Source organism: Rhodococcus sp. NPDC003318 (assembly GCF_042879035.1).
Lineage (GTDB): Bacteria > Actinomycetota > Actinomycetes > Mycobacteriales > Mycobacteriaceae > Rhodococcus_G.
Genome location: NZ_JBIAOU010000001.1, coordinates 344239 through 400934 on the forward strand (window position 1 = coordinate 344239; position 56696 = coordinate 400934).

Here is a 56696-nt window from a genome sequence, read left to right on the forward strand (position 1 = left end):
ACGCCGATGCACAGGGTGACGAGGCCGCGGGCGGCACCTTCGCGTTCCATCCGGCCCAGGAGCGTGACGTCAGGCCGCTCGCGCACAGGCGGTTGACGGTGCAGCCGGGGACGGTGTAGCCGGGGACGGTGTCCGGCAGCCCGGCGAGCAGGACCGCCATGCGGGCGACGTTGCGATTGTCCTCACCGGCCTGGTTGGTGGCGCCGAGGATCACCTCGTCGATCTCCTCGGCCGGCACACCGCTGCGGGCAACGGCCTCACCGACCGCGATCGCGGCCAGATCGTCGGGTCGCACCGTGGCGAGCGCGCCGCCGTAGCGGCCCTGGGGTGTGCGGACTCCGTCGACGACGTAGACCTCGTTCGTCCGTGTTCTCCGTCTCGATTCCGGGGTTGTGTGACCCTTGACACCATTCGTTGGTGAATGTAGGTTCATAAAGCGTGAAGCACTATTCACTGTGCTTGAACAGAAACTCATTCAACCCGCTCACCTGCGCTGACGAGGAGTTCTCATGACCGTCTTCGAAGACATCACCTACGAGATCGACGGACCCGCCGCGATCATCACGATCGACCGCCCGCACCGCTACAACGCCTTCCGCGGCCAGACCGTCGAGGAACTGATCAAGGCGTTCCGCGCCGCCTGGGCGGACAGCCGTGTCTCCGCGGTCATCCTCACCGGCGCCGGCGAGAAGGCGTTCTGCACCGGCGGCGACGTCAAGCAGCGGGCCGAGACCGGCGACTACGGGCCCACCGAGAGCGGCATGTTCGAGATCGGCTACCTGCACAAGCTGATTCGCGACATCCCGAAGCCGGTCATCGCCGCGGTCAACGGTGTCGCCGTCGGCGGCGGTCACGTCCTGCACGTACTGTGCGACCTCTCCATCGCCTCGGAGACGGCCAGGTTCGGGCAGGCCGGTCCGAAGGTCGGATCGTTCGACGCCGGGTTCGGTTCCGCGTTCCTCGCGCGCGTGGTCGGCGAGAAGCGCGCCCGCGAGATCTGGTACCTGTGCCGCCAGTACGACGCCGCCACCGCCGAACGCTGGGGCCTGGTGAACTGGGTTGTCCCGCAGGACAAGTTGCTCGACGAGGCCAAGGCCATCGCCGCCGAGATCGCCGAGAAGAGCCCCACCGCCATCAAGTTCCTCAAGCAGTCGTTCAACGCGGACACCGACCACCAGGCCGGCCTGAGCAACCTCGCGATGTCGGCTCTCGACCTGTTCGGCAAGTCCGACGAGGGACTCGAGGGCGCGAAGGCATTCGCCGAGAAGCGCCCCGCCGACTTCGCCAAGTTCGTCAAGGCCTGACCCCACCCGACCCGAGAGGACCACACCATGAGCACCATCGCACTGGTCACCGGCGCCGGCTCCGGCATCGGAAAGGCGATCGCGCTGGCCTTCGCCGCGCAGGGCGACCGCGTCGTCGCCGCCGATCTCGACCTCGCCTCGGCCGAGGCCACAGCCAAGGAGTACCCCGAACTGATCGCGGCGCTGCCGGTGGACGTGTCGGACCGCGCCCAGGTCGACGCGCTGCGCGAGCGAACCCACGCGGAGGTCGGCGTACCGAACGTGGTCGTGAACGCGGCGGGCTGGGACCGCACCGACCAGTTCCTCAACGCCACACCCGAATTCGCCGAGAAGGTCGTCGCGATCAACTACCTCGGACCGGTCCACGTGTGCAGTGCGTTCCTCCCCGGCATCGTCGAGGCCGGAAACGGTGGCCGCGTGATCAACCTGGCGTCCGACGCGGGGCGCGTCGGCAGCTCGGGCGAGTCGATCTACGCCGGCGCGAAGGGCGGCGTCATCGCCCTGACCAAGTCGCTCGCCCGCGAGATGGCCCGGCACGGCATCAGTGTCAACTGCGTGTGCCCCGGCCCGACCGACACCCCGCTGTTCCAGGCCCAGGAGGAGAAGCTCAAGGCCGCTCTGGTCAAGGCCATTCCGTTCCGGCGCCTCGCGCGGCCCGACGAGGTCGCGGCACCGGTCCTGTTCTTCGCATCCGAATCCGCGTCGTTCATCACCGGACAGGTGATCAGCGTCAGCGGCGGACTCACCATGGCCGGCTGACGCCCGACACCCCCCGAGTCTGATACACCACCGAGGACGACACCATGAGCGCGGCATACAACGCCCGGGCCTACCGGGAGTACTTCGAGAACGACTTCACGTACCTCAACGGATTCCGTCGCAACACAACGCGTTACGCGAACCGCGTGGCGGTGACCGATCCCGGGACCGGGCAACAGTGGACGTACGCCCAGCTGGGCGAGCGGGTCGACCGCATCGCAACCGGTCTCGCCGACGCCGGCGTCCGCAGCGGCGATGTCGTCGCCTACCAGCTGTTCAACGGGATCGAGTTCGCCGAACTCTATCTCGCGGTACAGGCCGTCGGCGCCGTCGGATCGCCGGTGAACTTCCGTCTCGCCGCGGGAGAGACGGCGTTCGTCCTCGACACCAGCACACCGACGGTGTTCGTGTACGACACCGACCTCGCCCCGATGGTCCAGGACGCGCTGGGACGTGCCGCGCACACTCCCCCGGTGGTGGTGACCGTCGGCGAGGGCGAACCGGCGTCCGCTCCCGGATCCACGGTGATCGCCTACCGGCACCTGGCCGCCGATCGAGTGGCGCTGCCTCCCCTGCACCGCACCGTGTGGGACGAGACGACGCGCCTGTACACGTCCGGCACCACGGGCATGCCGAAGGGAGTGCCGCTCAACAGCATGATCGAGGTCTTCAGCGCGCACGACGTGATCATGCACTTCCCGCTCACCCCCGAGGACAAGACGCTGAACATGACGCCGTGGTTCCATCGCGGCGGCCTGTACTCCGGCGGCCCCAACCCGACGTTCTACGTGGGCGGTCAGGTGGTTCCGCTCCGCATGTTCGATGCGGACCGGGTGCTCGATCTCGTGGAGGAACAGGGATTGACGTTCCTGATCGGAGCGCCGACCAACCTCGCGATGCTCGCGTCCGCGCAGGAGGACAATCCCCGCGACCTGTCGTCGCTGCGCGGCATCGTGACGATGGGCGCCCCGCTCGAGAGGGAGGCAGTGCTCCGGTACCAGAAGGCCCTCAATCCGCGGATCTTCAACGGCTACGGCAGCACCGAGGGATTCTGGAACACCTTCCTGCGCCCCGGTGACCTGCCCGACCATGCGGGAACGGCCGGCCGGGCCTGCACCGACGACGACGTGCGGGTCGTGCAGGTCTACCCGGATCGTCTCGCCGACGCCGACGACATCGTGGCCCGCGACGGCACGGAGGTCGGAGAGGTCATCGTGCGGTCTCCGAAGTGCGCCAACGCCTACTTCGACTCTCCGGACCAGGAGAAGGCGAAGTTCCAGCGCGGCTGGCTGCACATCGGCGACCTCGCCACCTGGGACAGGGACGAATTCGTCACGATCGTCGGGCGCAAGGACGACATGCTGATCTCCGGCGGCGAGAACGTGCACCCCGTCCAGGTCGAGGAGGCTCTCAACGCCCATCCCGCCGTGGCGGACTCGCTCGTCGTGGGCGTACCCGACGATCGTTGGGGGCGCATCGTCGTGGCCTACATCGTGACCGACGGCACCGACCTGTCCGCCGACGACCTCGACGAGCACTGCCGCCTGCAGCCGATGCTGTCGTCGTTCAAGCGGCCCCGCGCCTACCGTTTCGTCGACTCACTGCCGGTCTCGGCGACCGGGAAGAAGCTCCACTACAAGGCCACCGCGACGGCTGCGGACGAGTTCGCCGCAGGCCGGTTCACCACTCCCACACCCCGAGGATGACATGAGCACCACGAAGACACCTCCGCCGTTCGATCCGCTGGATCCGCTGAGCATCGACTCGCTCTACTCCGACGACGAGATCGCCGTCCGGGACAGCGTGCGCGGATTCTGCGCCGAACACGTCACCCCCTACGTCGCGGACTGGTTCGAGGCCGGCGACCTGCCGACGGTCCGTGAACTCGCCAAGGGCTTCGGCCAACTCGGTGTGCTCGGGATGCACCTCGAGGGCTACGGCTGTGGCGGCTCGTCCGCGGTGCACTACGGCATCGCCTGCCTCGAACTCGAGGCCGCCGACTCCGGCATCCGCTCCCTGGTGTCGGTGCAGGGCTCGCTCGCGATGTTCTCCATCTGGAACAACGGCTCCGAGGAGCAGAAGCAGCGGTGGCTGCCCGGCATGGCGGCCGGTGAGCTGATCGGCTGCTTCGGTCTCACCGAACCCGATGTCGGCTCGGACCCGGCCGCGATGAAGACCCGGGCCCGCAGGGACGGCTCGGACTGGGTGCTCGACGGCCGCAAGATGTGGATCACCAACGGCTCGATCGCCGACGTCGCGGTGGTGTGGGCGAACACCGACGAGGGGGTGCGCGGATTCATCGTCCCCACCGACACGCCCGGCTTCAGCGCCAACACGATCAAGCACAAGTTGTCGCTGCGCGCCTCGGTCACCAGCGAACTCGTCCTCGACGGCGTCCGGCTGCCCGCCGACGCGCTGATGCCCGAGGCCCGCGGGGTCAAGGCACCGCTGCAGAGTCTGTCCGAGGCCCGCTACGGGATCGTCTGGGGTGCCATGGGCGCGGCCCGGTCGGCCTGGGAGGCCGCCCGGACCTACTCGATGCAACGCACCCAGTTCGGCCGCCCGATCGGCGGATTCCAACTGACCCAGGCCAAGCTCACCGACATGGCCGTCGAACTGCACAAGGGACAACTGCTCTCGCTGCACCTCGGCCGGCTCAAGGACACCGTCGGACTGCGCCCCGAGCAGGTCAGCTTCGGCAAGCTGAACAACACCCGCGAGGCCATCGAGATCTGCCGCACCGCTCGAACCATCCTCGGCGGCAACGGTATTTCGCTCGAGTACCCCGTGATCCGGCACATGGTCAACCTCGAGTCGGTCCTCACCTACGAGGGCACCCCCGAGATGCACCAGCTGGTGCTCGGCCAGGCCTTCACCGGCGAGAACGCCTTCCGCTGACAGGAGCGTGTACGAGATGAACGCACGATTGGTCCACGACACCGAACACCTGCAGTTCCGCGAGGTCGTCCGCGACTTCGTCCGGGACAAGATCACCCCCGTGCACGAGGACTGGGAACGGGCGAACCGCCTCGACCGGTCCCTGTTCACCGAGGCCGGAAAACTGGGCCTGCTCGGATTCCCCGTTCCCGAGGAGTACGGCGGCCCCGGCGTCGACGACTTCCGCTACCACGCGATCGTGATCGACGAGGTGAACCGGGCGGGCAACGCGGCCGCCGGAATCGCCTTCTCGCTGCAGAACGACGTCGTGCTGCCCTACCTGGTGGAGATGACCACCGACGAACAGAAGGCCCGCTGGCTGCCCGGCGTCGTCTCCGGCGAGACCGTTCTCGGGATCGCGATGACCGAACCGGGCACCGGCAGCGACCTGACCGGCATCCGGACCACCGCGGTCCGGGACGGCGACCACTACGTGGTCAACGGCGCCAAGACGTTCATCTCCAACGGCCAGAACGGTGACCTGTTCGTCGTCGCCACCCGCACCTCCGACGATCCGCACAAGGGCCTGACACTGCTCGTCGTCGATGCGTCCACTCCCGGTTTCTCCCGCGGACGCAACCTCGAGAAGATCGGCCTGCACGCGCAGGACACCAGCGAGCTGGCCTTCACCGACATGCGGGTTCCCGTCGCCAATCGGCTCGGCGAGGAGGGGCAGGGCTTCTACCAGCTCGTGCACAACCTCCCGCAGGAGCGGCTGTCGCTCGCCGTCGGCGCAGTGTCCGCGGCCGAAGGCGTCTTCGCGGAAACACTCGCGTACGTCAAGGAACGCAAGGCGTTCGGGAAGCCGATCTCGAATTTCCAGAACACCCAGTTCGTCCTCGCCGAACTGGCCACCGAACTCGACGTCGCCCGCACGTTCCTCGACGACTGCATCGCCGAACACGTGGACGGCACCCTCACCGCGGCTCGTGCGGCACGCCTGAAGTGGTGGGCCACCGAATTGCAGGTGCGGGTCGCCGATCGGTGCCTGCAACTGCACGGCGGCTACGGCTACATGCGCGAGTACGCCGTCTCCCGTGCCTTCGTCGACGCCCGCATCCAGACCATCTACGGCGGCACCACCGAGATCATGAAGACGATCGTCGCCAAGGATCTGGGGCTCTGACAGCACCCGAGCGACGAGGAGTACGGCCATGGCAGAGAATCCCGGTGCGCTGCGCGTCGAGGACGCCGTCCGCGCGGTGCGGACGAACTCCCGGCGCAGACAGATCCTCCGGGCCGCAGCGAAGGTGATGCAGCGCACCGGATTCCACGAGATGTCGATGCAGGCCCTCGCCGACGAGGCGAGCGTCAGCGTGGGCCTGCTCTACAACTACTTCGCAGCAAGGAGGACATCCTCCGCGCCACGATCACCGCGATCCTCGACGCGTTCAGCGACCAACTCGAGCCCGCGATGGCGGCGGCGGGCGACGACCCCGTCGAACGCCTGGCCGCCGGCATCCGGCGGTTCGTCGAGATCGTCGACGAGAACCGCGACGCCGTCGCGCTCACCTACCGGGAGAGCCGCACGCTGGACGCGGCCGGCCGCGACACGATCAAGCGGCTCGAGGTCGAGACCTCCGCTCCCCTGCGAGCGGTGCTGACGGAGGGCATCGAGGCCGGGGTGATGAACCCGGTCGACGTCGACCTGATCGTCTTCGACCTGGTGCTGCTCGCCCACGGCTGGGCGCTCAAGCACTGGCACTTCGGCCGCATCTACACCGCCGACGAGTACGTCCGGCTGCAGACCCGGTTCGTCCTCAACACCGTCCTGCCGCAACACCACCGTGGCCACTACCGTCACCTCCTGGAGAAAACATGAGTGTCCGCACCGAAGTCGACCACCACACCGGGATCATCACCCTCGACCGTCCCCCCGCAAACGCCTTCGACGAGGCGCAGACACAGGCACTGGCCGGTGCCGTCGCGACGCTGGGCGAGGACCCCGCGGTCCGCGCGGTCCTGATCCGCAGCGCACAGCGGATCTTCTGCGGCGGCGCGGACATCACGATGATGGAGTCCTGGAACGGCGCCCCCGACCGCGGCGCGCGGCTGCGCCGGTTCACCGCGGGACTTCAGGACGTGTTCGCCCGCATCGAGGCGCTGCCGAAACCCACGGTGGCCGTCCTCACCGGGGCCGCCACCGGTGGAGGTCTCGAACTCGCGCTCGCCTGCGACTTCCGCGTCGCGGGCGCCTCGGTGAAGCTGGGGCTGCCCGAGGTCGGCATCGGACTCCTGCCCGGCGCGGGCGGGACGCAGCGCCTCACCCGGCTCGCCGGCCCGTCCGTGGCGCACCGTATCGTGCTCGGCGCCGAACTCGTCACCGGCGCCGAGGCACGCAGACTCGGCATCGTGCACTCGGCGACCGACGGCGACGTCCTCGCCGAGGGTCGCGCGTTGGCCGATCGGCTCGCGCAGCTGCCGCCGGCCGCCTACTCCGCCGCCAAACGCTGCATCGCCGCCGCCCGCGGCGAGGACGGGTTCGCCCGGGAACTCGACGAGATCAGCCGGCTGATCGAGACACCCGACACCGCCCGACTTCTCAGTGATTTCCTCGCTCGCTCCCGCTGAGCCACCGTCGCACCCGGGCGGGTCAGGAGCCGGCGAGATCGGCGACGAACTTGTCCGGTCGCAACCCACGCCAGACGGGGTGCCGCAAGCGGCCGTCATCGGTCACCTCCGAGAAACGCACCTCGGCAACGGCTTCCGGCCGGACCCAGCGCGCCCTCCGGGAGTCCGCGGCAGGAACCGAGGTGCCGAACGGTGACGTGTCCGCAGCCAACTCGTCCACGAGTTCGGCGAGCCGGGAGAGCGCCGCGCCCGACAGTCCGCTGCCGACCCGCCCCAGATAGCGCAGGGTTCCCGGACCGTCGGGCACACCCACCAGGAGCGAGCCCACGGCGCCCGCCCGACCGCCCTCCCCCGGCTGCCATCCGCCGATCACGACCTCGCACGTGCGGAAGTGCTTGAGCTTGAGCCACGCCGACGACCGGCCCGACCGGTACGTCGAGTCCCAGCGCTTGGCGACCACACCCTCCATCCGCGCGGCGCGGCTCGCCTCGAGCGCCTCGGCGAGATCGGCCGGCGCCGGCTCCGGTATGCGCCACGGCTCATCACCGCCGAGGCGGATCGCCTCGAGCACCCGGCGGCGGTCGCGCAGCGGTTTGTCGTGCAGCGGCACCCCGTCCAGTTCGAGTACGTCGAAGAGCAACAGCGACACCGGGTTCGCGGCCCGCTCCGCCGCCGACGGCGGCCGTGACCGTCCCATCCGACGTTGCAGCCGCCCGAAACTCGGTGCGCCGTCGTCGCCGAACGCGACGATCTCCCCGTCGAGCAGGCCGCTGTGCCCCGCCAAACCGGCTGGCACCCGGAGCAGCTCGGGATAGCCGGCCCCGATGTCGAGGCCGTTGCGACTGACCAGCCGGACCGGCGCCGCCGGGTCCCCGAACGCGGCCAGTGCCCGGATCCCGTCGTACTTGTACTCGTACTCCCAGACGTCCGGATCGGCGCGCCCCGCGAATTCGTCGATGCTGGTCGCGGTCGCCAGCATCGGGGCGGGCACCCGGATCGGCGGCGGCATCGCCACCTTCGCCGCCGGTTCGGGCCCGCGGGGCGAGGGCACCACCGCAGGCGCCGTCCCGTCACGCAGCCTGCGCAGCACCTCGTGGAAGTCCAGTTGCCGCAGCCCCGGCCGGGCCAGTTCGTCCCAGGTCCGGGGCGCCGCGACCATCGGTCGCGCGGTCCCGCGCAGCGAGTACGGCGAAATCGTGGTCTTGGCAGCCGCATTCTGGCTCCAGTCCACGAACACCTTGCCGGGTCGCACCGCCTTCGTCATCGCCGAGGTCACCGAATTCGGTGTCTGCCGTTCGAGTTCCACCGCGATCGCTTTGGCGACCTCCGAGCACCGCCGCGACGTCCAGCCCTCCTCCACCCCGGCGTACAGGTGAATTCCCTTGCTGCCACTGGTGACCGGGAGGGCGTCGAGCCCGCGCTCGCGCAGACGCTCGCGCACCCGCAGGGCCACCTGTGCGCACTCGTCGAGTGTCACCCCGGGACCGGGATCGAGGTCGATGACGAGGCGGTCCGGGTCGCCGGGGCGATCGTCCGCCGCGAAACGCCACTGCGGCACGTGAAATTCGAGGGCACCCGACTGCGCGAAGTACACCAGCGCCGCCAGTTCCGTCACCTCGGGGTACACCACGGTCCGCGACCCCTGCGTCAGGGTGTGTGTGGGCACCCAGTCCGGTGTCGCGGACTCGACGTTCTTCTGGAAGAAGGGTTGTGCCGCGGTGCCGTCCGGCCACCGCTTCCGGGTCAGCGGACGACCGGTGAGCAGCGGCAACAGCGCCGGCCCGACCTCGGTGACGTACTGGAGGACCTCCGCCTTGGTGTTGCCGGACTCCGGGTACAGCACTTTGTCCAGGTTCGTCAAGGTCAGGCGCCTGTTTCCGACGCGCACCGCCGCGTTGTGAGTCATCCTGGTCCGCCCACCGATCCGGCTCCACCTGGCCTGATCTCAGAGTATGGACCATCATGGGGTGATGCGGTCGATATGGAAAGGCTCCATCGCGTTCGGGCTCGTGAACGTTCCGGTGAAGGTCTACTCCGCAACCGAGGACCACGACATCAGATTCCACCAGGTCCACGGCAAGGACGGTGGCCGGATCCGATATCACCGCGTCTGCTCCGAGTGCGGCGAGGTGGTGCAGTTCGCCGACATCGACAAGGCCTACGTGTCCGACGACGGCACGCAGGTGGTGCTCACCGACGAGGACTTCGACGCCCTGCCCGCCGCCGAGAAGCACGAGATCCCGGTGCTGCAGTTCGTGCCCTCCGACCAGATCGACCCGATCCTGTTCGAGAAGAGCTACTACCTCGAACCGGATTCGGCGTCCCCGAAGGCGTACCAGTTGCTCGCGGCGACGCTGACCGAGAGCGACCGCACCGCACTGGTGCACTTCACACTGCGTCAGCGCACCCGGCTCGCGGCGCTACGCGTACGCGACGGTGTCCTCGTCGTGCAGACCCTGCTGTGGCCCGACGAGGTCCGCACCGCCGAGTTCGGTTCGCTCGACGACGGTGTGTCACCGAGCGACAAGGAACTCGCGATGGCCACCATGCTCGTCGACTCGATGTCCGAGGACTTCCATCCCGAGTCGTACACGGACGACTACCAGATCCAGCTCCAGAAGCTGCTCGACGAGACGATCGCGAACGGCGGCGAGAAGGTCACCGTGCCCGCGACCGCCGGCCCCGAGGCCGACGCCGAGGTGGTCGACCTCGTCGCCGCCCTGCAACGCAGCGTCGACGAGGCCAAGAAGTCGGCGAAGACCGGCTAGCTCGCGTCGTCCTCGTCGTCGCGGTCGAGCACGAACCAGTAGTGCTCGCCGTTGTCGAGCACCTTCTTGCCGTTCATGACACCGAGCAGGGTGTCCGGCCCGACGCGCTTGAAGTGGTCGAACACGGGCATGCCGTCGTAGACCATCGTGGCGGTCACCTCACCCCGGAATTCGACCATCCACAGGCTCGCCTCGCCGTTGCCACCCGTGAGGTCGGAGAACAGCTCGCCGTCCTCGCCGCGGCAGATCAGGGGCTGCACGTCGAACCGGGAGCCGAACGTCTTGCCGTACCAGCGGGTCCTGTCGAGGAGCCGCTCGGTGCGGTGCCCGGTCCGCAGGCCGCGGCCACGCCAGCGCCCGGACAGCTCCTCGATCGCGACGACCGGCAACTCCGACCACAGTGCGTCGAGGTCACGCGGGTCGACGGTCTCGGCCGCGAGCAGCTTCTCGACCCGATCGTGGTGGTTCACGAAAGCCCTTCCGTTTCGTCGGATGCCGTGGAGGTGAACGTGAGCACGGCCTTGACCACGGCTCCGGAGGCAGTGGCGTCCAGGGCGGCGCCCAGATCCTCGAAGTCGAAGGTGGTGATCATCTTGTCGAACGGGAAGCAACCCTCCCGCCACAGAGCGATCAGTTCGGGAATGAACTGCCGCGGGTCCGCGTCGCCCTCGATCACGCCGGTGACGCTGCGGCCCATCAGCAGCGCGGACTGGTCGAGCGTCACGGGATTGCGGCCGCCGCGCAGTCCGACGGTCGCGCAGCTGCCCGGCGACCGCAGCACCGCCACAGCGGTCGAGAGCACGTCACCGGAGCTGACGGTGTCCACGGCGTGATCGGCTCCGCCTCCGGTGAGGGCCCGCAGCGTCCGCGTGAGGTCCGCAGCGGCGCTGTCCACGACATCGGTGGCTCCGAGGGAGAGCGCCAGCTCGCGGCGTTCGCGCACCGGATCCACGACGACGATCGTCGCGCACCCCGCCACGCACGCCGCAAGCACCGCACCCAGTCCGACCGCGCCGGCACCGAACACGACGATCGACGCGCCCGCGCGCGGCCGCAGGACCCTCAGCACCGCACCGGCGCCGGTCTGGATCCCGCAGCCCAGCGGACCGAGCAGTTCGATCGGCAGATCCCGCGCGACCTGGACCGCGTCCGCCGCGTCGACGACCGCGTACGAGGCGAAGGACGACTGTCCGAACCAGTTCCCGTGCAGCGCGGTGCCGTCCAGCTGCAGCGTCGTGGTGCCGTCGAGGCGGCGCCCGGAGTAGTTGCGCACCGCGAAGTGCTCGCAGTAGGCGGGATGTCCGCCCTGACAGTTGCGGCAGGTCCGGCAGGCCGAGTAGCTCAGCACCACGTGGTCACCGGGAGCGAGGGTGTCCACGGCCGACCCGACCGCGGCGACCACGCCCGCCCCCTCGTGACCGAGCACCGCGGGCACCGGGACCGGAACACCGCCCGCGGCCGCGGTGAGATCGGTGTGGCAGATCCCCACCCCCGCGATCCGCACCAGGACCTCGCGCTCCCGGAGCGGGCCCACCGCGACGTCCCGGATCTCGAGCGGCCCTCCGTACTCGCCGACGACCGCCGCTCGCGCCTGAGTTCCCACCGCAGTCCCCACCGGTCTCCCGTCGTGTTCTTCGCCGAACCCCGCTCGACGAATCGCGAATCCTGATTAACTTATCGGGGGTGAGTGTAGACGCGAAAACCCCGCCGACACAGGGGTTCGGCGGGGTTTTCGGGGCCGGGGTTTTCGGGGCCGGGGGTCTCCAGCCGGGTTTGCGGGTGACGCGGGGTCAGATGGTGAAGCCGAGCGCCCGCAGCTGCTCACGACCGTCGTCGGTGATCTTGTCGGGGCCCCACGGGGGCATCCACACCCAGTTGATCTTCAGGTCGTCGACCAGGCCGCTCTTGACCAGAGCGCCTCGTGCCTGCTCCTCGATCACGTCCGTCAGCGGGCACGCCGCCGACGTCAGGGTCATGTCGACGGTCGCGACCGTCTGCTCGGAGTCGTCGATCGCGATGCCGTACACGAGTCCGAGATCGACGACGTTGATGCCGAGTTCGGGGTCGACGACGTCACGCATCGCCTCCTCGACGTCGTCGACGAGGGCCTGCTGCTCCGGTGTCAACGACACCGCCTCGGTCGACACCGCCTCGGTCGACGGCGCCTCCTCGGCGACTGTCTCGGGTGCGCTCTCGGTCATGATGAAACTCCTGTGTCAGCGGTCCGTGCGGTGTCGACCCTGTCGACCCCGGTGGTGTCGACTATTCGAACAACGGCATCCTTGAAAGCCATCCATCCCAGCAGGGCGCACTTGACCCGCGCCGGGTACTTCGCGACACCGGCGAACGCGATGCCGTCGCCGAGCACGTCCTCGTCGCCCTCGACCGCGCCGCGGCTGGTGATCATCTCGTTGAACGCCTCGACCACGTCGAGGGCGTCCGGCACCGCCATGCCCGTGACCTGGTCGGTCAGCACCGACGTCGCGGCCTGACTGATCGAGCAGCCCTGGCCGTCGTAGGACACGTCCCCGACGCGACCGTCCTCGGTGATCGCGACCCGCAGCGTGATCTCGTCGCCGCACGTCGGGTTCACGTGATGGACCTCTGCGCCGAACGGCTCCCGCAGTCCACGACCGTGCGGGTGCTTGTAGTGGTCCAGGATGACCTCCTGGTACATCTGCTCCATCCGCATGTCAGGACGCCCCGTCGATCGTGCCGTCGTCCTCGCGCAGGGGCTCGAGCACCGTGTGCGTCCCGAAGAACTCCTGAGCGCGCCGGATGCCGGCGGCCAGGGCACGCACCTCGTCGGCGGTGTTGTACACGGCGAAAGACGCCCGCGCGGTCGCGGCGACCCCGAACTTGCGGTGCAGCGGCCAGGCGCAGTGGTGTCCGACGCGGATCGCGATGCCCTCGTCGTCGAGGATCTGTCCGAGGTCGTGGGCGTGGATGCCGTCGACGACGAACGACACTGCCCCACCGCGGTTCTCCGCGGTGGTCGGACCGACGATGCGGACTCCGGGGATGGCCCCGAGCAGGTCCAGCGCCAACGCGGTCAGCTCGTGCTCGTGAGCGGCGACGGCGTCCATCCCGATGGCCTCGAGATAGTTCACCGCGGCACCGAGCCCGACGACCTGCGAGGTCATCGGCACGCCGGCCTCGAACCTCTGCGGCGGCGCGGCGTAGGTGGTGGCCTCCATGGTGACCGTCTCGATCATGGAGCCGCCGGTGATGAACGGCGGCATTGCCGCGAGCAGTTCCCGCTTGCCGTACAGGACGCCGACCCCGGACGGTCCGAGCATCTTGTGCCCGGAGAAGGCGGCGTAGTCGACGTCCAGAGCGTGGAAGTCGACCGGCATGTGCGGCACCGACTGGCACGCGTCGAGGACGACGAGTGCGCCGACGGACCGCGCCCGACGGACCAACTCCTCGACCGGCGCCACGGCGCCGGTCACGTTGGACTGGTGGGTGAACGAGACGACCTTGACGGCGTCGGTGAGTTCCAGCGACTCGAGGTCGATGCGACCGTCGTCCGTCACCCCGTACCAGCGCAGCGTCGCACCGGTACGGCGCGCCAACTCCTGCCACGGCACCAGGTTCGCGTGGTGTTCGAGCTCGGTGATGACGATCTCGTCACCGGGGCCCAGGTGGCGGTCGAACCGGTCGTCGCCGAGAACGTAGGTGACGAGGTTGAGCGCCTCGGTCGCGTTCTTGGTGAACGCCAGCTCGTCCGGGTGAGCACCGACGAACCGGGCGATCGCCGCGCGGGCGCCCTCGTACGCGTCGGTCGCCTCCTCGGCGAGCTGATGGGCACCGCGGTGCACGGCCGCGTTCGCGGTGGTGAGGAACTCACGTTCGGCGTCGAGCACCTGGACCGGGCGTTGTGAGGTGGCCCCGGAATCGAGGTACACCAACGGCTTCCCGTCCCGGACCGTGCGGCTCAGGATCGGGAAGTCCCGGCGGATGCCGGTGACGTCGAGTACGTGCACCGTGCTGGTCATGGAACTAGGCTCCCGCCGTCGCTGCCTGGGTGAACCGGACGTAACCGTTGGCCTCGAGCTCGTCGGCCAGCTCGGGGCCGCCGGACTCGACGACCTGGCCACCGACGAAGACGTGGACGAACTGCGGCTTGATGTAGCGCAGGATCCGCGTGTAGTGGGTGATCAGCAGGACGCCGCCGTGCTCCCGCTCCTGGTAGCGGTTGACGCCCTCGGAGACGATGCGCAGCGCGTCGACGTCGAGGCCGGAGTCGGTCTCGTCGAGGATCGCGATCCTGGGCTGCAGCAGGCCCAGCTGCAGGACCTCGTGCCTCTTCTTCTCGCCACCGGAGAAGCCCTCGTTCACGGACCGCTCACCGAACGCCGGGTCGATCTCGAGCTCACTCATCGCGGTCTTGACCTCCTTGACCCAGTGCCGCAGCTTCGGGGCCTCGCCGCGGACGGCGGTGGCGGCGGTGCGCAGGAAGTTCGACATCGACACGCCCGGCACCTCGACGGGGTACTGCATCGCCAGGAACAGGCCGGCGCGGGCACGCTCGTCGACGCTCATCGCGAGGACGTCCTCACCGTTGAGGGTGATGCTGCCGGAGGTGACCTCGTACTTCGGGTGCCCGGCGATGGCGTAGGACAGCGTCGACTTGCCGGAGCCGTTGGGGCCCATGATCGCGTGGGTCTCGCCGGAGCGGACCGTGAGGTTCACGCCCTTGAGGATGTTGATCGGCTCGGCGTTCTCGTCGGTCTGGGCGACGCGGACGTGCAGGTCCCTGATCTCGAGGACCGAGTTGGCGGTGTTTTCGGGGGTGGTCATGTGATGAAAGTCCTTGTGAGAAGTGTTGGGGCTCAGACGCCGACCGCGGCGAGCTCGACCTCGATGGCCGCCTCGAGACGCTCACGCACCTCGGGAACCGCGATGCGGTCGATGATCTCGTGGAAGAAGCCGCGAACCACCAGGCGCCGGGCCTGGTCCTCCGGGATGCCTCGCGAGCGCAGGTAGAACAGCTGCTCGTCGTCGAAACGGCCGGTGGCGCTGGCGTGCCCGGCACCGACGATCTCGCCGGTCTCGATCTCGAGGTTCGGCACCGAGTCGGCGCGGGCGCCGTCGGTGAGCACCAGGTTCCGGTTCAGCTCGAAGGTGTCGGTGCCCTCGGCCGCGGCCCGGATCAGGACGTCGCCGACCCACACGGTGTGCGCGTCCTGCTTGTGCGAACCGACCTCGCCCTGCAGCGCACCCTTGTAGACGACGTTCGACTTGCAGTGGGGCTGCGAGTGATCGACCAGCAGGCGGTGCTCGAAGAACTGCCCGGCGTCCGCGAAGTACAGACCGAGCAGCTCGGCGTCGCCGCCGGGTCCGTCGTACTTGACGATCGGCGTCACGCGGACGACGTCGCCGCCGAGGGTGACGGCCGTGTACCGCAGGACCGCGTCGCGGCCCAGACGCGCATGGTGCGCGGCGACGTGGACGGCGTCGTCGTCCCAGCCCTGGACCGCGACCACCGTCAGCTTCGCGCTGTCGGCGACGACGAATTCGACGTTCTCCGCGTAGGTTCCGCTGCCGCGCTGGTCGAGCACCACGGTCGCCTTCGCGAACGGCTGGAGGCGGATCTGTGTGTGCCCGTAGGCGACCTGGCCCTCACCCGGACCGGTCACGACGACGCGGATCGGCTCCACGACCTCCTGCTCGGTGCCGACGGTCACCACGGTGGCGCTCTCGAAAGCCGAGTACGCCTGCGCCGCGACGCGGTCCGCCGGGACGCCGCCCTTGCCGAGGCGGTCGTCGTCCCGGCCGACGGTCTCCACGGAGACACCCTCGTGGGCCGACACCTCGACGGTTGCCGCTCCGGACCGCACCGCGGATCCGTCGTGCAGGCCGCGCAACCTGCGCAGCGGGGTGAACCGCCACGCCTCGTCGCGGCCCGCGGGCACCTCGAACGCGTTGACGTCGTACGACGTGAAGACCTCACCCTTGTTGGTGGCGGGGGTGCGGGCTTCGGCCGCGACAGCTGTGTTGTTGACGGAGCTTGTGTTGTTGACGGAGCTCACTTAGCCGACCGCCCCTTCCATCTGCAGTTCGATCAGGCGGTTGAGCTCGAGGGCGTACTCCATCGGCAGCTCCTTGGCGATCGGCTCGACGAAGCCGCGCACCACCATCGCCATCGCCTCGTCCTCGGTGAGACCGCGGCTCATCAGGTAGAACAACTGGTCCTCGGACACCTTCGACACGGTGGCCTCGTGACCCATCGACACGTCGTCCTCGCGGATGTCGACGTACGGGTAGGTGTCGGAGCGCGAGATCTGGTCGACGAGCAGGGCGTCACACTTGACGGTCGCCTTCGAGCCGTTCGCGCCCTTGTTGACCTGCACCAGGCCGCGGTAGGACGCGCGGCCACCGCCACGAGCCACCGACTTCGACACGATGGTCGAGGACGTGTGCGGCGCCAGGTGCAGCATCTTCGCACCGGTGTCCTGGTGCTGACCCTCACCGGCGAACGCGACGGACAGGACCTCGCCGCGGGCGTGTTCGCCCATCATCCACACGGCCGGGTACTTCATCGTCACCTTGGAGCCGATGTTGCCGTCGATCCACTCCATCGAGCCGCCCGCGTCGACCTTGGTGCGCTTGGTGACCAGGTTGTAGACGTTGTTCGACCAGTTCTGGATGGTCGTGTAGCGGCAGTGGCCACCCTTCTTGACGATGATCTCGACGACCGCGGAGTGCAGCGAGTCGGACTTGTAGATCGGTGCGGTGCAACCCTCGACGTAGTGCACGGAGGCGCCCTCGTCGACGATGATCAGGGTCCGCTCGAACTGGCCCATGTTCTCGGTGTTGATCCGGAAGTAGGCCTGCAGCGGGATGTCCACGTGGACGCCCGGCGGGACGTAGATGAAGGAGCCACCCGACCACACGGCGGTGTTCAGCGCGGAGAACTTGTTGTCGCCGGCCGGGATCACGGAGCCGAAGTACTCCTTGAAGATCTCCGGGTGCTCGCGCAGACCGGAGTCGGTGTCGAGGAAGATCACACCCTGCGACTCGAGGTCCTCACGGATCTGGTGGTACACGACCTCGGACTCGTACTGGGCGGCGACACCGGCGACGAGGCGCTGCTTCTCCGCCTCCGGGATGCCCAGCTTGTCGTAGGTGTTCTTGATGTCCTCGGGCAGGTCTTCCCAGCTCTCGGCCTGCTTCTCGGTCGAGCGCACGAAGTACTTGATGTTGTCGAAGTCGATGCCCTCGAGGTTCGAGCCCCAGAACGGCATCGGCTTCTTGTCGAAGGTCTTGAGCGCCTTCAGCCGGATGTCGAGCATCCACTCCGGCTCGTTCTTCTTCGCGGAGATGTCCCGCACAACGGCCTCGGACAGGCCGCGCTGCGCGCTGGCACCCGCGGCATCGGAGTCGGACCAGCCGTAGCCGTAGTTGCCGAGCGACGCGATGGTTTCATCCTGCGTCATGCCCTGCGAACCACCGGCTGCCTGGTCTTGAGTGACGGTCATGCGAGCTCCTTCCGGAGTCTTGTTGCGTACCGGTGCGGGCTGGGCACCGGCGAAAAGGTGAGTACTGGGGGGGTGTGGCGGATCGGCCCGGAGTCAGGTCGCTTCCTGGTGCTGCGCGGCGGGCGGCACCAGCGGTACGTGCGTGGTGCAGGCGCAGTCCCCGTTCGCGATCGTGGCCAGGCGCTGCACGTGGGTGCCGAGCAGTTCCGCGAACGCCTGGGTTTCCGCCTCGCAGAGTTCGGGGAACTCGGAGGCGACATGCGAGACCGGGCAGTGGTGCTGGCAGATCTGCACACCGTTCCCGACCGGCCGGGTGGTCGCCGCGAAACCCGACGAGGTGAACGCGTCCGCGATCGCATCCGCGGTCTGCTCGACCTCGACGACGTCGGGCCCGGCCGCGGGGTCGATGTCCGCGACGATGGTCTGGACGCGACGACGGGCGAACTCCACGATCGCGGCCTCGCCGCCGATCTCCCGCAGTTGACGCATCGCCGCACCGGCCAGGTCGTCGTACGAGTGTCCGAGCCGCGACCGGCCCGCGGCGGTGAGCTGGAACTGCTTGGCCGGACGACCCCGCCCCTTCTGCTGCCAGCTGGCGGACCGGGTGGCGCGCGCCTCTCCGGCGTCGATCAACGCGTCGAGGTGACGGCGCACCCCGGCGGCACTCAAACCCAGTTCGGAGCCGATCTCGGTGGCGGTGATGGGGCCCTGTTCGAGCAGCAGTTTCACCACCGCCGCCCGCGTGTGGCCCTCGGGAGCCACCGCCGTGACACCGGGCATGACGGAACGCGGCGCCACTGCAGGCTCCTGACCTGCGCGTTCATCCCCTACGGGGTGTACCGATGCCGTTTTCACAACACCAGTGTGACGGAATTGGGGACTCCGGTCCACCAAGGGTGCCCTGTGTAACACCGCTACGCTGCTTGCTGTGCCGCAGACCGACGACACACCGGGAACCGGTGCCGACGACTCCCCCGCCTCTTCCCAGGAGTCGATCGCCGGCCGAACCCGACGCCTCGGGCGCCGCGTCCTCGGCCTCGACGGCCCGCACGACGGGTTCGCGGTGTCCAGCCTCCACGGCGACGAACCGGAGGCCCCCGGACTCGACGCCGGGGAAACCGCCCAGCTGCGCGGGGTCCGTCGATTCGGTGCGACGGGCGCGCTGCTGATGGCTCTCGGCGCGCTCGGCGCCGGCGCGCAGCCGGTGCTGCAGAACCCGGTCCAGGGGGTCCGCATGCTGGGTCTGCTGTCGCGGATGCCCAGCGTCGCGCTCACCGTCACCCTGACCGGTAGCGCGATGGTGGTCCTGGCGTGGCTGCTGCTGGGCCGCTTCGCGGTCGGCAGCTTCCGGGAGGGGTCCGCGGTCCGCCGCCTGACCCGCTCCCAGCTCGACCGGACGCTGCTGCTGTGGGTGATCCCCCTCGCCATCGCGCCACCGATGTTCAGCAAGGACGTCTACTCGTATCTCGCGCAGTCCGAGATCGCGGCGCGTGGTCTCGACCCCTACGCGATCGGACCGGCGCAGGCGCTCGGCGTCGACCACGTCCTCACCCGTACCGTCCCCAACATCTGGCGCGAGACACCCGCACCGTACGGACCGTTGTTCATCTGGTTCGGCAAGGGCATCTCGACGCTGACCGGCGAGAACATCGTGGCGGGGATCTTCCTGCATCGGTTGCTCGCGCTCACCGGGGTCGCGCTGATCGTGTGGGCGTTGCCTCGTCTCGCCCGCCGCTGCGGCGTGGCGAGCGTCACCGCGCTGTGGCTCGGCGCCGCGAACCCGCTGCTGCTGTTCCACCTGGTCGCGGGCATCCACAACGAGGCCCTGATGCTGGGCCTGATGCTCGCGGGCATCGAGGTCGCGTTGCGGGCGATCGAGAGTCCACCCGACATCCGGTTCCGGCTCCGCGGGTCGCCCGCCGAGCGTCGGGCACTGGCCCTGCTGCTGGCCGGGGCCGCCCTCATCGCGCTGTCCGCGACCGTGAAGATCCCCACACTCCTCGCGCTCGGTTTCCTCGGCATGGCGCTGGCCCGCCGCTGGGGCGGCACCTTCCGGTCCGTGTGCGCGGCCGCGGCACTGCTGCTCGCGGTGACGGTGACCGTGGTGTTCGCCGTCAGCCTCGTCAGCGGCCTCGGATTCGGCTGGCTGAGCCCGGAGACGCTGGGCACCGCCAACGAGGTGCGCAGCTGGATGTCGCTGCCGACGCTCCTCGGGCTCGGCACCGGCCTGGCCGGAGTGCTGCTCGGCCTCGGCGACCACACCACGGCGGTGCTCAGCCTGACCCGGCCGATCGCATCGCTGGCGGCGGCGTTCGTCGCGGTGCGGATGCTGATCGCGGTCCTGATCGGCCGCATCCACCCGGTCGGGGCGCTGGGTGTGTCCCTCGGCGTGCTCGTCCTGCTGTTCCCGGTCGTGCAGCCGTGGTACCTGCTGTGGGCGGTGATACCGCTCGCGGCCTGGGCGACCCGGCCGGTGTTCCGCATCCCGGCCATCGCGTTCTCGTCGGTGGTCAGCCTGATCGTGATGCCGAACGGCGGCGAGTACCCGCCGTTCATCATCGTGCAGGCCGCCATTGCCACGATCCTGGTCTGCGGTTCGTTCATCTTCGTCACCCGCAACCGGCTGCCGTGGCGGGCTTCGACCGGGGCGTCGGAGGGTGCCCGATCCCGCGACGCCTACGCTGAGGTCCCGTGAGTTCTTCCGTGCGCGAACACCCCGTGCTCCATCTCGACGGTGTGGTCAAACGTTTCGACGGCACCGTCGCCGTCGACGGCCTCGACCTGACCCTCGGCCGCGGCGAGGTGCTGGCCCTGCTCGGACCGAACGGCGCCGGAAAGACCACCACCGTCGAGATGTGCGAGGGATTCCAGCGGCCCGACGAGGGCACCGTGCAGGTCTTCGGCCTCGACCCGATCAGCGCATCGGGCGAGGTCCGCGCGCGGATCGGAGTGATGCTGCAGGGCGGTGGCGCCTACCCCGGTTCCAAGGCGGGCGAGATGCTCGACCTGGTCGCGGCGTACTCGGCGAACCCCCTCGATCCGCAGTGGCTGCTGCGTGAACTGGGCCTCGCCGACGCAGTCCGTACCCCGTACCGCCGGCTCTCCGGGGGGCAGCAGCAACGCCTCGCGCTGGCCTGCGCCCTGGTCGGCCGCCCGGAGCTGGTGTTCCTCGACGAACCGACCGCCGGCCTCGACGCCCAGGCCCGGCTGATGGTGTGGGAACTCGTCGACGCGCTGCGCCGCGACGGCGTCGCGGTCCTGCTGACCACGCACCTGATGGACGAGGCCGAGGCCCTCGCCGACCGCCTGGTCATCATCGACCACGGCCGGATCGTCGCGGAAGGCACACCGAGCGAACTGACCCGGCACGGCGCCGCGGGCCGGCTGCAGTTCAGCGCACCCGAGCATCTCGACCTGACCGGTCTGGCCGGCGCGCTCCCGGAGGGCTTCACTCCGAGCGAACCGTCACCCGGCAACTACCTCGTCGAGGGCGACATCGACCCGGCCGTGCTGGTCGCGGTCACCACCTGGTGCGCCGACCTGGACGTCCTCGCGACGGAACTGCGCGTCGACCAGCGCCGCCTCGAGGACGTCTTCCTCGACCTGACCGGACGGGAGTTGAGGGGATGAGCATGTCCCACGCCGATCGCCTCGCCGACAACCGCTTCGCCCCCGGCACGTTCGGGCCGGACCCGAGGCCCGCCCCTGCGCTGCGCATGCTCGCGGCGCAGACGAGGCTCGAACTGACGTTGCTGCTCCGCAACGGGGAGCAGCTGCTGCTGACGATGTTCATCCCGATCACGCTGCTCGTCGGTCTGACGTTGCTGCCGTTCGGCGACCTCGGTGATCCTCGGGTGAACCGGGTCGTGCCCGCGGTGATGATGGTCGCGGTGATGTCGACCGCGTTCACCGGTCAGGCGATCGCGGTCGGCTTCGACCGCCGCTACGGCGCGCTCAAGAGGCTGGGCGCCACCCCGCTGCCACGCTGGGGGATCATCGCGGGCAAGAGTGCCGCCGTCGTCATCGTCGTCGTGCTCCAGATGATCCTGCTCGGCGCGATCGCATTCGCGCTCGGTTGGCGGCCGGACGCCCTGGGACTGCTGCTCGGTGCGGCGGTGGTCGCACTCGGCACCGTGATGTTCGCCGCACTCGGACTGCTGCTCGGCGGGACGCTGAAGGCGGAGATCATCCTGGCGCTGGCGAACGTGCTGTGGTTCGTGATGGCGGGGATCGGCGCCGTCGTGTTCGGTGGCGACTCCGTTCCGGCGGCGCTGCACACCCTGGCCCGCCTGGTTCCGTCCGGCGCACTCGCGGAGGGCCTCGACGCCGCGCTCGGGGGATCCGTCGACGTGTTCGCGATCGTGGTGATGGTGGTGTGGGCCGCCGTCGCGGCGTGGTTCGCGACCCGGTTGTTCAAGTTCACCTGAGCGGAACCGCCCCATCGCGGCCCGGTGGGACGGCATCATGCTTGCCGTGCCGAACCTCCCGCTGCGCATCGTCGCCTGCCTGTCCGCTTCCGTGGTCCTCGCCGTGACCGCCGGCGGCCTGGCGTCCGCCGATTCCACCTGGGGTCCGCTCGCTCCCCCGAATCCGTACCTCGGCCCGGCCGGAACCGCGACGATGCACGGCGACGCCGGATCGTCGGACGCCACGCCGCTCGCGGGTCCCGGACCCGGGCCGGTGAGCCACACCGCGATTCCACTGGTGTCCGCCTGCCCGACACTGCTCGAAGGGTCCGACGGTCGGGTCGTCGCCCTGTGCACCGCGATCGCCGGGCAACAGCCGACGGTGCACCTGCTCGACGCGGACAACTCGCGTTCGGTGGCGTCGCTACCGCTGGCGAAGGGCAGCCTGCTCGGCGGCGTCTACGCCTTCCTCGACAACGCGAACCGGCTCGTCGCGGTGGACGGCAACCGGCACCTGCAGCGGATCGCGCACAGCGGCGACAGCCTCGTCGTGGACAGCACGGTCGACCTCTCCGGCGCGGTACCGGACGGCGACGCCGTCACCGGGCTGGTCCCCGACTGGTCCGGGAACGTCTGGTTCGCGACCGGACGCGGCGTGGTGGGGACGGTCGACGCCGCCGGGGTCGCCCGCACGATCGCGCTGCCCGCCGGGGAGCAGGTGCAGAACAGCATCTCCAGCTCCCCCGCCGGCGTCTCCGTCGCCACGACCCACGCCCTGTACCAGCTGTCGACGTCGACGGGCGCGTCTCCGGTGGTCGACTGGCGGCACGCCTACGACCGCGGTTCCGCACGCAAACCGGGACAGCTCAGCTGGGGTACCGGCTCGACCCCGACGTTCCTCGGTTCCGGCACGGGGTACGACTACGTGGCGATCGTCGACAACGCCGACACCCGCGTGAACCTGATCGTGCGCCGCGTCGACACCGGCGCCGAGGTGTGCTCGGTCCCGGTGCTCGCCGCGGGCGGTCCGGGCAGCGAGAACTCGCCGATCGGCGTCGGCGGATCGGTGTTCGTCGCGAGCACGTACGGCTACCCGTATCCGACGGTGCCCGAGGGTGCGGGTCCCGCGGTTCCTGCGTCGGCCCTGTTCACCGGCGGCATGACGCGCGTCGACGTCGACGACGCGGGCTGCCACGTCGTGTGGGACAGCGCGGTCCGCAGCGCGGCGGTGCCGCACCTGTCGACCGCGGACGGGAAGCTGTACACGACGGTCCGCACGGGCCCGGAGGCGACGACGCCGCTGGACGGCTTCACGTTCGCGGTGATCGATCCCGCCACCGGCGCGGTGCTCTCCGAGACCGGCCTGCCCGGGACCGTCGCGAACGACACCCTGCAGATGTCCGCGCTGATCACCGCGGAGGGTGACTACCTCCAGGGCACGATCACCGGTCTCGTCCGGGTGCGGGCCGGCGACGGATCGGGCAGTGCGGGCGGTTTCGGTAGCTGACGGCTCGCGGCCGAGCCGCCCCGGCAATCCAACGACACCGCGGGATGCCGCCCCAACGACACCGCGGCGGTGCCGCCCCAACGACACTGCGTAGTGGACCGGCGATTACGATCGAACCGTGCTGTATCGCGGCTTCGTGAGCCTGGTCAACCGTCTGCCCCTGCCGTCGTCGGCGGTCCAGAAGTGGATCGCCTTCGCGGTGATCCTGAGCCAGGGCGGCATCGCGGTGACCGGTTCGGTGGTCCGCGTCACCGCGTCCGGGCTGGGCTGCACGACGTGGCCGCAGTGCTATCCGGGCAGTTTCGTCCCGACGGGGAACTCGACCGCCCCCTGGTTCCACCAGACGATCGAGTTCGGCAACCGCCTGCTCACCTTCCTCGTGGTGGCGACGGCGGCGGCCGCGGTACTGGCCGTCACCCGGGCGGCACGACGCCGTGAGGTGCTGTTCTACGCGTGGCTGATGCCGTTGTCGACGGTGCTGCAGGCGGTGCTGGGCGGCATCACGGTGCTCACCGGGCTGCTGTGGTGGACCGTCGCCGTGCACATGCTGGTGTCGATGGCGATGGTGTGGTTGTCGGTGATCCTGTTGCACAAGATCGACCAGCCCGACGACGGCGTCGACGTGGTGGTGCTGCCGAAGCAGTTGCGCTGGCTCACCGCGTTGTCGGGTGTGGCCTTGGCGGGCACGCTGGTCGCGGGGACGATGGTGACGGGTGCCGGTCCGCACGCGGGCGACAAGAGCCCGGAACGCACCGTCGAGCGTCTCGATCTCGACATCACCAATCTCGTGCACCTGCACGCCGAACTGCTGGTCGCCTATCTCGCCCTGCTGGTCGGGTTGGGGTTCGCGCTGTACGCGGTCGGCGCCCGCAGCGCGTTGAAGCTTCGGTTGAAGGTCGTGATCACGCTCGTGGTCGCACAGGCGTGTGTGGGACTGGTCCAGTTCTGGACCGATGTCCCGGCCGTGCTCGTGACGATCCATGTCGCCCTGGCCGGGGCCTGCACGGCCGCGACGGCCGCGCTGTACGCCGCGGGCCGGGTTCGGGAGCTCGCGCCGGTGAACACCGGATCTCCCGCGGTGGCGACCACCTGACAGACGGCGACCACCTGACAGGCAACGACCACCTGACAGACAACGAGAAAGCCGGTGACCCGCGCAGTCGGGTCACCGGCTTTCGTCGTGTCGGCGGCGTGCTCAGAGCCCGTTGCGGGCCTTCGGGAATCGGGTCTGGTTGGCGACCCAGCCGGCCATCTTCTTCCAGTGCCCGACGCGCGGGGTGACGATGCTGGTGACGCTGCGCTCCCACCCGGAGGCCGTGAGGCCGTCGACCGCGGCGACGACGGCGTCGGCGGCGGCGAGGTCGTCGACCACCTGGTCGCCGAGGACGCCGTCCGCACCGACGAGGGTGATCCGGACGCCGTCGAGGCCGATGGGCTGGATGACGGCGGTGGCGGAGCCGCCGTGCTCGGCGACGAACTTGGTCACCGCGGTCACGGTCCGCTGCGGCGCGACGGCGGTCGGCGCGGCGGCGCCGGAATCCTGGGTGTCCACACTCATGTGCTCAGGATACGGGAGGGCAGAATCGTCGGTATGCGCGCAATCACTGTGTCCGAGTTCGGCGGTCCCGACGTCCTCACCCTGTCCGAGATCCCGGACCCGGTTCCCGGCGACCACGACGTTCTGGTCCGCACCGAGGCGATCGGTGTCAACTACATCGACACCTACTTCCGGACCGGCGCCTACGCCGTCGACCTGCCGTATGTCGCGGGCGCGGAGGGCACCGGCGTGGTCGAGGCGGTGGGCTCGGCGGTCACGGATCTGACGGTCGGCGACCGGGTGGCGTGGTCGGATGCGCCGGCGAGCTACGCCGAGCTGGTGGCAGTCCCCGCGGCGAAGGCCGTTCCGGTGCCCGAGGATGTGCCGGCGCCGCAGGCGGCGTCCGCGCTGCTGCAGGGCATGACCGCGCACTATCTGCTGCACTCCGTGTACGCGGCTCAGCCGGGCGAGACGGTCCTGGTGCATGCCGGTGCGGGCGGGGTCGGGCAAGTGCTCACCCAGCTGGCGGTCGCGCGGGGTGTCCGGGTGATCACGACGGTGTCCACCGACGAGAAGGAGGCCCTGTCGCGGCGGTGCGGCGCCGCCGAGGTGCTGCGGTACGGGGAGGACCTCGCCGACCGGGTCCGGGCCCTGACCGACGGGGAGGGCGTCGCCGCGGTGTACGACGGGGTCGGTGCCGACACGTTCGAGGCCAGCCTGGCGTCGCTGCGGATCCGCGGCACCCTCGCGCTGTTCGGGGCGGCCAGTGGTCCGGTGCCGCCGTTCGACCCGCAACGCCTCAACGCCGCCGGGTCGCTCTTTCTGACGCGGCCGACGCTGGCGCACTACACGCGCGACCGGGACGAGTTGCTGTGGCGGTCGGGGGACGTGTTCGCCGCGATCGGCGACGGGACGCTGACCGTCCGGGTGGGCGCGACGTATACGCTGGCGAACGCCGCGCAGGCGCACCGCGACCTGCAGGCCCGTCGGACGACGGGTTCGATCGTGCTCCTGCCCTAGGCGGGCGGCCGGGACGCGGTCGGCTCAGGACAGCAGGCTCGAGACCGTGTCCCAGCCGAGGACGGAGTCGACCGCGAGACCGCAGAACACGACGGCGAGGTAGTTGTTCGACTGCAGGAACAGGCGCAGCGGCTTCACGGATCCGCCCTTGCGGACACCCGAGTACAGCTGGTGTGCCATCAGGAGGAACCAGGCGCCGGCGACGAGAGCGACCGCGGCGTAGATGACACCGGCGGCGGGGACGAGCGCCAGCGTGGCGATGACGGTCAGCCAGGTGTAGACGACGATCTGCTTGGTGACGCGTTCCTCGGTGGCGATCACCGGGAGCATCGGCACGCCCGCCGCCTTGTAGTCCTCCTTGTAGCGCATCGCGAGCGCCCAGGTGTGTGGCGGCGTCCAGAAGAAGATGACCAGGAACAGCACGATCGGCTCCCAGCTGAGGGTGCCGGTGACCGCGGCCCATCCGACGAGCACGGGCATGCAGCCGGCGGCGCCACCCCAGATGACGTTCTGCCAGGTCCGACGCTTGAGCACCATCGTGTACACGAACACGTAGAACGCGATGGTCACGAGGACGAGGAGCCCGGCGAGCAGGTTCGCCGCCCACCACAGCCACACGAAGGATCCGGCGCCGAGCACGAGCCCGAAGACGAGGGCGTGGGAGGTGGGCACCGCCATGCGGGCCAGCGGCCTGCGCGCGGTCCGCTTCATCACCTTGTCGATGTCCGCGTCGACGACGCAGTTGAGCGTGTTGGCGCTGGCCGCGCCCATCCATCCGCCGAAGAGGGTGGCGAGGATGAGCGGGAAGTCGACCGTGCCGCGGTCCGCGAGGAGCATTGCCGGGATCGTCGCGACGAGGAGCAGTTCGATGACCCGGGGTTTGGTGAGCGCCAGGTAGGCGAGGACCTTCCCGGTGATCCGACCCCACACGGTGTCCGGTGTGCTCGGGGTGGCATCGGGGGCACCAGCGAGACCGTGTCCGCCACGCTCCACTATCCGCACCGTTTCTCCTACTCTCGGGCCCGGCCGATGGGCGCGTACGACAACCGCTCCGGCGGTCCTCCCACGACCGGGGACCCGAGCACTACTACACCCGATGGTAGACGCCCCGGCGGCGAGAACCGAACCGGCCTGCCGGGGCGGACGCGTGATCGACCGTGGTCTACCCGGGCACTACTGTTGTCACGGCACTACGCTTGGCGTTACCGCCTGCCGACCACCCAGGGCCGTTCCCCACATGTCAGGAGACTTGAAGCTCGTGTCAGTCACAGACGAGATCCGCGTCCTCACCCAGCCGGTTCATCCCGCCGACTGGACCGAGCTGGACACCAAAGCGGTCGACACCGTTCGTGTCCTCGCCGCCGACGCGGTGCAGAAGGTCGGCAACGGCCACCCCGGCACCGCGATGAGCCTCGCTCCCCTCGCCTACACCCTCTTCCAACGGGTCATGCGCCACGACCCGGCGGACGCCGAGTGGGTCGGCCGGGACCGGTTCGTGCTCTCGTGCGGACACTCCAGCCTCACCCTGTACCTGCAGCTGTACCTGTCGGGCTACGGGCTCGAGCTCGCCGACATCGAGTCGCTGCGCACCTGGGGCTCGCTGACCCCGGGCCACCCCGAGTACGGCCACACCACCGGTGTCGAGATCACCACCGGCCCCCTCGGCCAGGGTCTGGCCTCCGCGGTGGGCATGGCGATGGCGGCGCGCCGCGAGCGGGGCCTGTTCGATCCCGATGCGGCGGCCGGCACCAGCCCGTTCGACCACCACGTGTACGTCATCGCGTCCGACGGCGACCTGCAGGAGGGTGTGACCTCCGAGGCGTCGTCGATCGCGGGTGTGCAGCAGTTGGGCAACCTGATCGTCTTCTACGACGACAACGAGATCTCGATCGAGCACGACACGGCGATCGCGTTCGGTGAGGACGTCGCCAAGCGTTACGAGGCGTACGGCTGGCACGTGCAGCGGGTCGAGGGCGGCGAGAACGTCTCGGCGATGCTCGATGCCGTCGAGGCCGCGAAGGCGGTGACCGACAAGCCGTCGATCATCGTCCTGCGCACCATCATCGGCTACCCGGCGCCGACCAAGATGAACACCGGTGACGTGCACGGCGCGGCCCTGGGCGCCGCCGAGGTCGCCGGTGTGAAGGAGGCCCTCGGCTTCGACCCGGAGAAGAGCTTCGACGTCGACCCGGCTGCCCTGGCGCACGCCCGTGAGGTGCAGACCCGCGGTGCCGCTGCCCACACCGAGTGGCAGACGACGTTCGACGCCTGGGCCGCCCGCGAGCCCCAGCGCAAGGCCCTGTTCGACCGGCTGCACGCCGGCGAGTTCCCCGAGGGCTGGATCGACGTCCTTCCGACGTGGGAGCCGGACGCGAAGGGCGCCGCGACCCGCAAGGCCTCGAGCAAGGTCCTCAACGCGCTCGGCCCGATCCTGCCGGAGCTGTGGGGCGGCTCGGCCGACCTCGCGGGCAGCAACAACACCACCATCGACGGCTCGGACTCGTTCGGCCCGCCGTCGATCTCGACGAAGGACTGGACGGCGCAGCCGTACGGCCGCACCCTGCACTTCGGTATCCGTGAGCACGCGATGGGCTCGATCCTCAACGGCATCGCACTGCACGGCCCGACCCGCCCGTACGGCGGCACGTTCCTCGTCTTCAGCGACTACATGCGACCCGCGGTGCGCCTGGCCGCGCTGATGGGTGTGCCGTCGATCTACGTGTGGACCCACGACTCCATCGGCCTCGGCGAGGACGGCCCGACCCATCAGCCGATCGAGCACCTCGCGGCGCTGCGCGGCATCCCGAACATGTCGGTGATCCGGCCGGGCGACGCGAACGAGACCGCGCAGGCCTGGCGGTACGCGCTCGAGCACACCACCGGCCCGACCGCGCTGGCGCTGACCCGTCAGGACATCCCGGTCCTCGAGGGCACGAAGGAGAAGGCCGCCGAGGGCGTCAAGCGGGGCGCGTACGTGCTGGAGGACTCCTCCACCGGCACCCCCGAGGTCATCCTGCTCGCGTCCGGTTCGGAGCTGTACCTGGCGGTCGAGGCCCGCAAGGTTCTCGAGGCCGACGGCATCGGTACCCGCGTGGTGTCGGTCCCCTGCCTCGACTGGTTCGCCGAGCAGGACCAGGCGTACCGCGACGAGGTGCTGCCGCCCGCGACCCGCGCCCGCGTCTCCGTCGAGGCCGGCATCGCGATGCCGTGGTGGCGTCTGCTCGGCGACGCCGGTGAGGCCGTCTCCATCGAGCACTTCGGCGCCTCCGCCGACCACAAGACCCTGTTCCGCGAGTTCGGGTTCACGGCCGAGAACGTCACGGCCGCGGCCCGTCGCACCCTCGATCGAGTGAAGGGCTGATCGCCATGGCACAGAATCAGAATCTTGCCGACCTGTCGGCCGCCGGTGTCTCGGTGTGGTTGGACGACCTGTCCCGGGGGCGGCTCGAGACCGGCAACCTGGCGCAGCTGGTGGCGGAGAAGTCCGTCGTCGGTGTGACCACGAACCCGTCGATCTTCCAGGCCGCGCTCAAGGGGCCCGAGTACCAGGCGCAGCTGCACGAGCTCGCCGGTCGCGGCGCGAACGTCGACGACACCGTCCGCGCACTGACCACCGACGACGTGCGCAACGCCTGCGACCTGCTGGCCCCGCAGTACGAGGCGTCGGGTGGCGTCGACGGCCGCGTGTCCATCGAGGTCGATCCGCGCCTGGCGCACGACACCGAGGGCACCGTCGCGCAGGCGGTCGAACTGTGGAAGATCGTCGACCGGCCGAACCTGCTGATCAAGATCCCGGCCACCCTCGCGGGCCTGCCGGCGATCACCCGGGTGATCGCCGAGGGCATCAGCGTGAACGTGACGCTGATCTTCTCGGTGGAGAGGCACAGGGCCGTCATCGACGCCTACCTCGCCGGGCTCGAGGCCGCGAAGGCCGCCGGGCACGACCTGGCGACGATCCACTCGGTCGCGTCCTTCTTCGTGTCGCGGGTCGACACCGAGATCGACGCCCGTCTGGAGAAGATCGGCACGGACGCGGCACTGGCCCTGCGCGGCAAGGCCGGTGTCGCCAACGCGCGCCTCGCGTACGCCGCCTACCAGGAGGTGTTCGAGTCCGGGGCCCGGTTCGCGGAGCTCGCGAAGGCCGGTGCGCGGGTGCAGCGTCCGCTGTGGGCGTCGACGGGCGTGAAGAACCCCGACTACCCGGACACGCTGTACGTGACCGAGCTGGTCGCCGCGCACACCGTGAACACGATGCCGGAGAAGACCCTCGACGCGGTCGCCGACCACGGAACGGTCAGCGGGGACACCGTCACCGGAACCGCTGCGGCCTCCCAGGAGGTCTTCGACGCGGTCGCCGGTACCGGTGTCGACCTGGCCGACGTCTTCGACAAGCTCGAGTCGGAAGGTGTCGAGAAGTTCGAGGTCTCCTGGAACGAGCTGCTCGAGGCCACCGCCGCGTCCCTCGCCGCAGCGTCGTAGTCGATGGGGAGCACGGGTGCCGCGCAGCAGCGGAGGGCAGGTGCCGCCGAGGCGCCGTGGGTCAATCCGCTGCGCGACGAGCGAGACAAGAGACTGCCGCGCATCGCGGGCCCGTGCTCCCTGGTGATCTTCGGGGTCACCGGCGACCTGGCCCGCAAGAAGCTGATGCCCGCCGTGTACGACCTGGCCAACCGCGGGCTGTTGCCGCCCGGGTTCGCCCTCGTCGGATTCGCCCGGAGGGATTGGGCGGACGAGGATTTCGGCAAGGTCGTCCACGACGCGGTCCGTGAGCACGCCCGCACCGAGTTCCGCGAGGAGGTGTGGGAACGGCTCGCCGAGGGAATTCGCTTCGTGCAGGGCAGTTTCGACGACGATGCCGCATTCGTCGAGCTGACACGCACGTTGGCGGCACTCGACGCCGAACGCGGAACGGGCGGCAATCACGCCTTCTACCTTGCGATTCCGCCTGCCGCGTTCCCGACGGTGTGCGAGCAGCTGTCGAAGTCGGGGCTCGCGCAGCCGGTCGAGGGCCAGTGGCGCCGCGTGGTGATCGAGAAGCCGTTCGGGCACGACCTCGAATCCGCCAAGGAACTCAACGAGGTCGTGGGCAGCGTCTTCCCCGAGGACTCGGTGTTCCGCATCGACCACTACCTCGGCAAGGAGACGGTGCAGAACATCCTGGCGCTGCGGTTCGCGAACCAGCTGTTCGACCCGATCTGGAACGCCCACTACGTGGACCACGTCCAGATCACGATGGCCGAGGACATCGGACTCGGGGGCCGCGCCGGGTACTACGACGGGATCGGCGCCGCCCGCGACGTCATCCAGAACCACCTGCTGCAGCTGCTGGCGTTCACCGCGATGGAGGAGCCGGTCAGTTTCGAACCCGCCGAGTTGCAGGCCGAGAAGATCAAGGTGCTCTCGGCGACCCGGCTCGCGGAACCACTCGACGAGACCACCGCCCGCGGCCAGTACGCGGGCGGCTGGCAGGGCGGACGCAAGGTGGTCGGGCTGCTCGACGAGGAGGGGTTCTCGAAGGACTCGACCACCGAGACGTTCGCCGCGATCACCCTCGAGGTCAACACCCGTCGCTGGGCCGGCGTGCCCTTCTACCTGCGCACCGGTAAACGGCTCGGACGCAGGGTCACCGAGATCGCGGTGGTGCTCAAACGCGCCCCGCACCTCCCGTTCGACCAGACGATGACCGAGGAACTGGGTCAGAACGCCCTGGTGATCCGGGTGCAGCCCGACGAGGGTGTCACGATGCGGTTCGGTTCGAAGGTCCCCGGCTCCTCGATGGAGGTCCGGGACGTGAACATGGACTTCAGCTACGGGCAGGCGTTCACCGAGTCCTCCCCCGAGGCCTACGAGCGGCTGATCCTCGACATGCTGCTCGGCGAACCGTCGCTGTTCCCGGTCAACGCCGAGGTCGAACTGTCCTGGCAGATCCTCGATCCCGTGCTCGAGCACTGGGCGGCGGACGGACGGCCCGACCCGTACGCGGCGGGCACGTGGGGTCCGGAGTCGGCCCAGGAGATGCTGCGCCGCACCGGCCGCGAATGGAGACGACCGTGACCGGTTCCCCGGCATCGGAGACAACTGTGGAGGACCACCGGTGATCATCGACATCCCGGCGACGACGACCGGCGCCGTCAACAAGCGGCTGGTCGAGGTCCGCGAGAGTGGTGGCGCGGTCACCCTCGGCAGGGTCCTGACCCTGGTGGTGGGCACCGACGACGACGAGAACGCCGAGGCGGTGATCGAGGCCGCGAACGAGGCGAGCCGCGAGCACCCGTGTCGTGTCATCGTCGTCACCCGCGGTGGACTCGACGGCGAGTCGCGTCTCGACGCGCAGATCCGCGTCGGCGGCGATGCGGGTGCGTCGGAGGTCGTGGTGCTGCGCCTGTACGGCGAACTCGCCGGTCACGAGGACAGCGTCGTGATCCCGTTCCTGCTGCCCGACACCCCGGTGGTCGCGTGGTGGCCGGACAATCCGCCGGCGGTTCCCGCACGTGATGCGCTGGGGCAGTTGGCGATCCGGCGGATCACCGATGCCACCGGCGCGCCGGATCCGGCCGCGACGATCAAGTCGCGGCTGCAGTCGTACACGGCGGGCGACACCGACCTGGCGTGGGCACGGGCGACGCCGTGGCGGGCGCTGCTGACGGCGGCGCTCGACCAACCGCCGCACGAGCGGTTGCTGTCGGCGACGGTGTCGGGCTTGCGCACCGAGCCCGCCGTCGACCTGATCGCCGGCTGGCTGGCGAGCCGGATCGACGGTCCGGTGCGCCGGCTCGCCGGCGAACTCCGGGTCGACCTGCAGCGGGAGACGGGGTCGATCTCCCTGCGCCGCCCACAGGAGGGCAAGACCGCGACGCTGAGCCGGACGGGCGCCCCGGATTCCCTGGTGTCGTTGGCCCGCAGGGAAACTCGCGACTGCTTGGCCGAGGACCTGCGTCGCCTCGATCCGGACGAGATCTACCACGCCGCGCTGGCGGGGCTCGAACGCGTCGACTACGAGTAGGTGCACCGGACCCACGGTCGGGGCGAATCATTCGCCTCGATAACGGTCCTCCACCATTCGGAGCCGAACGCATAGGGTGGGTGCCATGACTGTTTCCGTGACCGTGCAGACGTTCGACGACACCGCCGCGCTCACCGCCGCGGCAGCCCGGCAACTGGTCGACGTGATCGTCGCCGCCCAGGCCGAGCGAGGTGCCGCGTCGATCGTCCTCACCGGCGGCGGCAACGGGATCGGGGTCCTGCGGCAGCTGCGGGCCGATTCCGGTGCGATCGACTGGTCGAAGGTCGACATCTTCTGGGGCGACGAGCGTTTCGTTCCCGCCGGACACCCCGATCGCAACGAGGTCCAGGCACACGAGGCCCTGCTCGACCACGTCCCGGTCCAGCCGGCCCGACTCCACCCCATGCCGTACGGCGACGGCCTGTACGCCGGCGACCCCGACGCGGCAGCGCACGCGTACGAGCATCTGCTCGCGGCGCACGCCGACGGGGGTCCGGTCCCGGAGTTCGACGTGCACCTGCTCGGCATGGGCGGTGAGGGTCACATCAATTCGCTGTTCCCCGACACCGCCGCCGTCCGGGAGAACACCCGATTCGTGGTCGGGGTCACCGACTCTCCGAAACCACCGGCGCAGCGCGTCACGCTGACCCTGCCCGCGGTGCGCCATGCCCGGCGCGTCTGGTTGCTCGTGGCCGGCGCCGACAAGGCCGAGGCCGTGGCGTCCGCGGTCCGGGGCGCGAGTCCGATCGACGTCCCCGCGGCGGGTGCCCTCGGCTCCGAGGAGACGGTCTGGTTCCTCGATCGGGCGGCGGCCGCGGGCCTGCCGGACTGACCGGTCACTCGCCCGTCGCCTCCTCCTGATCCGTGTCCCGCGGAGCCGGTTCGGGGCAGCCGCGTCCGCCGTACAGCAGTGTGTGGGAGCGCGACCTCGCGCGTGGATGCGCGAAGGCACGCATCCCGCCGCGCCAGTCCTGCGTTCCGGTGCAGTGGTTCATCGCGGAACTCCTTCCAACTCTTGCCCTGTGGTGAGTTGGACGCGCTCGGCACCGACGTGGTTCCGGGACTCGCCGGCGCGGCGGGACCTATCCGCTGTTGCGCAGTGCCGTGGCCAGACCGTTCATCGTCAGATGGATCCCCCGCCGGACCAGGTCGCTGTCGTCGCCCGCACGGTAGCGGCGCAGCAGTTCGACCTGCAGGTGGTTGAGCGGTTCCAGGTACGGGAAACGGTTGTAGATGGAACGCTCGAGCGCCGGGTTGCCGCTGGTGAGCGATTCGTCCCCGGTGATCGCCCGGTACATCGCGACGGTTCGGGCGTGCTCGGCGGAGATCTTGCCGAACACCCGCTTCCGCAGGTCCACGTCGGGGACCAGCTCCGCGTAGCGCGCCGCCAGCCCCATGTCGGACTTGACCAGCACCATCGCCATGTTCGACAGGACGGTCCGGAAGAACGGCCACCGCCTGTGGAGGTCGGTCAGTCGTGCCAACCGGTCCGGGTCGCCCGCGACCCAGCTCTCGAAGGCCGTTCCGGTTCCGTACCAGCCGGGAAGCATCACCCGGGACTGCGTCCACGACAGCACCCACGGGATCGCCCGCAGGTCGGCGATGGATCGCGTTGCCTTCCGCGACGCGGGTCGCGACCCGATGTTCAGTGCGCCGATCTCCTCGACCGGTGTCGACGTGGTGAAGTACTCCACGAAACCCGGTGTCCGGTGGACCAGTTCGCTGTAGGCGACCCGGGCGCGCTCGGCGAGGTCGTCGAGCAGGACGTAGGCCGCATCCGCATCGGCACCGAGCCCCTCGACGTCGAGCAACGTCGATTCGAGAGTCGCGGCCAGCAGCGCCTCGAGATTCCTCCGCGCCAGCGGAGGCGCCGCGTACTTCGCCGCGATGATCTCGCCCTGTTCGGTCAGTCGCAGCGAACCGGTCACCGCGCCCGGAGGCTGGGCGAGAATCGCCTCGTAGCTCGGCCCGCCGCCGCGGCCGATGGTGCCGCCGCGACCGTGGAACAGCCGCATCCGGATGCCGGTGTCGCGGGCGGCGTCGACGAGGTCGAGTTCGGCGCGGTACAGGGCCCAGTTCGCGGCGAGGTAGCCGCCGTCCTTGTTCGAGTCCGAGTACCCCAGCATGATTTCCTGCAGGCCACCGTGCGCGTCGACGAGCGTCCGGTACTCCGGGACGGCCAGCACCGCACGGAGGGTGTCCGCTCCCCCGCGCAGGTCCTCGATCGTCTCGAACAGCGGAACCACGTTGGGGGCGAGGCGCTCCGGGTCCCCGGGGACGAGCAACCCGACTTCCTTGAGCAGCACGGCGGCCTCGAGCATGTCGCTGACCGAGGTGCACATGCTGATGACGTAGTTCGGGATCGCACCGGGACCGATCGCGGCGACGGCGTCCGCCGCGGCGCCGAGGATCGCGAGTTCGGAGGCGGTGCGCTCCCCGAACACCGCCCCGGGACGGGTCAGGGGTCGCGGCGTGCGCAGTTCGGCGGCGAGCAGCGCCACCCGGTCCGGCTCGGGCAGCGAACGGTAGTCCGGATGCACACCCGCCCAGGCGAACAGCTCGGCGATCACCTCCTCGTGCACCTCCGAGTTCTGCCGCAGGTCGAGCCCCGCGAGGTGGAAGCCGAACGACTCCACCGACTCGCGGATCAACGCCACCCGTTCGTCGGCGATCACGTCGTCCCCGTGACTGCGCAGGGAGGCGTCGATCACGGCGAGGTCGGCGAGCAGCTCGCGCGGCGCACGGTAGGGCGTGAGACCGGTTCCGTGGAGCGCGACGGACGACGTCAGGTCCGCGCCGAGGATCGCGAGGGCGGTCTCCGTCAGCCGTGCCCGCATGCCGCGGAGCGCACGCCGATAGGGTTCGTCGCCGCGGAACGGACTGCGGTCACCCGAGGCGTCGGCGAGCGCGTCGAGTTCCGGTGTCACGCTGACCAGACGCGACGACATCGCCAGTTCCCGTTCCAGGACGGCGAGGTCCTGCAGGTGCTTGTCGAGTGCGGTCGCGGCGGCGCGGTGTGCCGCCCTGTGCACGACTTCGGCTGTGACGTAGGGGTTTCCGTCGCGGTCTCCGCCGATCCACGATCCGGTCCGCAGCATGGGTTCGGCGAGCAGGTCCGCGTCCGGCCAACGGCGACGCAGTTCGCGGCGCAGCGACACGTTGATCGCGGGCACCACGTCGAACAGCGCGGCGTCGTAGTAGCGCAGCCCGACCTCGATCTCGTCCTGGATCCGCAGGCGCGCGAGCCGGATCAGCGCGGTCTGCCACAGGCTGAGTATCTGCCGGTACAGCGCGGCCTCGACCTCGGCGGCCTCGTCGGGGTCGAGTGCGGCGCGGCCGTGGGTCCGCATCAGCTCGGTGATCCGCGACTGCGTCTCGAACACGGTCCGGCGCCGCGTCTCGGTCGGGTGCGCGGTGATCACCGGAACCACCTGCGCCCCGTCCAGCGTCGCCGCCACCACACCCGGATCGAGTTGCGCGGCATCGAGTTTCGCGTAGGTGGCGGCGAGGCTGCTGTTCTGTGGGGGTTCGCCGGCCCGGATGTGCACGCGCCGGCGGCGCTCTCGGTGCAGATCCTCGGCGACGTTGGCGAGCAGCGCGAAGTGACTGAACGCCCGGATCACCGGGATGGCGACGTCGATCTCGACGCCGTCGAACAGGGCAGCCACCTCGGCGCGGTCGACCTCCGAGCGACGGACCCGGAACGCCTCGACCCGCGCCCGCTCGACCAGGTCGAACACCCGGTCGCCGGCCTGTTCCCGGACGACCCTGCCGAGGATCCCCCCGAGCAGGCGGATGTCCTCCCGCAGCGGTTCCGTGTCGGCTCGAGATCGCTCCGGGCTGTGCTCCGTCGTCATCGCCCCAGTATCGGGTGCGGTGCCGACGCCCGCAGCACGAATGTCAGCCCTTGAAGACCACCGTCTCGGGTGTCAGCCTGCCGATCACCCGTGGCGTCCCGGGGGCGTCGGCCTCCCATCGGGCCGCGCCCGTGTACTTCGACGCGAGGGCGTGGATCAGCGACCCGTCCGGGTCGTCGGTGAACGTGACTGTGCCGCGGACCTCGAGGTAGCTGTACGGCCGCGCCGCAGGGTAGACCAGCAGGGTGGCGCGCGGATCGCGTTCGAGGTTGACGGTCTTGCGGCGTCCCTTCACGGTCGAGAACAGCACATCGGTGCCGTCGCGCTGCACCCAGATGACGGACAGCTGCGGCTGTCCGGTCGGCTCGAGCGTGGCCAGTGTCGCGAATTCGGGAGCGTCGATCAGTGCGGCACCGGCGTCGGACAGCACCGCGGAGCGAACGAGGTCGGCCATCGTCAGCTGAACTTGATCTCGAGGCCGATGCCGAGGATCGCGATCAGCCAGATCAGGGCGGTGAACACCGTCAGCCGGTCGAGGTTCTTCTCCACGACGGTGGAGCCGGACAGGCTGGACTGCATACCGCCGCCGAAGAGGCTGGACAGACCGCCGCCCTTGCCGCGGTGCAGGAGCACCAACAGGATCAGCAGCAGGCTGGAGATCACCAGCAGAATGTCCAGGAACAGATTCATCTCGGCTGTACGCTGCCCTTCACGCGACGGTTGTGGCCACAAGCGCTGCTAGCCTACCGTCCCCCGGCCGACGAGGTACAACGTCTCGTCCCCGCCCTGAAGGCCGAGCTCGTCGGCTGACCATCACACCGCGGCCCGGCACACCCGGGCCGCGGTGCGGACCGCTCATCGGGAGGATCCGCTTCGGGTGTCCGCTCACCGGGAGGGCGGGGCCGGATCCGCACCGCATCCACCTTCGGCTGGCTACCTTCCCCGACCGGAACACCCCCCGACGGAAGGTTCACGATGTCCCGCACCACACTGTCCCGCACCCTGTTCGGCCAGCGGTCCGGGCGACTGCCCGCGGCCCTGCTGCTCACCGCCGCCACACTGGCCGGCGGCAGCGGCCTCGCCCACGCGCAGCCTCCGCTGCCGCCCGCGGTCGCCTCGCTGCTCGACACGGCATCCGCGGGGGCGGGCAGCAGCACTCCCGTCGCGGACGCTCCGCGGCTGGCGAGTGTCGACAACTTCCGCGACGTCGCGGGGACCGGAGCCGGGTACGCGGCGGGCGGCGGGGACCACGTCCGCAAGGGCGTCTTCTACCGGTCCAACGCGATCGTCCCGAACGACGCGGACCTCGCGACGCTCGCCGGGCTGAACCTGACCACCGCCTACGACCTGCGGGGTCCGGACGAGATCGCGCAGAAGGCGGACCGGCTGCCCGACGGCGTGCAGTACCTGAACATCCCGATCCTCGCGGGCAACGTCAACGACTTCGTCGCGAGCATCCACTCCCCCGACGACGCGCGCGCGGCGATGCGGGACATGAACCGGAACTTCGTCACCGGGGCGGTCGAACGGGCGGGCTTCGCCCAGTTGCTGACCGAACTCGCCGTGACCGACGGCGCCCAGGTGTTCCACTGCACCGCGGGCAAGGACCGCACCGGATGGACCTCGTACCTGCTGCTGTCGATCGCCGGCGTGGCGCCGCAGACGATCATGGACGACTACCTGCTGACCAACGAGTACACGGCCACCTCGACGGCCGCGACGCTGACCTACCTGAAGCAGTCGCAGGGCGACGCGGTGGCCGCGAACTTCGAGCCGCTGCTCGGTGTCGAGGCGAGCTACCTGCAGGCCGGCATCGACCAGCTCACCTCGACGTACGGCACCGTCGACGACTACCTGTCCGCGGGCCTCGGTCTGTCGGCCGAGACGGTCGCCGCTCTGCGGGCGAAGCTGGTCGGCTGACCGGCTCCGCCGTCGCCGCTACAGCGTCCGGGCGAGCGCTCGCCCGGCGCTGCGGCCCGAGAAGATGCAGCCTCCGAGAAATGTCCCCTCGAGAGCGTTGTAGCCGTGGACGCCGCCGCCGCCGAACCCGGCGACCTCACCCGCGGCGTACAGCCCGTCGAAGGCGCTGCCGTCCGGGCGGATCACCTGCGAGTCGAGGTTCGTCTCCAGGCCGCCGAGGGTCTTGCGGGTGAGCAGGTTCAACCGGACCGCGATCAGGGGACCGTGCGCCGGGTCCTGCAGCCTGTGCGGCTTCGCGACACGGATCACCTTGTCCGCCGGATAGGTTCGCGCGTTGCGGATCGCCATCAACTGCATGTCCTTGGAGTAGGTGTTGTCCACCTCCCGGTCGCGGGCCAGCACCTCCCGCTCGACCCGCGCGTAGTCGAGCGGCGGGCCGGGGTTGATCGCGTTCATCCCGTCGACGAGGTCGCGGAGGTTGTCGCGGACGACGAAGTCCTCGCCGTGCTGCTTGAAGGCCTCGACCGGTCCGGTCGCGCCCTTCTTCACCCGTCCGAGGAGCAGTTTCAGGTCCTTGCCGGTCATGTCGGGGTTCTGCTCGGAGCCCGACAACGCGAACTCCTTCTCGATGATCGACTGGGTGAGGATGTACCAGCTGTGGTCGTGGCCGGTTCCGAGGATGTGCTTCAGCGTCGCGAGGGTGTCGAATCCGGGGAACAGCGGGACGGGCAGGCGGGTGCCGGTCGCGTCGAGCCAGAGTGACGAGGGGCCGGGGATGATCCGGATGGCGTGGTCGGGCCAGATCGGATTCCAGTTGACGATGCCCTCGGTGTAGTGCCACATCCGGTCGCGGTTGACGATGTTGCCGCCGGCGGACTCGGTGATCTCGAGCATCCGCCCGTCGACGTGGGCGGGGACGCCGGTGATCATCCGGTCCGGCACCCGCCCCAACCGCTCGACCGGCCAGTTCCTGCGCACCAGGTCCGGGTTGCCGCCGATGCCACCGGACGTGACGACCACCGCCTGTGCGCGTAGCTCGAACTCGCCGGCGCGGTCACGGTTGGACTTGACTCCGCGCGGTTCGGTCGACGGCGCGAGGACCGTCCCGCGCACGCCCACCGCGGCGCCGTTCTCGACGATCAACGCGTCGACCTGGTGGCGGTACCGGAACGTCACCAGTCCCCGTGAGGCGGCCTCGAGCACCGGTTCGCGGAACACCCGCACCACCTCGGGGCCGGTGCCCCAGGTGATGTGGAACCGCGGCACCGAGTTGCCGTGGCCGGTGGCGAGCCCGCTGCCACGTTCGGCCCAGCCGACGTTCGGCATCACCCGCAGCCCCAGCTCGTGCAGGTAGGAGCGCTTGTCGCCGGCCGCGAAGTCGACGTAGGCCCGGGCCCACTGACGCGGCCAGTGGTCCTCGCGGTCGCGGTCGAATCCGGCGCTGCCGAGCCAGTCCTGCCACGCCAGCTCGTAGGAGTCCTTGATCCCCATCCGGCGCTGCTCGGGGCTGTCGACGAAGAAGAGGCCGCCCAGCGACCAGAACGCCTGACCGCCGAGGTTGGCCTCGTTCTCCTGGTCGACGACCACGACGGACTTCCCGGCGCGGGTCAGTTCGTAGGTGGCGACCAGGCCGGCGAGGCCTGCCCCGACGACGATCACATCGGCTGTCTCGGACATCTGCACCTCATTCGGTTTCGCTGTAACTGTGGAGGACGTGCACGAACAGTTCCGTCCGCGCCCGCCGGATCCGGGGATCGTCCGGTTCCATCAGGACCTGGACGGAGGTGCCGTCGTGGACGGCGACGAGCGCGCGGCCCAGGGCGTCCGGATCGGTGATCCGGCGTCCGGCGCGGGTGAGCGCCGCGTCGACGAGCGGCAGGATCGTCGCCTGGATCGCGGCCTCCCGCTGGGCGATGACCGGTCGGAGCCCGGGTGTGCGCAGGGCGTGGGCGGTGAACTCGGCGGTGACGCGGTACCACCGGTCGTCGACCGGGATCGCCGCCACGATCCGAGCCGCAGCCGCGTCGAGGTCGAGAGGATCTCCGATGTCACCGGCCGCGGCGACGGCGCCGCGCATGTCCGCCAGCAGCTGCCGGGACCGCTGTTCCCACATGGCCAGGAAGAGTTCGTCGAGCGACGCGAAGTTGGAGTAGAACGCACCGCGGGTGAATCCCGCACGCTCGCAGACCTGTTCGACGGTGCACCGGCCGAACCCCTCGTCGGCGAACACGTCGAGAGCGGCGGCCAGCAGCCGATCCCGCGTCTGCGCTCGACTCCTCGGCATGCTCGATACATTAGTGTATCGAACGAGGTCGTGATGCGAATTCAGCGAAGGTCCTACGATTCACGCAGGCATCGAACCGACGAGAGGGCCGGTCGTGAGCACCGTGGACGTCGAATCACGCACAGTCGTCAACCGACCCCGGCCCGAGGTCGCGGCGTACGCATCCGATCCCGACAACGCCACCGCCTGGTACGTGAACATCCGCTCCGTCGAATGGGATTCACCGAAACCGGCGACGGTGGGAACCCGGGTACGGTTCACCGCACGGTTCCTCGGTCGCACGCTGACCTACACGTACGAGGTCACCGAACTCGCCCCGGACGAGCGCTTCGTGATGCGCACCGCGCAGGGCCCCTTCCCGATGGAGACGACGTACACCTGGTCCGACACCGACGACGGGGCAACGCTCATGACGCTGCGCAATCGCGGCGAGCCCTCGGGATTCACCGGCCTCGCCGCGCCCGTCATGGCCGCGGCGATGCGCCGGGCCAACATCAACGACCTGACGCGTCTGAAGCAGATCCTGGAATCCCGCCCCACCCCGCTCAGCGGGGCGTGAGCACCACGATCGGGATCCGCCGCGTGGTGTGCTTCTGGTAGCCGCTGTACCGACCACCGTTGTTCGCGTCCGCGGCCGCGAACAACCGGGCGTACTCGGCGTCGTCCGGCCCGAGCAGACGGGCGGTCACCGGGATCGTGGTGGTCCCGACGCGAATCGACGCCTGCGGCTTCGCCTTCAGGTTGAAGTACCACCCCGGCGACTGCGGGGCACCACCCTTGGACGCGACAACGACGTAGTCCTCGCCGTCACGCACGTACGTGAGGCTGCTGACCCGCGACTGCCTCGTCCTCGCGCCGACCGTGTCGAGCAGCAGGCACGGCACCCCGAGAATCCGGTGTCCGATCCGGCCACCGGTGTGCTCGTACACCCACTGGTGCACTCTCAGCACCTGCACGCCGACCTTCTGGACGACAGGATTCTCCTCGATCTTCACGGCAGCCACCTCCGGATCGTCTGCGTTCGAGCCTAGCCCGCGGCCGGGGACGAGCCGTCCGCCACGCAACTGCCCGCACCACCTTCCGCCGTGCGGTACCCGGCGACGTCGGGCGGGTCGAGCCGACGTCCGTCACACTGGGGACATGAGAGCCTGGTTTGCCGCGGGGGCGGCGACCGCACTCGTCGGCCGCCGGCTCGTCCTGGAACTGCTGTTACGTCGTTTCCGGGCCAGTCTGGCCGCCCTCGACGCGGGCGACCACCGACCACTTCTGGCGTCCTATCGGCAGGATGCGGTGCTCCACTTCGCGGACGGCAACCATCGTTGGGCGGGCGACCACGAAGGGCGCGAGGCGATCGAACGCTTCCTGCGGGATTTCGTCGCCGCGGGGCTGCACGGTGAGATCGGAGAGGCGTACTTCGGTGGACCTCCGTGGCGGATGACGGTTCTCGCCCGATTCGACGATCGGGCCGAGGATCCCGACGGCACGGAGATCTACCGCAACCGGACGGTGCTGCTCCTGCGCACGAAGTGGGGGAAGGTCGTCGAGCAGGAGGACTACTACGAGGACACCTCCCGCATCGAGCGGCTCGACGCGCACCTGCGCGACCGCGACCGTCCCTGAACGCGCGGTGGGCGCGTGGCCCTCGAAAGGTCCACGCGCCCACGCTGTTCGACGTGCGTCCGGTCAGATCACGGGAGGGGTCCCCCGGCCGCGATCGCGGACAGCGTCGCGAACTCGTCGGCCTTGAGCGAGGCGCCGCCGACGAGACCGCCGTCGATGTCGGGCTGAGCGACGAGCTCGCCGACGTTCTTGGCGTTGACCGAGCCGCCGTAGAGGACCCGCACGTCCGCGGCGACCTCCGCAGACGCCAGCTCCGCGAGGGTGGCGCGCACCGCGGCGCACACCTCCTGCGCGTCGGCGGCCGAGGCCACCTTGCCGGTGCCGATGGCCCACACGGGCTCGTAGGCGACGACGATCCTGCCGATCTCCTCGGCGGACAGACCGGCGAGGGAACCCTTCAGCTGCGTGACGTTGTACGCAACGTGGTCGCCGGCCTCGCGGATGTCGAGGCCCTCACCGATGCACACGATCGGCGTGACGCCGTTCGCCAATGCCGCCCTGGTCTTGGCGAGCACGATCTCGTCGCTCTCGCCGTGGTACTGACGACGCTCCGAGTGCCCGACCACCACGTAGGTGCAGCCGAGCTTGGCCAGCATCGAACCGCTGACCTCACCGGTGTAGGCACCGGACTCGTGCTGGGAGACGTCCTGTGCACCGTAGGTGAGCAGGAGCTTGTCGCCCTCGACGAGGGTCTGCACGCTGCGGAGGTCGGTGAACGGCGGGATCACCGTCACATCGACCTTCTCGAAGTACTTCTCCGGCAGCGAGAAGGCGATCTTCTGCACCAGGGCGATGGCCTCGAGGTGGTTGAGGTTCATCTTCCAGTTGCCGGCGATGAGCGGCTTGCGCGCCATCAGGCCTCCAGCGCTTCGATGCCGGGAAGCGACTTGCCCTCGAGGTACTCGAGGGAGGCGCCGCCACCGGTCGAGATGTGCGAGAAGCCGTCCTCGGGCAGGCCGAGCAGGCGTACCGCGGCCGCGGAGTCGCCGCCGCCGACGACGCTGAACGCCCCCTTGCCGGTGGCACCGATGATCGCCTCGGCGACACCCTTGGTGCCCGCGGAGAACTTCTCGAACTCGAACACACCCATCGGCCCGTTCCAGAACACCGTCTTGGCGCTGCCGAGGATCGCCGCGAAGCGGTCCACGGACGCCGGTCCGATGTCGAGGCCCATCCAGCCGTCCGGGATCTCGAGCACCGAGACCGTCCGGGACTCGGCGTCCGCGGAGAAGGAGTCGGCGATCACCACGTCCTGCGGGATGTGGATGACGTCGGCGTACCGCTCGAGCAGGCTCGTGCAGGTCTCGATCATCGACTCCTCGCACAGCGAGTTGCCCACCGAAACCCCTTGCGCGGCAAGGAAGGTGTAGTACATGCCGCCGCCGATGACGAGGGTGTCGGCCTTCTCGGCCAGCGCCTCGATCACGGCGAGCTTGTCCGACACCTTCGAGCCGCCGAGCACGACCGCGTACGGCCGCTCGGACTCCTGGGTCAGCTTCTGCAGCACCTCGACCTCGGTCGCGACGAGCGTGCCCGCGTAGTGCGGCAGCAGCGTCGCGACGTCGTAGACCGACGCCTGCTTGCGATGCACGACACCGAAACCGTCGGAGACGAACGCGCCGCCCACGTCGGTGAGTTCGACGAGCGCCTTCGCCAGCGCGAGCCGCTCCGCGTCGTCCTTGCTGGTCTCGCGCGGATCGAAGCGGATGTTCTCGAGCAGCAGGACGTCGCCGTCGGTGAGACCTTCGGACCTGGCGAGCGCGTCCTGTCCGACGACGTCGCCGGCCAGCTGGACGTTGCGGCCGAGCACCTCGCCCAGCTTCGCGGCGACCGGCGCCAGCGACAGGGCCGGATCCGGTTCCCCCTTGGGCCGGCCCAGATGCGCCATCACGATGACCTTGGCGCCGGCCTCGGCGAGCGCCGAGATGGTCGGCGCCGAGGCCAGGATGCGACCCGGATCGGTGATGGTGTCACCGTCGAGCGGGACGTTGAGGTCGGAGCGCACCAGCACGGCGCGGCCGGCGACCCCCTCGTCCAGCAGGTCCTTCAGAGTCTTGACTGCCACAGTGATCAAAGAGCCTTTCCAACGAGACCGATGAGGTCGACGAGACGGTTCGAGTAGCCCCACTCGTTGTCGTACCAGGCGACGATCTTCGCCTGGTCGTCGATGACCTTCGTCAGACCGGCGTCGAAGATCGACGAGTGCGGGTCGGTGACGATGTCGGACGACACGATAGGGGCTTCGGTGTATTTCAGAATGCCCTTGAGCGGTCCCTCGGCGGCGGCCTTCATCGCGGCGTTGATGTCCGCGCCGGACGCCGACTTCGCCAGGTTCACGGTGAGGTCGGTGGCCGAGCCGGTCGGGATCGGGACGCGCAGCGCGTAGCCGTCGAGCTTGCCGGCCAGCTGCGGGAGCACCAGGCCGATGGCCTTGGCGGCGCCGGTGCTGGTCGGGACGACGTTGAGGGCGGCGGCGCGGGCCCGGCGGAGGTCCCGGTGCGGGCCGTCCTGCAGGTTCTGGTCCTGGGTGTAGGCGTGGACCGTCGTCATCAGGCCCCGGGCGATGCCGAACTCGTCGTCGAGGACCTTGGCGACGGGGCCCAGGCAGTTCGTGGTGCACGACGCGTTGGAGATGATGTTCTGGCTGCCGTCGTACCTGTCGTCGTTGACGCCCATCACGATGGTGATGTCCTCACCGTTGGCGGGGGCGGAGATGACGACCTTCTTCGCGCCGGCGTCCAGGTGGCCCTTGGCCTTGGCGGCGTCGGTGAAGATTCCGGTGGACTCGACGACGACGTCGACCCCGAGGTCGCCCCACGGCAACGCCGCCGGGCCCTCCTTGACCTCGAGGGACTTGATCCTGGTGTTGCCGACGACGATGGTGTCGTCGCCCTCGAGGGAGACGTCGTGAGGCAAGCGGCCAAGGATCGAGTCGTACTTGAGCAGGTGAGCGAGGGTCGCGTTGTCGGTGAGGTCGTTGACCGCAACGATCTCGATGTCGGTGGTGCCGAGTGCCTTCTGCGCATCAACGGCCCTGAAGAAGTTACGTCCGATACGACCGAAGCCGTTGACGCCTACCCGAACTGTCACAATTCGCTCCTTTGCCAGTTTTCGTGTGCAGGTGATCAGATGTGTGCCACAGCCTAGTGCCGCTGCTGAGGCAGGCCGCACAGCTTCCCTGGTGGGGTCGCCCACCCCATTCTTCCCGCAACAAACGGTGACCGCAGATCCAAAACCGGGACGAGCCCGTCAGGCCTCGTCCAGCAGTTCCGCTGTGACCGCGGACTCCGTGTCGGGGATGCCGGTCTCCTTCGCCTTCCGGTCCGCCATCGAGAGCAGTCGGCGGATCCGGCCCGCGACGGCGTCCTTCGTCATCGGCGGATCGGCGAGCTGGCCGAGTTCCTCGAGCGAGGCCTGACGGTGCTGCACGCGCAGGCTGCCCGCGGCGGCGAGGTGATCCGGCACGTCCTCACCGAGGATCTCGAGTGCCCTCTCCACCCGTGCCGCGGCCGCCACCGCGGCCCGCGCCGAGCGACGCAGGTTCGCGTCGTCGAAATTGGCGAGGCGGTTCGCGGTCGCCCGCACCTCGCGGCGCATCCGGCGTTCCTCCCACGTCAGCCGGGTGTCCTGGGCGCCCATGCGGGTGAGCAGCGCACCGATCGCGTCGCCGTCGCGCACCACCACCCGATCGGCGCCGCGGACCTCACGTGCCTTCGCGGAGACACCGAGCCGGCGGGCCGCGCCGACCAGCGCCAGTGCCGCCTCGGGTCCGGGACAGCTGACCTCGAGCGCCGACGACCGGCCCGGCTCGGTCAGGGAGCCGTGCGCGAGGAAGGCCCCGCGCCACGCGGCTTCCGAATCGACGACGCTGCCGCCGACGACCTGCGCGGGCAGTCCGCGCACCGGCCGACCGCGCAGGTCGAGCAGACCGGTCTGCCGGGCGAGGGCCTCGCCGTCCTTGGTGACGCGCACGATGTAGCGCGAACTCTTGCGCAGACCACCGGCGCCGAGCACGTGGACGTCGGCGCCGTAACCGTAGAGGTCGTAGATCTCGCCGCGCAGTCGCCGGGCCGTGGAACCGAGGTCGACCTCGGCCTCGACGACGACCCGGCCGCCGACGATGTGCAGTCCGCCCGCGAAACGCAGCAACGACGACACCTCCGCCCTGCGCGCGGACACCTGGGTCACGACGAGCCGACTCAGCTCGTCCTTGACCTCTGCTGTCATTGCCACGAAGTGGACTCCCTTCCCGTGTGTGACGATTCGTGCTCGCGGTCGTCGGCGGCGCGACGGTCCCGCGTGAGTGCCGCGGCCACGATGTGGTCGAGCGCGGCGGCGAGTTTGGCCGGGTCGTGCGTCGAGGGGCCGGCCGCGACGTCGGCGTAGCCGACGGTGGCACCGAGACGGGCGGCGGCGCGGCACAGGTGGTCCCGTTCCCGGCCCTCCGGGACCGACACCGAATCGACCAGGACGTCGTCGACCACCAGATCCGGCGCATGCTGCGCCAGGACGTGCAGGTGTCGCTCCGCGGAGAAGCCGGCGGTCTCGCCCGGTTCGGGAGCGAGGTTGAGGATCAACGCCTTGCGGGCCGACGTCTCCCGCAGCGCCGCCGCGAGCTCCGGGACCACGACGTGCGGAATCACACTGGTGAACCACGATCCCGGACCGAGCAGCACGAGGTCCGCCCGGTCGATGGCGGCGAGGGCTGCGGGGGTGGCCGGCGGGTCCGTCGGCACCAGCCGGACCCGGCGCACCTGCCCCGGTGTGGTCGCGACGGCAACCTGGCCGCGGATGGTGCGGCACACCCGCGGGTCGGCCTCGAGGCCGGCGACATCGGCTTCGATGGCGAGCGGGATCGGGGACATCGGCAGCACCCGACCCCGGATGCGCAACACCCGGGCCACCTCGTCGAGCGCGCTGACGGTGTCACCGAGGACCTCCGTCAGTCCGGCGATGATCAGGTTCCCCACCGAATGACCGGCCAGCGCGCCGGTTCCACCGAAACGGTGTTGCAGCGTCGTCGTCCACGTGTCCACGTCGGGGTCGTCGGCGGCGAGGGCGGCCAGCGCCATCCGCAGGTCACCGGGTGGGATCACGCCGAGCTCGGACCGCAGCCTGCCCGACGAGCCTCCGTCGTCCGCGACGGTCACGACTGCGGTGACGTCGTCACCGAGCCGCCGCGCCGCACTGAGTGTCGCGAACAGACCGTGGCCGCCGCCGAGGGCCACGATCGACGGCGAGGCATCACCGTTCGGCCCGAGACCGTTCGCTTCCACCACCGTCATTCGCGCCCCAGATCGCGGTGCACGACCTTGACGGTGGCGGCGGTGTCGGCCGCGATCCGGGCCGCGAGGGCCTCCGTCATCGCGACACTGCGGTGCTTGCCGCCGGTGCATCCGACCGCGATCGTCATGTAGCGCTTGCCCTCCCGGCGGTAACCGTTCGTCGTCAACTCGACGACGTGGTGATAGGTGTCGAGGAAGTCCTCGGCGCCGTCCTGTCCCAGGACGTAGTCCCGCACCGGCGCATCCTGTCCGGTGTGCTCGCGCAGTTCCGGCACCCAGTGCGGGTTGGGCAGAAACCGTACGTCGCAGACCAGGTCCGCGTCCATCGGCAGCCCGTACTTGAATCCGAACGACTGCACCGTCACCGCGACCGACGGCACGGAACCGCCCCCGAACGCGGCCTCCACCCGGTGCCGCAATTCGTGCGCCGACAGCGCGGACGTGTCGATCACGAGGTCCGCCTCCGCGCGCACCGACGCCAGCCGGACGCGTTCCGAGGCGATGCCCTCGATCAGTGTGCCCTCACTGCCCTCGCTCTGCAGCGGATGGCTGCGGCGATTGTGCTCGAAGCGGCGGACCAGCACCGGATCGGACGCCTCGAGGAACAGCACCCGGGTCCGCGTCGCCTTCGCGGCGACCTCCTTGATCACCGGCGCGAGTTCGCCGGAGAACCGGCGGCTGCGGATGTCGATCACGACGGCCAGCTTCGGAATCCGCGACGTCGGCGTCAGTCCCAGGTCGACCATCCGGGTGATCAGCTCCGGTGGCAGGTTGTCGGCGACGTACCAGCCCATGTCCTCGAGCACCTTCGCCGCCGTGCTCAACCCGGCACCCGAGAGCCCGGTCACCAATGCGACGTCGATGTCCGACTGATCGTCCACGTTCTCCGTCACTCGACGTCCGCCCTCCCAGATTCCGCTGTCACCGATCCCGCCTCATCATCCCCCACCCGAACCGAATCGTCGGTTTCGCCGACCGTGGTGTCCTCGTTCAAGGCCGCGAGCACCGACCGTGCGGTGGCGATCCCGACCCCGGGTACCGCGATGATCTCCTCGACAGTGGCCTCTCTGAGCTTGGCGACGGAACCGAAGTGGGTGACCAGCGCGGTGCGCCGCGTCTCCCCGAGACCTTTCACCGAGTCCAGCGCAGACGCCGTCATCCGGCGGGAACGCTTGCTGCGATGGAAGGTGATCGCGAACCGGTGCGCCTCGTCGCGGACGCGCTGGAGCAGGTACAGCGCGTCGCTGGTGCGCGGCAGGATCACCGGATCCTCGTCGCCCGGCACCCACACCTCCTCGAGCCGTTTCGCCAGGCCGACGACGGCGACGTCGGTGATGCCCAGTTCGTCGAGCACCGCGGCCGCGGCGGTCACCTGCGGACGGCCACCGTCGACCACGAAAAGGTTCGGCGGATACGCGAACCGTCGCGGACGCCCCGTCGCGGGATCGAGCGCCGCGGCCGGCGACAGGTCCCCGCCGTTCGTATCGTCCGGCATCCCCGCGGACGCGCGTGCGGCGTCGTGCGCGTGCCGCAGGAACCGCCTGCGGGTGACCTCGGCGATCGACGCGACGTCGTCGGAGCGGCCGTCGCCCGCGGCCTCCCGGATGGCGTAGTGCCGGTAGTCCGACTTGCGGGGCAGGCCGTCCTCGAACACGACCAGGGACGCCACGACGTCGGTGCCCTGCACGTGACTGATGTCGATGCACTCGATGCGCAGCGGCGCCTCGTCGAGATCGAGTGCGTCCTGGATGCCCTGCAGGGCCGCGGACCGGGACGTCAGGTCCCCCGCGCGCTTGAGCTTGTGTTGGGCGAGAGCTTCTTTCGCGTTCCGCTCGACGGTGTCCGCGAGCGCCTTCATGTCGCCCCGCTGCGGTACCCGCAACGACACCGCGGATCCGCGGAGCCCGCTCAACCAGCGCTGCAGCTCGTCCGCGTTGTGCGGGAGCACCGGCACCAGGACCTCGCGGGGCACGACGCTGCCCTTGTCCGCCTGCAGTCCCGGTTCGTCGGTCAACGCGGCCTGCTCACCGTAGAACTGGGTCGCGAACTCCTCGACCAGGTCTGCGGTGTCGCCGTCGCCGGACAGCTCGACCACCCAGCCGCGCTGACCGCGGACCCGGCCGCCCCGGACGTGGAAGACCTGCACCGACACCTCGAGCTCGTCGGCCGCGAAGGCGACGACGTCCGCGTCGGTGCCGTCGCCGAGCACGACGGCCTGCTTCTCCAGCGCCTTGCGCAGTGCCCCGAGATCGTCGCGGAGCCGGGCCGCACTCTCGAAGTCGAGGTCGTCGGAGGCGCGCTGCATGCGGATCTCGAGTTCCCGCACCAGCTTGTCGGTGCGCCCGGACAGGAAGTCGCAGAAGTCCAGGACGATCCGACGATGCTGCTCGGCGCTGACCCGCCCGACGCACGGCGCCGAACACTTGTCGATGTAGCCGAGCAGACAGGGCCTGCCGATCTGGTTGTGCCGCTTGAAGACTCCGGCCGAGCAGGTGCGGGCCGGGAACACCCGCAGCAGCAGGTCGAGGGTCTCGCGGATCGCCCACGCGTGGGAGTAGGGGCCGAAGTACCGGACGCCGCGGCGTCGCGGTCCCCGGTACACGAACAGCCGCGGGTACTCCTCGTTCAACGTCACCGCGAGAACCGGATAGGTCTTGTCGTCGCGGTACCGGACGTTGAACCGCGGATCGAACTCCTTGATCCAGTTGTACTCGAGTTGCAGCGCCTCGACCTCGGTGCCGACGACCGTCCACTCGACACTGCCCGCCGTGGTGACCATCTGCCTGGTCCGCGGATGCAGCGAGGCGACGTCCGCGAAGTACGAGTTCAGGCGACTGCGCAGGCTCTTCGCCTTGCCCACGTAGACGACCCGCCCATGCGGATCGCGGAACTTGTACACGCCCGGCTGCGTCGGGATCGATCCGGTAGGGGGACGGTAGGTGGCGGGATCGGGCACGAATCCAGGTTAGTCGGAAGTCCCGACAGCGCCGTCGGCGCTGTCGGGACGGCACCGCCGTCGACGCTGTCGGGACGGCACCGCCGTCGACGCTGTCGGGACGGCACCGCCGTCGGGCTACTCGCCGGTGGTGGCGTAACGGGCTTCGAGCGCCCGGAACGACCGGACCGCCTCGACCGCGTGCTCACGGTCGTTGGACTGGATCGCCATCACGGGGATGTACTCGTCGTCCGGTAGTTCGATGCGCGCCCAGGCGGCACCGTCGGGGAACGACAGTCCCCGGACCAGGTCCCAGTCGACGCGGCGTTCACCGAACGCGTTGCGGACCAGCACGCCGTCCTCGCCCGCCCGCAGTCGCGGTCGGGTGAGGAGCATGACACCCCCGCCGAGGGCGAGGCCGATGCCGGCCATCGCGATCTGGTCGATCGCGCGGAAGTAGACGCCGGTCGCGGAACTGCGCAGCGCCGCGCCCAGCACCACGAACAGCACGACACAGACCACCGCCACGCCGGTCGCGTAGCGGGCGGACTTACGCGACCGGACGTCGAGTTCCCACGCGGTCACTTTCCGCCGGCCCGATCGCGCAGGTTCTTCAGCGTGACCGCGGTGTCGATCGCCGCGGCGCACGCCTGCCCGCCCTTGTCCTCCACCGACCCGGGCAGACCGGAACGGTCCCGCGCCTGCTGCTCGTTGTCGGTTGTCAACACGCCGTTGGCGACGGGGGTGCCCTCGTCCAGGGAGACCCGGGTGAGGCCGTAGGTGACGGCGTCGCAGACGTACTCGAAGTGCGGGGTGCCGCCTCGGATGACGACACCGAGCGCGACGACCGCGTCGTGGCTGCGGGCGAGCTGCTGTGCGACCACCGGCAGTTCGATCGCGCCGGCCACCCGGACGAGGGTGACGTCGTCGATCTGCGCCTGCTTGGCGACCCGCTTGGCGCCGTCGATCAGCGCCTCGGAGATCTCGGGATGCCAGGACCCGGCCACGATCGCGAGGGAGAGGTCCTTCGCCTGGCCGAGCTGCAGTTCGGGAAGTCCCTCGCCGCTCACACCGCACCGCCCTTCTCGTATTCGTCCAGACCGATCAGGTCGTGGCCCATGCGGTCCCGCTTGGTCCGCAGGTAGGTCAGGTTCTCCGCGTTCGCACGCAGCGGCATCGGCACCCGCTCGAGGATCTGCAGCCCGTATCCGTCGAGCCCGACGCGCTTGGCGGGGTTGTTGGTCAGCAGCCGCATCGAGGTGATGCCGAGGTCCACCAGGATCTGTGCGCCGATGCCGTAGTCGCGGGCGTCGGCGGGCAACCCGAGTTCGAGGTTGGCGTCGACGGTGTCGGAGCCGGCGTCCTGCAACTGGTACGCCTGCAACTTGTGCATCAGGCCGATGCCCCGGCCTTCGTGCCCGCGCATGTAGAGCACCACTCCGCGACCCTCGGTGGCCACCATCTCGAGCGCCGCGTCGAGCTGAGGTCCGCAGTCGCAGCGCAGGGACCCGAACACGTCACCGGTCAGGCATTCGGAGTGCACCCGCACCAGCACGTCGGACCCGTCGCCGTCGGGCCCGAGCAGATCGCCCCTGACCAGGGCCACGTGCTCGACCTCGTCGTAGATGCTCTGGTAGCCGACGGCGATGAACTCGCCGTGCTGGGTCGGGATCCGCGCCTCGGCGACCCGCACGACGTGCTTCTCGTGCTTGCGACGCCACGCGATCAGGTCCGCGATCGAGATCATCGCCAGGTTGTGGTCGTCGGCGAACACACGCAGTTCGTCGGTCTGGGCCATGTGGCCCTCGTCCTTCTGGCTGACGATCTCGCAGATCACACCCGCCGGCCGCAGGTCCGCCATCCGGGCGAGATCGACGGCCGCCTCGGTGTGGCCGGGGCGGCGCAGCACGCCGCCCTCCTTGGCCCGCAACGGCACCACGTGGCCGGGGCGGGTGAAGTCCGCGGCGCCGGATGTGGGGTCGGCGAGCAGGCGCATCGTCGCGGCGCGGTCCGACGCCGAGATGCCGGTGCCGATGCCTTCCTTCGCGTCGACGGTGACGGTGTACGCCGTGCCGTGCTTGTCCTGGTTCGACGAGTACATCGGCGGCAACCCCAGCCGGTCGCAGTCCTCGCCGTCGAGCGGAACACACAGATAACCGGAGGTGTAGCGGACCATGAAGGCCACCAGTTCCGGCGTCGCCTTCTCGGCGGCGAAGATGAGGTCTCCCTCGTTCTCGCGGTCCTCGTCGTCGACCACGACGACCGCCTTGCCTGCCGCGATATCGGCGACGGCGCGCTCGATACTGTCGAACCTGGTCACGTGCTGCGCTCCATCATTCGTGAATGTTCCGTGCACCCTCTCGAGGTGCACCTCAACAGTACGACCCCACGCCTGTGAGGCCGTCATCGTGTCCTACCTACCGGCCGCCTGCAGCCGCTCGACGTACTTGGCGATCACGTCGACCTCGAGATTGACAACGGTGCCCGGCGTCGCGGTGCCCAGGACGGTCAGCGCGAGCGTCGTCGGGATCAGTGAGATCTCGAACCATTCGCCGTCCTGTGCGTCACCCCCGAGGGCGGAGACCGTCAGCGAGACACCGTCGACGGTGATCGAGCCCTTCTCCACGACGTAGCGCGAGATCGACGCGGGCAGCGAGATCCGCACGACTTCCCAGTTCTCGGACGGGGAGCGGCTGATGATCGTGCCGGTGCCGTCGACGTGGCCCTGCACCAGGTGCCCGCCCAGCCGGCTGTTCAGCGCGGCGGCACGCTCGAGGTTCACCCTGCTGCCGACGACGAGGGCGCCGAGGCTCGAACGGTTGAGGGTTTCCGCCATCACGTCGGCGGTGAAGGCTTCCCCGTCGAGGACGTCGACGACGGTCAGGCACACACCGTTGACGGCGATGGAGTCGCCGTGGCCGGCGTCGGAGGTGACGAGCGGTCCGCGAACCGTGAACCGGGCCGCGTCGGCCAGGTCCTCCTTGGCGACGATCTCGCCCAGTTCTTCGACGATGCCGGTGAACACTGTTTCTGCTTCTCCTCGTGTGAAATCGGTCATGTTCTCGGGTCCCGTTCCGGTACCAGGGTCAGGAGCAGGTCGGAGCCGATCTGTTCGACCGACTCCCGCTCGAATCGGAGTGCCCGAGCGATGGTGCCGACACCAGCATCCTCCACGGCGGCGGCGCCCGCACCGAGCAGTACCGGTGCCAGGAACGCCTGGACGCGGTCGACCAGTCCCGCGGCGAGGAACGCCCCGGCCAGGTGCGGGCCTCCCTCGAGCAGCACGTCGGGCCGGTCGCCCAGGGCCGCGACCACCTCGTGGGGGTCGCGGGTGCGCAGCACCAGCGTCTCGGCGGCGTCGTCGAGGATGCGGGACGTGGCCGGGATCTCCCGCTCACCGACGACCACCCGCAGCGGCTGGCGGGCCGCCGGCGAGCCGTCGGGTTCCCGTGCCGTCAGCCACGGATCGTCGGCGAGGACGGTGCCGGTGCCGACGACGATCGCGTCGAGTTTCGCGCGGTCGGCGTGGACCCGCGCGCGGGCCTGCGGTCCGGTGATCCACTGGCTGGTGCCGTCCGCGGCGGCGCTGCGTCCGTCGAGGGTCGCGGCGAATTTCCAGGTCACGTGTGCGCGCCCGGTGCGCTGCCGGTGCAACCACGCGCGCAGCGGGCCCTGCTCGACGAGGTCGGCGCCGACGCCCGCGACGACGTCCACCCCGGCCGTCCGCAGAGTCTGCGCGCCGCCGGAGGCCGCCGGATTCGGGTCCGCCGCGGCGTACACCACGCGGGCGATGCCGGCCTCGAGCAGGGCGACCGCGCACGGACCGGTGCGTCCAGTGTGGTTGCACGGTTCGAGGGTGACGACCGCGGTCCCACCTCGGGCCCGGCCACCCGCGGCCCGCAACGCCATCACCTCGGCGTGAGGTCCGCCGACCGGGCTGGTGGCACCGACCCCGACGACGGCACCGTCGGTGTCGAGAATCACGGCGCCGACCGGCGGGTTGGGGCTGGTGGTGCCGCGCACCCCTTCGGCGGCGTCGATCGCGACCTGCAGCGCGGTCAGCTCCTGGGCCGTCGCCGGCACGTCACACGGCCAGTGTCAGGTGGGATGACGCCGACGCCGCCTGCGCGCGCAGCTTGCGCACCGCCTCGCCGGGGTCGGCGGCGCCGTAGACGGCGGAACCGGCGACGAAGCAGTCCACCCCCGCCTCCGCGGCGGCCTCGACCGTGTCGGCGTTGATGCCGCCGTCGATCTCGACGATCAGGGTCAGTTCACCGGAGTCGACGAGCTTTCGGACGGCGCGGGCCTTGCTCAGCACCTCCGGCATGAAGGACTGGCCACCGAAGCCGGGCTCGACGCTCATCACGAGCAGCGTGTCGAACTCCTTCAGGATCTCCAGGTACGGCTCGATCGGGGTACCCGGCTTGATCGACAGACCGGCCTTGGCACCGGCGGCACGGATGTCGCGGGCGACGGCGATCGGGTCGTCGGTGGCTTCGGCGTGGAAGGTGACGTTGTGGGCGCCCGCCTCCGCGTACGGCGGCGCCCAGCGGCCCGGGTCCTCGATCATCAGGTGACAGTCGAGCGGAATGTCGGTCGCCTTGAGCAGCGACTGCACCACCGGCAGTCCGAGCGTCAGGTTCGGCACGAAGTGGGCGTCCATCACGTCGACGTGCAGCCAGTCGGAGCCGGCGACGGCGGCGGCCTCGTCGGCCAGTCGGGCGAAGTCCGCGGACAGGATGGACGGAGCGATCATCGGGTGAGCCACACCGGCGAGTTTAGTGGGTGGCCGAACCACTCTCGTCGGGGCTGACCCGCAGGCGTTTCGGTGCCTTCAGGCGCCACGCCTCGGTGAGGAGTTCGACCAGTTGGTCGTGGTCGACGGTCTCGAGATCGACGAGGATCGCGCCGTATCCGTCGTAGTGCGGGGTGGTGTGGAAAGCGGGATCGCCGGACGCCAGCAGTGCCTCCTTCTCGTCGAGCCCGCACATCAGGACCAGCCCGCCCTCGGCTTCGGATCGCAGGCGGGCGAACCCCTTCCCCGCGACCTTCAGTGCCGGGGTGCGGTACCAGGTCGATTCCTCGACTTCGGGCAGCCGGCTCGCGGCGGCGACGACGTCGTCCCAGGTGTGCATGGATCCAGTGTGCGCCGGACAGACCTCGACGACCCGGAACAGCTCAGGTTGTAACGCTTGATACATTTCCCGATGTGACCGAAGATTCCCCCGCACGTTCGCGCTGGATCGTCCAGATAGTGAAGCTGGCCGCGCAGCCCTCGCGGCATCGCGTCGCCGTCTGGCGTGAGCTCCGCAAGATCGGGGCGCTGTCGCTCGGCCAGGGGGTGTGGGCGGTGCCCGACCTCCCGGTGTTCGCTCCCGGTCTCGCGCGGGCCAGGGAACTCGCCGAGCGCGCGGACGGCGAGACGGTCACGTTGCAGGCCGCCGGGGTCACCGCCGACGACAGCGCCCGGTTCGAGGCGATGTTCACCGCCGCCCGCGA

The 56696-nt window shown here is 69.8% G+C and carries 56 protein-coding genes and 2 pseudogenes (2 of these 58 only partly in view); 23 read left to right on the forward strand and 35 right to left on the reverse strand.

Features of this window, described 5'->3' with window-relative positions:
• Together ACFYVR_RS01480 and ACFYVR_RS01485 are read right to left on the reverse strand one after the other, a co-directional pair.
• Positions 1-50: the beginning of a hypothetical protein gene (locus ACFYVR_RS01480; protein WP_387468876.1), read on the reverse strand. The gene continues 76 nt to the left of window position 1, outside the view; only the first 50 of its 126 coding nucleotides appear in the window; its start codon is at positions 48-50; its stop codon lies off the left edge, out of view.
• 7 nt (positions 51-57) lie between these two features.
• Positions 58-295 (reverse strand): annotated as a pseudogene (locus ACFYVR_RS01485) (3-oxoadipyl-CoA thiolase); the annotation flags it as partial.
• Positions 296-509: 214 nt separating this feature from the next.
• On the opposite strand from ACFYVR_RS01485, the gene ACFYVR_RS01490 reads away from it, so the two are divergent.
• From ACFYVR_RS01490 to ACFYVR_RS01520, 7 genes and pseudogenes are all read left to right on the forward strand, one after another.
• Positions 510-1304, forward strand: coding sequence for an enoyl-CoA hydratase-related protein (locus ACFYVR_RS01490; protein WP_387468878.1), 795 nt, complete (start codon positions 510-512; stop codon positions 1302-1304).
• A 27-nt stretch (positions 1305-1331) separates the two neighbouring features.
• Positions 1332-2063: an SDR family NAD(P)-dependent oxidoreductase gene (locus ACFYVR_RS01495; RefSeq protein ID WP_387468880.1), complete on the forward strand. Its 732-nt coding sequence runs from the start codon at positions 1332-1334 to the stop codon at positions 2061-2063.
• Positions 2064-2107: 44 nt separating this feature from the next.
• Positions 2108-3769, forward strand: coding sequence for a class I adenylate-forming enzyme family protein (locus ACFYVR_RS01500; protein ID WP_387468882.1), 1662 nt, complete (start codon positions 2108-2110; stop codon positions 3767-3769).
• Position 3770: 1 nt separating this feature from the next.
• Entirely contained in the window at positions 3771-4961 is a 1191-nt protein-coding gene (locus ACFYVR_RS01505; RefSeq protein ID WP_387468885.1) for an acyl-CoA dehydrogenase family protein, read from the forward strand.
• A 16-nt stretch (positions 4962-4977) separates the two neighbouring features.
• Complete coding sequence (locus tag ACFYVR_RS01510; RefSeq protein ID WP_387468887.1) at positions 4978-6126, forward strand: acyl-CoA dehydrogenase family protein; 1149 nt, start codon at positions 4978-4980, stop codon at positions 6124-6126.
• Between the two features lie 28 nt (positions 6127-6154).
• Positions 6155-6822 (forward strand): annotated as a pseudogene (locus ACFYVR_RS01515) (TetR/AcrR family transcriptional regulator).
• Positions 6819-7571 carry an enoyl-CoA hydratase/isomerase family protein gene (locus tag ACFYVR_RS01520; RefSeq protein WP_387468889.1) on the forward strand — a complete coding sequence of 251 codons (753 nt, stop codon included), beginning with the start codon at positions 6819-6821 and terminating at the stop codon, positions 7569-7571. Before ACFYVR_RS01515 ends, ACFYVR_RS01520 begins: the two are co-directional and overlap by 4 nt.
• Positions 7572-7593: 22 nt before the next feature.
• Here the strand turns inward: ACFYVR_RS01520 and ligD are convergent, their stop codons facing one another.
• Complete coding sequence (gene ligD / locus ACFYVR_RS01525) at positions 7594-9477, reverse strand: non-homologous end-joining DNA ligase (protein WP_387468891.1); 1884 nt, start codon at positions 9475-9477, stop codon at positions 7594-7596.
• Between the two features lie 64 nt (positions 9478-9541).
• Between ligD and ACFYVR_RS01530 the strand changes: the two genes are divergently transcribed.
• The gene (locus tag ACFYVR_RS01530) at positions 9542-10339 is read left to right on the forward strand and encodes a Ku protein (protein ID WP_387468893.1); all 798 of its coding nucleotides are present in this window, start codon (positions 9542-9544) and stop codon (positions 10337-10339) included.
• Here ACFYVR_RS01530 and ACFYVR_RS01535 read toward each other — a convergent pair.
• From ACFYVR_RS01535 to ACFYVR_RS01575, 9 genes are all read right to left on the reverse strand, one after another.
• Positions 10336-10809 carry a DUF4334 domain-containing protein gene (locus ACFYVR_RS01535; protein ID WP_387468895.1) on the reverse strand — a complete coding sequence of 158 codons (474 nt, stop codon included), beginning with the start codon at positions 10807-10809 and terminating at the stop codon, positions 10336-10338. The genes ACFYVR_RS01530 and ACFYVR_RS01535 overlap by 4 nt on opposite strands.
• Positions 10806-11942 (reverse strand): NAD(P)-dependent alcohol dehydrogenase, encoded by a 1137-nt coding sequence (locus ACFYVR_RS01540; protein WP_387468896.1) that lies wholly within the window; start codon positions 11940-11942, stop codon positions 10806-10808. The genes ACFYVR_RS01535 and ACFYVR_RS01540 overlap by 4 nt, the downstream gene beginning before the upstream one ends.
• A 187-nt stretch (positions 11943-12129) precedes the next feature.
• Entirely contained in the window at positions 12130-12540 is a 411-nt protein-coding gene (locus tag ACFYVR_RS01545; protein ID WP_387468898.1) for a metal-sulfur cluster assembly factor, read from the reverse strand.
• The gene (gene sufU / locus ACFYVR_RS01550) at positions 12537-13031 is read right to left on the reverse strand and encodes a Fe-S cluster assembly sulfur transfer protein SufU (protein WP_387468900.1); all 495 of its coding nucleotides are present in this window, start codon (positions 13029-13031) and stop codon (positions 12537-12539) included. Before sufU ends, ACFYVR_RS01545 begins: the two co-directional genes overlap by 4 nt.
• Before the next feature lies 1 nt (position 13032).
• Positions 13033-14337 (reverse strand): cysteine desulfurase, encoded by a 1305-nt coding sequence (locus tag ACFYVR_RS01555; protein WP_387468902.1) that lies wholly within the window; start codon positions 14335-14337, stop codon positions 13033-13035.
• Positions 14338-14341: 4 nt separating this feature from the next.
• Complete coding sequence (gene sufC / locus ACFYVR_RS01560) at positions 14342-15142, reverse strand: Fe-S cluster assembly ATPase SufC (protein WP_387468904.1); 801 nt, start codon at positions 15140-15142, stop codon at positions 14342-14344.
• A 32-nt stretch (positions 15143-15174) separates the two neighbouring features.
• Positions 15175-16374, reverse strand: coding sequence for a Fe-S cluster assembly protein SufD (gene sufD / locus ACFYVR_RS01565; protein ID WP_387468906.1), 1200 nt, complete (start codon positions 16372-16374; stop codon positions 15175-15177).
• Entirely contained in the window at positions 16375-17781 is a 1407-nt protein-coding gene (gene sufB, locus ACFYVR_RS01570) for a Fe-S cluster assembly protein SufB (protein WP_387470262.1), read from the reverse strand.
• 135 nt (positions 17782-17916) lie between these two features.
• Positions 17917-18603 carry a helix-turn-helix transcriptional regulator gene (locus tag ACFYVR_RS01575; RefSeq protein ID WP_387470264.1) on the reverse strand — a complete coding sequence of 229 codons (687 nt, stop codon included), beginning with the start codon at positions 18601-18603 and terminating at the stop codon, positions 17917-17919.
• A gap of 214 nt (positions 18604-18817) precedes the next feature.
• Between ACFYVR_RS01575 and mptB the strand changes: the two genes are divergently transcribed.
• The 5 genes from mptB (at position 18818) to ACFYVR_RS01600 (ending at position 24829) form a co-directional block, all read left to right on the forward strand.
• Positions 18818-20518 carry a polyprenol phosphomannose-dependent alpha 1,6 mannosyltransferase MptB gene (gene mptB, locus ACFYVR_RS01580; RefSeq protein WP_387470266.1) on the forward strand — a complete coding sequence of 567 codons (1701 nt, stop codon included), beginning with the start codon at positions 18818-18820 and terminating at the stop codon, positions 20516-20518.
• Positions 20515-21453, forward strand: coding sequence for an ABC transporter ATP-binding protein (locus ACFYVR_RS01585; RefSeq protein ID WP_387468908.1), 939 nt, complete (start codon positions 20515-20517; stop codon positions 21451-21453). Before mptB ends, ACFYVR_RS01585 begins: the two co-directional genes overlap by 4 nt.
• On the forward strand, positions 21450-22250 hold the full coding sequence (locus ACFYVR_RS01590; RefSeq protein WP_387468910.1) for an ABC transporter permease: 801 nt from the start codon (positions 21450-21452) through the stop codon (positions 22248-22250). Before ACFYVR_RS01585 ends, ACFYVR_RS01590 begins: the two co-directional genes overlap by 4 nt.
• A gap of 37 nt (positions 22251-22287) precedes the next feature.
• Entirely contained in the window at positions 22288-23736 is a 1449-nt protein-coding gene (locus ACFYVR_RS01595; protein ID WP_387468912.1) for a hypothetical protein, read from the forward strand.
• A 118-nt stretch (positions 23737-23854) separates the two neighbouring features.
• Positions 23855-24829 carry a heme A synthase gene (locus ACFYVR_RS01600; protein WP_387468914.1) on the forward strand — a complete coding sequence of 325 codons (975 nt, stop codon included), beginning with the start codon at positions 23855-23857 and terminating at the stop codon, positions 24827-24829.
• Between the two features lie 102 nt (positions 24830-24931).
• Here ACFYVR_RS01600 and ACFYVR_RS01605 read toward each other — a convergent pair whose 3' ends face one another.
• Positions 24932-25294 (reverse strand): hypothetical protein, encoded by a 363-nt coding sequence (locus ACFYVR_RS01605; RefSeq protein ID WP_387468915.1) that lies wholly within the window; start codon positions 25292-25294, stop codon positions 24932-24934.
• Positions 25295-25327: 33 nt separating this feature from the next.
• Here ACFYVR_RS01605 and ACFYVR_RS01610 point away from each other — a divergent pair, with 33 nt between their 5' ends.
• Complete coding sequence (locus tag ACFYVR_RS01610) at positions 25328-26293, forward strand: quinone oxidoreductase family protein (RefSeq protein WP_387468917.1); 966 nt, start codon at positions 25328-25330, stop codon at positions 26291-26293.
• Positions 26294-26317: 24 nt separating this feature from the next.
• Here ACFYVR_RS01610 and ACFYVR_RS01615 read toward each other — a convergent pair whose 3' ends face one another.
• The gene (locus ACFYVR_RS01615) at positions 26318-27286 is read right to left on the reverse strand and encodes a heme o synthase (RefSeq protein ID WP_387470268.1); all 969 of its coding nucleotides are present in this window, start codon (positions 27284-27286) and stop codon (positions 26318-26320) included.
• 265 nt (positions 27287-27551) lie between these two features.
• Here ACFYVR_RS01615 and tkt point away from each other — a divergent pair, with 265 nt between their 5' ends.
• The 5 genes from tkt to pgl all read left to right on the forward strand — a co-directional run bounded on the left by tkt (position 27552) and on the right by pgl (position 34128).
• The gene (gene tkt / locus ACFYVR_RS01620; RefSeq protein ID WP_387468919.1) at positions 27552-29654 is read left to right on the forward strand and encodes a transketolase; all 2103 of its coding nucleotides are present in this window, start codon (positions 27552-27554) and stop codon (positions 29652-29654) included.
• Between the two features lie 5 nt (positions 29655-29659).
• Positions 29660-30772 (forward strand): transaldolase, encoded by a 1113-nt coding sequence (tal, locus tag ACFYVR_RS01625; protein WP_387468921.1) that lies wholly within the window; start codon positions 29660-29662, stop codon positions 30770-30772.
• A gap of 3 nt (positions 30773-30775) precedes the next feature.
• Positions 30776-32347, forward strand: a complete 1572-nt coding sequence (gene zwf, locus ACFYVR_RS01630) for a glucose-6-phosphate dehydrogenase (RefSeq protein ID WP_387468923.1) — start codon at positions 30776-30778, stop codon at positions 32345-32347.
• Between the two features lie 40 nt (positions 32348-32387).
• On the forward strand, positions 32388-33296 hold the full coding sequence (opcA, locus tag ACFYVR_RS01635; RefSeq protein ID WP_387468926.1) for a glucose-6-phosphate dehydrogenase assembly protein OpcA: 909 nt from the start codon (positions 32388-32390) through the stop codon (positions 33294-33296).
• An 85-nt stretch (positions 33297-33381) separates the two neighbouring features.
• On the forward strand, positions 33382-34128 hold the full coding sequence (gene pgl, locus ACFYVR_RS01640) for a 6-phosphogluconolactonase (protein WP_387468929.1): 747 nt from the start codon (positions 33382-33384) through the stop codon (positions 34126-34128).
• A gap of 4 nt (positions 34129-34132) precedes the next feature.
• Here the strand turns inward: pgl and ACFYVR_RS01645 are convergent, their stop codons facing one another.
• The 4 genes from ACFYVR_RS01645 to secG form a co-directional block, all read right to left on the reverse strand.
• Positions 34133-34291, reverse strand: a complete 159-nt coding sequence (locus ACFYVR_RS01645) for a hypothetical protein (protein ID WP_387468931.1) — start codon at positions 34289-34291, stop codon at positions 34133-34135.
• Positions 34292-34378: 87 nt separating this feature from the next.
• Entirely contained in the window at positions 34379-37153 is a 2775-nt protein-coding gene (ppc, locus tag ACFYVR_RS01650; RefSeq protein ID WP_387468933.1) for a phosphoenolpyruvate carboxylase, read from the reverse strand.
• A 43-nt stretch (positions 37154-37196) separates the two neighbouring features.
• Positions 37197-37607 carry a PPOX class F420-dependent oxidoreductase gene (locus tag ACFYVR_RS01655; protein WP_387468935.1) on the reverse strand — a complete coding sequence of 137 codons (411 nt, stop codon included), beginning with the start codon at positions 37605-37607 and terminating at the stop codon, positions 37197-37199.
• 2 nt (positions 37608-37609) lie between these two features.
• A complete protein-coding gene (gene secG, locus ACFYVR_RS01660; protein ID WP_387468937.1) occupies positions 37610-37843 on the reverse strand; it encodes a preprotein translocase subunit SecG in 234 nt (77 codons plus the stop codon).
• Positions 37844-38128: 285 nt separating this feature from the next.
• Here secG and ACFYVR_RS01665 point away from each other — a divergent pair, with 285 nt between their 5' ends.
• A complete protein-coding gene (locus ACFYVR_RS01665; protein WP_387468939.1) occupies positions 38129-39073 on the forward strand; it encodes a tyrosine-protein phosphatase in 945 nt (314 codons plus the stop codon).
• A gap of 18 nt (positions 39074-39091) precedes the next feature.
• Here ACFYVR_RS01665 and ACFYVR_RS01670 read toward each other — a convergent pair whose 3' ends face one another.
• Positions 39092-40750 carry an FAD-binding dehydrogenase gene (locus ACFYVR_RS01670; RefSeq protein WP_387468941.1) on the reverse strand — a complete coding sequence of 553 codons (1659 nt, stop codon included), beginning with the start codon at positions 40748-40750 and terminating at the stop codon, positions 39092-39094.
• A 7-nt stretch (positions 40751-40757) separates the two neighbouring features.
• A complete protein-coding gene (locus ACFYVR_RS01675; protein WP_387468943.1) occupies positions 40758-41357 on the reverse strand; it encodes a TetR/AcrR family transcriptional regulator in 600 nt (199 codons plus the stop codon).
• 94 nt (positions 41358-41451) lie between these two features.
• Between ACFYVR_RS01675 and ACFYVR_RS01680 the strand changes: the two genes are divergently transcribed.
• On the forward strand, positions 41452-41916 hold the full coding sequence (locus ACFYVR_RS01680; RefSeq protein WP_387468945.1) for an SRPBCC family protein: 465 nt from the start codon (positions 41452-41454) through the stop codon (positions 41914-41916).
• Here ACFYVR_RS01680 and ACFYVR_RS01685 read toward each other — a convergent pair.
• Positions 41903-42361, reverse strand: coding sequence for a nitroreductase family deazaflavin-dependent oxidoreductase (locus tag ACFYVR_RS01685; protein WP_387468947.1), 459 nt, complete (start codon positions 42359-42361; stop codon positions 41903-41905). The two genes, ACFYVR_RS01680 and ACFYVR_RS01685, sit on opposite strands and share 14 nt — an antisense overlap.
• A 136-nt stretch (positions 42362-42497) precedes the next feature.
• On the opposite strand from ACFYVR_RS01685, the gene ACFYVR_RS01690 reads away from it, so the two are divergent.
• Positions 42498-42977, forward strand: a complete 480-nt coding sequence (locus ACFYVR_RS01690; protein WP_387468949.1) for a nuclear transport factor 2 family protein — start codon at positions 42498-42500, stop codon at positions 42975-42977.
• Between the two features lie 68 nt (positions 42978-43045).
• Here ACFYVR_RS01690 and tpiA read toward each other — a convergent pair whose 3' ends face one another.
• The 14 genes from tpiA to ACFYVR_RS01760 all read right to left on the reverse strand — a co-directional run bounded on the left by tpiA (position 43046) and on the right by ACFYVR_RS01760 (position 56332).
• Positions 43046-43831, reverse strand: coding sequence for a triose-phosphate isomerase (gene tpiA, locus ACFYVR_RS01695; RefSeq protein ID WP_387468951.1), 786 nt, complete (start codon positions 43829-43831; stop codon positions 43046-43048).
• Positions 43831-45042, reverse strand: coding sequence for a phosphoglycerate kinase (locus ACFYVR_RS01700; RefSeq protein WP_387468953.1), 1212 nt, complete (start codon positions 45040-45042; stop codon positions 43831-43833). Before ACFYVR_RS01700 ends, tpiA begins: the two co-directional genes overlap by 1 nt.
• A 5-nt stretch (positions 45043-45047) precedes the next feature.
• The gene (gap, locus tag ACFYVR_RS01705) at positions 45048-46067 is read right to left on the reverse strand and encodes a type I glyceraldehyde-3-phosphate dehydrogenase (RefSeq protein ID WP_387468955.1); all 1020 of its coding nucleotides are present in this window, start codon (positions 46065-46067) and stop codon (positions 45048-45050) included.
• Between the two features lie 159 nt (positions 46068-46226).
• Positions 46227-47204: a DNA-binding protein WhiA gene (whiA, locus tag ACFYVR_RS01710; RefSeq protein WP_387470270.1), complete on the reverse strand. Its 978-nt coding sequence runs from the start codon at positions 47202-47204 to the stop codon at positions 46227-46229.
• Positions 47201-48262, reverse strand: a complete 1062-nt coding sequence (yvcK, locus tag ACFYVR_RS01715) for a uridine diphosphate-N-acetylglucosamine-binding protein YvcK (RefSeq protein ID WP_387468957.1) — start codon at positions 48260-48262, stop codon at positions 47201-47203. Before yvcK ends, whiA begins: the two co-directional genes overlap by 4 nt.
• Positions 48259-49155, reverse strand: coding sequence for an RNase adapter RapZ (gene rapZ, locus ACFYVR_RS01720; RefSeq protein WP_387468959.1), 897 nt, complete (start codon positions 49153-49155; stop codon positions 48259-48261). Before rapZ ends, yvcK begins: the two co-directional genes overlap by 4 nt.
• Complete coding sequence (uvrC, locus tag ACFYVR_RS01725; RefSeq protein WP_387468961.1) at positions 49152-51218, reverse strand: excinuclease ABC subunit UvrC; 2067 nt, start codon at positions 51216-51218, stop codon at positions 49152-49154. Before uvrC ends, rapZ begins: the two co-directional genes overlap by 4 nt.
• Before the next feature lie 117 nt (positions 51219-51335).
• Entirely contained in the window at positions 51336-51782 is a 447-nt protein-coding gene (locus tag ACFYVR_RS01730) for a PH domain-containing protein (protein WP_387468963.1), read from the reverse strand.
• Positions 51779-52267 (reverse strand): 6,7-dimethyl-8-ribityllumazine synthase, encoded by a 489-nt coding sequence (gene ribH / locus ACFYVR_RS01735; protein WP_387468966.1) that lies wholly within the window; start codon positions 52265-52267, stop codon positions 51779-51781. The genes ACFYVR_RS01730 and ribH overlap by 4 nt, the downstream gene beginning before the upstream one ends.
• Positions 52264-53517, reverse strand: coding sequence for a bifunctional 3,4-dihydroxy-2-butanone-4-phosphate synthase/GTP cyclohydrolase II (locus ACFYVR_RS01740; protein WP_387468968.1), 1254 nt, complete (start codon positions 53515-53517; stop codon positions 52264-52266). The genes ribH and ACFYVR_RS01740 overlap by 4 nt, the downstream gene beginning before the upstream one ends.
• 93 nt (positions 53518-53610) lie before the next feature.
• On the reverse strand, positions 53611-54222 hold the full coding sequence (locus ACFYVR_RS01745) for a riboflavin synthase (protein ID WP_387470272.1): 612 nt from the start codon (positions 54220-54222) through the stop codon (positions 53611-53613).
• A gap of 29 nt (positions 54223-54251) precedes the next feature.
• Entirely contained in the window at positions 54252-55280 is a 1029-nt protein-coding gene (ribD, locus tag ACFYVR_RS01750; RefSeq protein ID WP_387468970.1) for a bifunctional diaminohydroxyphosphoribosylaminopyrimidine deaminase/5-amino-6-(5-phosphoribosylamino)uracil reductase RibD, read from the reverse strand.
• Between the two features lies 1 nt (position 55281).
• Positions 55282-55965 carry a ribulose-phosphate 3-epimerase gene (gene rpe / locus ACFYVR_RS01755; protein ID WP_387468973.1) on the reverse strand — a complete coding sequence of 228 codons (684 nt, stop codon included), beginning with the start codon at positions 55963-55965 and terminating at the stop codon, positions 55282-55284.
• 10 nt (positions 55966-55975) lie between these two features.
• A complete protein-coding gene (locus ACFYVR_RS01760) occupies positions 55976-56332 on the reverse strand; it encodes an MmcQ/YjbR family DNA-binding protein (RefSeq protein WP_387468975.1) in 357 nt (118 codons plus the stop codon).
• Positions 56333-56406: 74 nt separating this feature from the next.
• Between ACFYVR_RS01760 and ACFYVR_RS01765 the strand changes: the two genes are divergently transcribed.
• On the forward strand, positions 56407-56696 hold the start of the coding sequence (locus ACFYVR_RS01765; RefSeq protein ID WP_387468977.1) for a Chromate resistance protein ChrB. Its footprint extends 343 nt past the window's final position; 290 of the gene's 633 nt are visible here — the first part of the coding sequence; the start codon lies at positions 56407-56409; its stop codon lies off the right edge, out of view.

Coding starts and splice junctions, on each gene's coding strand:
- ACFYVR_RS01495 (WP_387468880.1), top strand. CDS start 1,332: ATGAGCACCATCGCACTGGTCACCGGCGCCGGCTCCGGCATCGGAAAG.
- ACFYVR_RS01760 (WP_387468975.1), bottom strand. CDS start 56,332: ATGCACACCTGGGACGACGTCGTCGCCGCCGCGAGCCGGCTGCCCGAA.
- ACFYVR_RS01645 (WP_387468931.1), bottom strand. CDS start 34,291: ATGAACCACTGCACCGGAACGCAGGACTGGCGCGGCGGGATGCGTGCC.
- ACFYVR_RS01670 (WP_387468941.1), bottom strand. CDS start 40,750: ATGTCCGAGACAGCCGATGTGATCGTCGTCGGGGCAGGCCTCGCCGGC.
- ACFYVR_RS01590 (WP_387468910.1), top strand. CDS start 21,450: ATGAGCATGTCCCACGCCGATCGCCTCGCCGACAACCGCTTCGCCCCC.
- tal (WP_387468921.1), top strand. CDS start 29,660: ATGGCACAGAATCAGAATCTTGCCGACCTGTCGGCCGCCGGTGTCTCG.
- secG (WP_387468937.1), bottom strand. CDS start 37,843: ATGAATCTGTTCCTGGACATTCTGCTGGTGATCTCCAGCCTGCTGCTG.
- ACFYVR_RS01655 (WP_387468935.1), bottom strand. CDS start 37,607: ATGGCCGACCTCGTTCGCTCCGCGGTGCTGTCCGACGCCGGTGCCGCA.
- ACFYVR_RS01575 (WP_387470264.1), bottom strand. CDS start 18,603: ATGCCCGGTGTCACGGCGGTGGCTCCCGAGGGCCACACGCGGGCGGCG.
- sufC (WP_387468904.1), bottom strand. CDS start 15,142: ATGACCACCCCCGAAAACACCGCCAACTCGGTCCTCGAGATCAGGGAC.
- pgl (WP_387468929.1), top strand. CDS start 33,382: ATGACTGTTTCCGTGACCGTGCAGACGTTCGACGACACCGCCGCGCTC.
- ACFYVR_RS01605 (WP_387468915.1), bottom strand. CDS start 25,294: ATGAGTGTGGACACCCAGGATTCCGGCGCCGCCGCGCCGACCGCCGTC.
- ACFYVR_RS01520 (WP_387468889.1), top strand. CDS start 6,819: ATGAGTGTCCGCACCGAAGTCGACCACCACACCGGGATCATCACCCTC.
- yvcK (WP_387468957.1), bottom strand. CDS start 48,262: ATGACGGTGGTGGAAGCGAACGGTCTCGGGCCGAACGGTGATGCCTCG.
- ACFYVR_RS01505 (WP_387468885.1), top strand. CDS start 3,771: ATGAGCACCACGAAGACACCTCCGCCGTTCGATCCGCTGGATCCGCTG.
- ACFYVR_RS01500 (WP_387468882.1), top strand. CDS start 2,108: ATGAGCGCGGCATACAACGCCCGGGCCTACCGGGAGTACTTCGAGAAC.
- ppc (WP_387468933.1), bottom strand. CDS start 37,153: ATGACGACGGAGCACAGCCCGGAGCGATCTCGAGCCGACACGGAACCG.
- ligD (WP_387468891.1), bottom strand. CDS start 9,477: ATGACTCACAACGCGGCGGTGCGCGTCGGAAACAGGCGCCTGACCTTG.
- ACFYVR_RS01675 (WP_387468943.1), bottom strand. CDS start 41,357: ATGCCGAGGAGTCGAGCGCAGACGCGGGATCGGCTGCTGGCCGCCGCT.
- sufU (WP_387468900.1), bottom strand. CDS start 13,031: ATGCGGATGGAGCAGATGTACCAGGAGGTCATCCTGGACCACTACAAG.
- ACFYVR_RS01545 (WP_387468898.1), bottom strand. CDS start 12,540: ATGACCGAGAGCGCACCCGAGACAGTCGCCGAGGAGGCGCCGTCGACC.
- ACFYVR_RS01690 (WP_387468949.1), top strand. CDS start 42,498: ATGAGAGCCTGGTTTGCCGCGGGGGCGGCGACCGCACTCGTCGGCCGC.
- ACFYVR_RS01510 (WP_387468887.1), top strand. CDS start 4,978: ATGAACGCACGATTGGTCCACGACACCGAACACCTGCAGTTCCGCGAG.
- sufB (WP_387470262.1), bottom strand. CDS start 17,781: ATGACGCAGGATGAAACCATCGCGTCGCTCGGCAACTACGGCTACGGC.
- ACFYVR_RS01610 (WP_387468917.1), top strand. CDS start 25,328: ATGCGCGCAATCACTGTGTCCGAGTTCGGCGGTCCCGACGTCCTCACC.
- ACFYVR_RS01595 (WP_387468912.1), top strand. CDS start 22,288: ATGCTTGCCGTGCCGAACCTCCCGCTGCGCATCGTCGCCTGCCTGTCC.
- ACFYVR_RS01555 (WP_387468902.1), bottom strand. CDS start 14,337: ATGACCAGCACGGTGCACGTACTCGACGTCACCGGCATCCGCCGGGAC.
- zwf (WP_387468923.1), top strand. CDS start 30,776: ATGGGGAGCACGGGTGCCGCGCAGCAGCGGAGGGCAGGTGCCGCCGAG.
- whiA (WP_387470270.1), bottom strand. CDS start 47,204: ATGACAGCAGAGGTCAAGGACGAGCTGAGTCGGCTCGTCGTGACCCAG.
- tpiA (WP_387468951.1), bottom strand. CDS start 43,831: ATGGCGCGCAAGCCGCTCATCGCCGGCAACTGGAAGATGAACCTCAAC.
- ACFYVR_RS01665 (WP_387468939.1), top strand. CDS start 38,129: ATGTCCCGCACCACACTGTCCCGCACCCTGTTCGGCCAGCGGTCCGGG.
- ACFYVR_RS01530 (WP_387468893.1), top strand. CDS start 9,542: ATGCGGTCGATATGGAAAGGCTCCATCGCGTTCGGGCTCGTGAACGTT.
- ACFYVR_RS01490 (WP_387468878.1), top strand. CDS start 510: ATGACCGTCTTCGAAGACATCACCTACGAGATCGACGGACCCGCCGCG.